Source organism: Alteromonas sp. (assembly GCF_984505615.1).
In genome coordinates, this window is sequence record NZ_CFHOXV010000011.1 from 1 (window position 1) to 57,671 (window position 57,671).

The 57,671-nt window shown below is 49.3% G+C and carries 47 protein-coding genes (1 of these 47 running past the window's edge); 26 read left to right on the forward strand and 21 right to left on the reverse strand.

The genetic code is table 11. The features are described from left to right. A partial coding sequence (locus AC4PME_RS08740) for a tryptophan 7-halogenase (RefSeq protein ID WP_491529565.1) occupies positions 1–466 on the forward strand: 466 nt, incomplete at its 5' end. Between the two features lie 301 nt (positions 467–767). Beyond that, complete coding sequence (locus tag AC4PME_RS08745; protein WP_491045942.1) at positions 768–1,763, forward strand: aldo/keto reductase; 996 nt, start codon at positions 768–770, stop codon at positions 1,761–1,763. 337 nt (positions 1,764–2,100) lie between these two features. Here the strand turns inward: AC4PME_RS08745 and AC4PME_RS08750 are convergent, their stop codons facing one another. Then, the gene (locus AC4PME_RS08750) at positions 2,101–2,925 is read right to left on the reverse strand and encodes an inositol monophosphatase family protein (RefSeq protein ID WP_491045941.1); all 825 of its coding nucleotides are present in this window, start codon (positions 2,923–2,925) and stop codon (positions 2,101–2,103) included. Between the two features lie 193 nt (positions 2,926–3,118). On the opposite strand from AC4PME_RS08750, the gene AC4PME_RS08755 reads away from it, so the two are divergent. Next, entirely contained in the window at positions 3,119–3,694 is a 576-nt protein-coding gene (locus AC4PME_RS08755; protein WP_491045940.1) for a DUF502 domain-containing protein, read from the forward strand. A gap of 52 nt (positions 3,695–3,746) precedes the next feature. Here AC4PME_RS08755 and AC4PME_RS08760 read toward each other — a convergent pair whose 3' ends face one another. The 4 genes from AC4PME_RS08760 to AC4PME_RS08775 all read right to left on the reverse strand — a co-directional run bounded on the left by AC4PME_RS08760 (position 3,747) and on the right by AC4PME_RS08775 (position 6,419). After that, the gene (locus AC4PME_RS08760) at positions 3,747–4,091 is read right to left on the reverse strand and encodes a Dabb family protein (protein WP_119500347.1); all 345 of its coding nucleotides are present in this window, start codon (positions 4,089–4,091) and stop codon (positions 3,747–3,749) included. A 29-nt stretch (positions 4,092–4,120) separates the two neighbouring features. Further along, positions 4,121–5,158 carry a sulfotransferase gene (locus AC4PME_RS08765; RefSeq protein ID WP_491045945.1) on the reverse strand — a complete coding sequence of 346 codons (1,038 nt, stop codon included), beginning with the start codon at positions 5,156–5,158 and terminating at the stop codon, positions 4,121–4,123. A 48-nt stretch (positions 5,159–5,206) separates the two neighbouring features. Beyond that, positions 5,207–6,076, reverse strand: coding sequence for a MipA/OmpV family protein (locus AC4PME_RS08770; protein WP_491045939.1), 870 nt, complete (start codon positions 6,074–6,076; stop codon positions 5,207–5,209). 106 nt (positions 6,077–6,182) lie between these two features. Further along, positions 6,183–6,419, reverse strand: a complete 237-nt coding sequence (locus AC4PME_RS08775) for a hypothetical protein (RefSeq protein WP_490710036.1) — start codon at positions 6,417–6,419, stop codon at positions 6,183–6,185. 234 nt (positions 6,420–6,653) lie between these two features. Between AC4PME_RS08775 and AC4PME_RS08780 the strand changes: the two genes are divergently transcribed. Together AC4PME_RS08780 and AC4PME_RS08785 are read left to right on the forward strand one after the other, a co-directional pair. Continuing rightward, complete coding sequence (locus AC4PME_RS08780) at positions 6,654–8,927, forward strand: TonB-dependent receptor (protein WP_491045938.1); 2,274 nt, start codon at positions 6,654–6,656, stop codon at positions 8,925–8,927. Positions 8,928–8,936: 9 nt separating this feature from the next. Next, complete coding sequence (locus AC4PME_RS08785) at positions 8,937–9,617, forward strand: Fe2+-dependent dioxygenase (protein ID WP_491045937.1); 681 nt, start codon at positions 8,937–8,939, stop codon at positions 9,615–9,617. Between the two features lie 2 nt (positions 9,618–9,619). Here the strand turns inward: AC4PME_RS08785 and AC4PME_RS08790 are convergent, their stop codons facing one another. Continuing rightward, positions 9,620–10,099: a (R)-mandelonitrile lyase gene (locus AC4PME_RS08790; protein ID WP_491045936.1), complete on the reverse strand. Its 480-nt coding sequence runs from the start codon at positions 10,097–10,099 to the stop codon at positions 9,620–9,622. 365 nt (positions 10,100–10,464) lie between these two features. Here AC4PME_RS08790 and AC4PME_RS08795 point away from each other — a divergent pair, with 365 nt between their 5' ends. Then, positions 10,465–10,923: a (2Fe-2S)-binding protein gene (locus AC4PME_RS08795; RefSeq protein ID WP_119500340.1), complete on the forward strand. Its 459-nt coding sequence runs from the start codon at positions 10,465–10,467 to the stop codon at positions 10,921–10,923. Then, positions 10,923–13,163 carry a xanthine dehydrogenase family protein molybdopterin-binding subunit gene (locus AC4PME_RS08800; protein WP_490710031.1) on the forward strand — a complete coding sequence of 747 codons (2,241 nt, stop codon included), beginning with the start codon at positions 10,923–10,925 and terminating at the stop codon, positions 13,161–13,163. Before AC4PME_RS08795 ends, AC4PME_RS08800 begins: the two co-directional genes overlap by 1 nt. A gap of 85 nt (positions 13,164–13,248) precedes the next feature. Here AC4PME_RS08800 and AC4PME_RS08805 read toward each other — a convergent pair whose 3' ends face one another. The 6 genes from AC4PME_RS08805 to AC4PME_RS08830 all read right to left on the reverse strand — a co-directional run bounded on the left by AC4PME_RS08805 (position 13,249) and on the right by AC4PME_RS08830 (position 19,367). Next, complete coding sequence (locus AC4PME_RS08805) at positions 13,249–14,736, reverse strand: catalase (RefSeq protein WP_119500338.1); 1,488 nt, start codon at positions 14,734–14,736, stop codon at positions 13,249–13,251. Between the two features lie 240 nt (positions 14,737–14,976). After that, positions 14,977–15,165, reverse strand: a complete 189-nt coding sequence (locus AC4PME_RS08810; RefSeq protein ID WP_150154239.1) for a hypothetical protein — start codon at positions 15,163–15,165, stop codon at positions 14,977–14,979. Between the two features lie 82 nt (positions 15,166–15,247). Beyond that, entirely contained in the window at positions 15,248–16,012 is a 765-nt protein-coding gene (locus tag AC4PME_RS08815; protein WP_119500337.1) for a hypothetical protein, read from the reverse strand. A 169-nt stretch (positions 16,013–16,181) separates the two neighbouring features. Continuing rightward, positions 16,182–18,107 (reverse strand): putative bifunctional diguanylate cyclase/phosphodiesterase, encoded by a 1,926-nt coding sequence (locus tag AC4PME_RS08820; protein ID WP_491045935.1) that lies wholly within the window; start codon positions 18,105–18,107, stop codon positions 16,182–16,184. A gap of 18 nt (positions 18,108–18,125) precedes the next feature. After that, positions 18,126–18,347: a YgaP family membrane protein gene (locus AC4PME_RS08825; protein ID WP_490710028.1), complete on the reverse strand. Its 222-nt coding sequence runs from the start codon at positions 18,345–18,347 to the stop codon at positions 18,126–18,128. A gap of 129 nt (positions 18,348–18,476) precedes the next feature. Further along, positions 18,477–19,367, reverse strand: coding sequence for a LysR family transcriptional regulator (locus tag AC4PME_RS08830; RefSeq protein WP_119500334.1), 891 nt, complete (start codon positions 19,365–19,367; stop codon positions 18,477–18,479). A 173-nt stretch (positions 19,368–19,540) separates the two neighbouring features. Here AC4PME_RS08830 and AC4PME_RS08835 point away from each other — a divergent pair, with 173 nt between their 5' ends. From AC4PME_RS08835 to AC4PME_RS08865, 7 genes are all read left to right on the forward strand, one after another. Then, on the forward strand, positions 19,541–20,542 hold the full coding sequence (locus AC4PME_RS08835) for an amidohydrolase family protein (protein WP_491045934.1): 1,002 nt from the start codon (positions 19,541–19,543) through the stop codon (positions 20,540–20,542). 176 nt (positions 20,543–20,718) lie between these two features. After that, on the forward strand, positions 20,719–21,924 hold the full coding sequence (locus AC4PME_RS08840; protein WP_303575084.1) for a CaiB/BaiF CoA transferase family protein: 1,206 nt from the start codon (positions 20,719–20,721) through the stop codon (positions 21,922–21,924). Further along, positions 21,921–23,207 (forward strand): serine hydrolase domain-containing protein, encoded by a 1,287-nt coding sequence (locus tag AC4PME_RS08845; RefSeq protein WP_491045933.1) that lies wholly within the window; start codon positions 21,921–21,923, stop codon positions 23,205–23,207. The genes AC4PME_RS08840 and AC4PME_RS08845 overlap by 4 nt, the downstream gene beginning before the upstream one ends. 6 nt (positions 23,208–23,213) lie before the next feature. Beyond that, the gene (locus AC4PME_RS08850) at positions 23,214–24,491 is read left to right on the forward strand and encodes a CitMHS family transporter (RefSeq protein ID WP_491045932.1); all 1,278 of its coding nucleotides are present in this window, start codon (positions 23,214–23,216) and stop codon (positions 24,489–24,491) included. 21 nt (positions 24,492–24,512) lie between these two features. Next, positions 24,513–25,421, forward strand: coding sequence for a hydroxymethylglutaryl-CoA lyase (locus AC4PME_RS08855; RefSeq protein WP_491045931.1), 909 nt, complete (start codon positions 24,513–24,515; stop codon positions 25,419–25,421). Further along, on the forward strand, positions 25,343–26,872 hold the full coding sequence (locus tag AC4PME_RS08860) for a tannase/feruloyl esterase family alpha/beta hydrolase (RefSeq protein ID WP_491045930.1): 1,530 nt from the start codon (positions 25,343–25,345) through the stop codon (positions 26,870–26,872). Before AC4PME_RS08855 ends, AC4PME_RS08860 begins: the two co-directional genes overlap by 79 nt. A gap of 240 nt (positions 26,873–27,112) precedes the next feature. Next, positions 27,113–29,884 carry a TonB-dependent receptor domain-containing protein gene (locus AC4PME_RS08865; RefSeq protein ID WP_491045929.1) on the forward strand — a complete coding sequence of 924 codons (2,772 nt, stop codon included), beginning with the start codon at positions 27,113–27,115 and terminating at the stop codon, positions 29,882–29,884. Between the two features lie 384 nt (positions 29,885–30,268). On the opposite strand, the gene AC4PME_RS08870 is transcribed toward AC4PME_RS08865, so the two are convergent. The 3 genes from AC4PME_RS08870 to AC4PME_RS08880 are packed head-to-tail and all read right to left on the reverse strand — an operon-like array spanning position 30,269 to position 34,201. Beyond that, complete coding sequence (locus AC4PME_RS08870; RefSeq protein WP_491045928.1) at positions 30,269–31,825, reverse strand: sugar porter family MFS transporter; 1,557 nt, start codon at positions 31,823–31,825, stop codon at positions 30,269–30,271. Further along, entirely contained in the window at positions 31,818–32,828 is a 1,011-nt protein-coding gene (locus AC4PME_RS08875; protein WP_491045927.1) for a LacI family DNA-binding transcriptional regulator, read from the reverse strand. The genes AC4PME_RS08870 and AC4PME_RS08875 overlap by 8 nt, the downstream gene beginning before the upstream one ends. Before the next feature lie 41 nt (positions 32,829–32,869). After that, complete coding sequence (locus AC4PME_RS08880; RefSeq protein WP_491045926.1) at positions 32,870–34,201, reverse strand: GH1 family beta-glucosidase; 1,332 nt, start codon at positions 34,199–34,201, stop codon at positions 32,870–32,872. Between the two features lie 150 nt (positions 34,202–34,351). Between AC4PME_RS08880 and AC4PME_RS08885 the strand changes: the two genes are divergently transcribed. Continuing rightward, positions 34,352–36,856, forward strand: coding sequence for a glycoside hydrolase family 3 protein (locus AC4PME_RS08885; RefSeq protein ID WP_491045925.1), 2,505 nt, complete (start codon positions 34,352–34,354; stop codon positions 36,854–36,856). Positions 36,857–36,942: 86 nt separating this feature from the next. On the opposite strand, the gene AC4PME_RS08890 is transcribed toward AC4PME_RS08885, so the two are convergent. After that, positions 36,943–38,358, reverse strand: a complete 1,416-nt coding sequence (locus tag AC4PME_RS08890; protein ID WP_491045924.1) for a sensor histidine kinase — start codon at positions 38,356–38,358, stop codon at positions 36,943–36,945. After that, positions 38,355–39,032 (reverse strand): response regulator transcription factor, encoded by a 678-nt coding sequence (locus tag AC4PME_RS08895; RefSeq protein WP_491045923.1) that lies wholly within the window; start codon positions 39,030–39,032, stop codon positions 38,355–38,357. Before AC4PME_RS08895 ends, AC4PME_RS08890 begins: the two co-directional genes overlap by 4 nt. A 194-nt stretch (positions 39,033–39,226) precedes the next feature. Here AC4PME_RS08895 and AC4PME_RS08900 point away from each other — a divergent pair, with 194 nt between their 5' ends. Then, positions 39,227–40,831 carry a phosphoethanolamine transferase gene (locus tag AC4PME_RS08900; protein WP_491045922.1) on the forward strand — a complete coding sequence of 535 codons (1,605 nt, stop codon included), beginning with the start codon at positions 39,227–39,229 and terminating at the stop codon, positions 40,829–40,831. Beyond that, positions 40,822–41,229, forward strand: a complete 408-nt coding sequence (locus AC4PME_RS08905; protein ID WP_119500318.1) for a diacylglycerol kinase — start codon at positions 40,822–40,824, stop codon at positions 41,227–41,229. Before AC4PME_RS08900 ends, AC4PME_RS08905 begins: the two co-directional genes overlap by 10 nt. Before the next feature lie 16 nt (positions 41,230–41,245). Here the strand turns inward: AC4PME_RS08905 and AC4PME_RS08910 are convergent, their stop codons facing one another. Continuing rightward, a complete protein-coding gene (locus AC4PME_RS08910; RefSeq protein ID WP_491045921.1) occupies positions 41,246–43,615 on the reverse strand; it encodes a fatty acid cis/trans isomerase in 2,370 nt (789 codons plus the stop codon). 186 nt (positions 43,616–43,801) lie between these two features. Here AC4PME_RS08910 and AC4PME_RS08915 point away from each other — a divergent pair, with 186 nt between their 5' ends. After that, complete coding sequence (locus tag AC4PME_RS08915) at positions 43,802–44,308, forward strand: M48 metallopeptidase family protein (protein ID WP_491045920.1); 507 nt, start codon at positions 43,802–43,804, stop codon at positions 44,306–44,308. Between the two features lie 75 nt (positions 44,309–44,383). Here AC4PME_RS08915 and AC4PME_RS08920 read toward each other — a convergent pair whose 3' ends face one another. Both AC4PME_RS08920 and AC4PME_RS08925 read right to left on the reverse strand, forming a co-directional pair. Continuing rightward, entirely contained in the window at positions 44,384–47,326 is a 2,943-nt protein-coding gene (locus AC4PME_RS08920; protein ID WP_491045919.1) for a TonB-dependent receptor, read from the reverse strand. Positions 47,327–47,389: 63 nt separating this feature from the next. Further along, the gene (locus AC4PME_RS08925; RefSeq protein WP_491045918.1) at positions 47,390–50,056 is read right to left on the reverse strand and encodes a family 16 glycosylhydrolase; all 2,667 of its coding nucleotides are present in this window, start codon (positions 50,054–50,056) and stop codon (positions 47,390–47,392) included. Positions 50,057–50,441: 385 nt separating this feature from the next. Between AC4PME_RS08925 and AC4PME_RS08930 the strand changes: the two genes are divergently transcribed. From AC4PME_RS08930 to AC4PME_RS08950, 5 genes are all read left to right on the forward strand, one after another. After that, complete coding sequence (locus AC4PME_RS08930; RefSeq protein ID WP_491045917.1) at positions 50,442–52,034, forward strand: ABC-F family ATPase; 1,593 nt, start codon at positions 50,442–50,444, stop codon at positions 52,032–52,034. Between the two features lie 101 nt (positions 52,035–52,135). After that, positions 52,136–52,993, forward strand: coding sequence for a patatin-like phospholipase family protein (locus AC4PME_RS08935; RefSeq protein ID WP_349584674.1), 858 nt, complete (start codon positions 52,136–52,138; stop codon positions 52,991–52,993). A 173-nt stretch (positions 52,994–53,166) separates the two neighbouring features. Continuing rightward, a complete protein-coding gene (zntR, locus tag AC4PME_RS08940) occupies positions 53,167–53,592 on the forward strand; it encodes a Zn(2+)-responsive transcriptional regulator (RefSeq protein ID WP_202980706.1) in 426 nt (141 codons plus the stop codon). Beyond that, the gene (locus AC4PME_RS08945) at positions 53,589–54,869 is read left to right on the forward strand and encodes an SO_0444 family Cu/Zn efflux transporter (protein ID WP_491045916.1); all 1,281 of its coding nucleotides are present in this window, start codon (positions 53,589–53,591) and stop codon (positions 54,867–54,869) included. The genes zntR and AC4PME_RS08945 overlap by 4 nt, the downstream gene beginning before the upstream one ends. 23 nt (positions 54,870–54,892) lie before the next feature. Further along, entirely contained in the window at positions 54,893–55,255 is a 363-nt protein-coding gene (locus AC4PME_RS08950; RefSeq protein WP_491045915.1) for a DUF3703 domain-containing protein, read from the forward strand. 130 nt (positions 55,256–55,385) lie between these two features. Here AC4PME_RS08950 and AC4PME_RS08955 read toward each other — a convergent pair whose 3' ends face one another. Continuing rightward, positions 55,386–55,757, reverse strand: coding sequence for a winged helix-turn-helix transcriptional regulator (locus AC4PME_RS08955; protein WP_491045914.1), 372 nt, complete (start codon positions 55,755–55,757; stop codon positions 55,386–55,388). Positions 55,758–55,904: 147 nt separating this feature from the next. Between AC4PME_RS08955 and AC4PME_RS08960 the strand changes: the two genes are divergently transcribed. The 3 genes from AC4PME_RS08960 to AC4PME_RS08970 form a co-directional block, all read left to right on the forward strand. Next, entirely contained in the window at positions 55,905–56,501 is a 597-nt protein-coding gene (locus AC4PME_RS08960; RefSeq protein WP_491045913.1) for an NAD(P)H-dependent oxidoreductase, read from the forward strand. Positions 56,502–56,544: 43 nt separating this feature from the next. Next, positions 56,545–56,919 (forward strand): cupin domain-containing protein, encoded by a 375-nt coding sequence (locus AC4PME_RS08965; RefSeq protein ID WP_491045912.1) that lies wholly within the window; start codon positions 56,545–56,547, stop codon positions 56,917–56,919. 87 nt (positions 56,920–57,006) lie between these two features. Then, positions 57,007–57,671: the 5' portion of a glutathione S-transferase family protein gene (locus AC4PME_RS08970; RefSeq protein ID WP_491045911.1), read on the forward strand. 55 nt of this gene lie beyond the right edge of the window; 665 of the gene's 720 nt are visible here — the first part of the coding sequence; its start codon is at positions 57,007–57,009; its stop codon lies beyond the right edge, outside the window.

Sequence of the window (57,671 nt, forward strand, 5' to 3'; positions counted from 1 at the left end):
GGAGTCCACGGGAATTTACCTGATCATGCGCGGCATTCTGAACCTGGCCAAACTGTTACCATCGAGCCCGCCGTGTCAGGCAACTATTCACGAATACAATCAGCTGATGCTGGCAGAGTACCAGCACATCCGCGACTTTATTGTGCTGCACTATTGCGTGTCCCGGCGCAACGACACCAGGTTCTGGCAAAGCTGGCAGCAGCGCGAAATACCAAATACCCTTGCACATAAACTCGCCCTTTATCGCACCCGCGGTGTGGTGTCACATGGGCAGTCTGACCTTTTTGCCGATCACAGCTGGCATGCCGTCGCCACCGGAATGGGTGTATTGCCTCGCGATGTCGACCCGATCGTGGCCACTACCGATGTTAAGGCGTTGCAAGACCTGCTGGCTCGCATAGATCACTCGCTTGCCCACTCAGTGGGGCAGCTTATGCCACACGGCGAATACCTTAAGGCGTGGTAAGCAAGAGGTTCAGACTTGAGAATACTTCGCGGATGCTCTGGCCAGCAAGGCGGCGACGAATAACCTGTCTGCGATGGCCGTAAAAGTTACTGCGAACTACCTTCAATGAAGGGTGTTACTGATTTTCCCAAAGAATAGAACTGTTTGTATAAGTAATTCGGGACAAAGCGAGCAATAATTGGGATAGAGAGATTCGGTAAATCCGCAGCAGTTAGCTTATTGTAAACCTAATTTAGTTTCACGCCAAAAAACGAAATGCTAAAAGTACAGGCGTTACTGGTAACTACGAACGGAGATAGTAATGGGTAATACATTGGTTACTACACGGCAATTAGGTCGTACTGGTATGGCCGTCAGCGAAGTAGGATTAGGCTGCTGGCAACTGGGAGGCGATTTTGGTCCTATATCAGCAGCCACTGCGGAAGCGGTCATTGAGCAAGCGGTAAAAGAGGGTATAAATTTTTTTGACACCGCAGACGTTTACGGTAACGGGATCAGTGAGCAGTACCTCGGTAAACTGGTAAATCAACTTATGCCGGAGGCTATCATTGCCACTAAATATGGGCGTGCTGACGGAACCTACCCGGATGGTTACAGCCTCACCGACTTACGCGACAGCATTCGTCGTGCGCAAGATCGTTTGCAGCGCGATAGCCTCGATCTGTTGCAGCTGCACTGCATACCAGAACAAGTGTTGGCCGACCAGCATATATTTGACTGGCTACGTGTAGTGCAGCAGGAAGGGCTTATCAAGGCCTTTGGCGCCAGTGTTGAGACCCACATAGAAGCAGAGATATGCCTTAAACACAATGACCTGCAGTCTCTGCAAATTATCTTTAACTTGTTGAGACAGCGCCCAATTGAAGCATTATTCAATAAAGCGCAGGCCCAACAGATTGGGATCATTGTACGATTGCCGTTGGCCAGTGGCATGCTAAGTGGAAAATTCAATAAGAACACAGCGTTTGCTGCGTCTGATCATCGCAACTTCAATAAAGACGGTGGAGCCTTCAGTGTAGGAGAAACATTCAGCGGCATCGCCTACGACAAAGGCCTCGAAATAGTAGATACACTGAAAAAATCAGTACCGGAAGGCATGACTATGGCGCAATTTGCAATGCGCTGGATACTGGATCATGAAGCGGTGACCACAATCATTCCCGGAGCAAGTTCTCCCTCACAGGTGGCGCAAAACGCCAGGGTCAGCCAACTGCCGGTCGTCAACCAGGAAATTCATGATACTCTGTTTGCTTACTACAAAAGTGAGATTGAAAAACACATCCGGTGCCCATTGTAATCTTTAAGATTAACTTAAAAATTAAATTTTTATCATATATTTGGGTGCGCCGGGACGGCGCGCCTTCGTTTTATCAAATCCTGCCTGACAGTTTCCATCTATATTTCGTTACTGGCAGTGATAATTAAATCAGAACAGTTTTTCGTTTTTTACTCTTCACAGAGATCTTGGATACGATTGTCTGTTTACATTGATATAGTTCATGATTTCGTTTTTACATTTTTTTACACCAGTGAAAATGCGAAAGCTATTAAAGATCTGCTAAACCAGCTCTAAAACTTTAATCATGGGCAGGTATAGTCCAGGTGGGACCACCATTATCTCAACCGGAAAATCATTAACCAACAAACAACCCGGCCACTTCCTGCCAGCGGGCTTCGCTTTCCGCCACCAGCAATTTGCCTGTGATTTGCGGTGTGTACTCGCTGCCGTCGATCATTCTCGCTACTGCCCCGGCTTCTTTGGTAATGAGTAATCCTGCGCCGTGATCCCACAAATTAAGCTTATTCTGGAATAACACGAAAGAGACTGCGCCGGTGTTGAGCAAACGATACTCTGCTGCCGCACAGCGGTAATCCATCACCCGCCCCATTTTCATTACGGCTTTTACTGCTTGTTCCCGCTCTTCCTCCTTTGTGACGCCAAAAGAGTAACATCCCATGGTATCTGTAAGTGGCAGTGTACCGTGACGATTAGCGGTTAACGGAACGTCTGAACCGTTTATGCGCTGGAAAGCCCCCTGCCCTTTGATAGCCCATAAATAGTCACCGGTCACAGGCTCAAAAATAATGGCAGCGGTCATTTCGCCATGACTGGCGATACCCAGCATCACCCCGAAGTTCACCGAACCGTTGGCGTAATGCCAGGTCCCGTCGATGGGGTCGAGCACAAAACTGAGAGGTGCATCACCGAACCGTTCTAATGCTGCCGGGTCCTCATACACACTTTCCTCACCAATCAGCAACGCGTCGGGGAACAGTTCACGGAGTCGCTGAAGAATAAACGTTTCAGTCGCCTTATCTGCTACGGTGACGAGATCGTGGTGGCTTAGCTTTTCTTCTATCTGCCCGTTTTGTAGTTGTCTGAAACGGGGCATGATTTCAGCGTCAGAGGCTTCTTTGCAAATACCGGCAAGCTGGTGTAACTGTTCTTTATCTATCATTTTGATCCCTGAGTGATATGACGAAGGTAGAATTGGGGTTAGTCCCGTATATGTTCATAATGCCACGGTGAGCAAAACGTGCCAGACATGAATCATCAAAGCGGACAACCGGGGCTGATTTCAACACCGGCAGCTCTGTTCTGAGTACCCATGCTGGTCTACACTACACCGCTAATTTTCCAAAAGGGTTACAATGCTGAATAAATTGATCTTATTACCGGTTAAAGGGCTGATCACCATACTGCCGTTTGCCATTACTATCTATTTTCTTGTCTGGCTGGTCAGTACCACGGAAGCATTGTTATCGCCTTTCCTTCCCGAAGATTACTACTTCCCGGGCCTGGGCGTCGTTACAGTCATTCTGGCCCTGACTGCCGTCGGCATTTTAATCAATGCCTATCTGTTTAACTGGGTTATTTTGTTAGGTGAACGCATTTTTGCCCGCGTTCCGGTAGTAAAAACCTTATTCGGTGCCGTGCAGGATGCAGTAGAACTGTTTGAAGTAAAGCCTGACGAAGACAGCAGAAAAGCGGTTTCTGTAGAAATGGAAGGTGGTATTAAGTTAATTGGCTTTATGACCAGCGATAAGGTGGCCAACAAGTTATTTCCTGATGAGGACAAAGTAGCCGTGTATTTACCCATGAGCTATCAGATTGGTGGATACACGCTGTACTTACCGAGGGAAAAAGTTACGCCACTGGATATTGATGTGGGAACTGCCATGCGCATAGCGGTAACCGGGGGTAATTCAATTGAAAAAGACAGTTAATCCGTCCTTTAGTTAACGGATTCAGGCCGCCATCCGGCGGCCTGAACAGAATTTACTTCGCGTAATCCACCACAAAGACGTCATCCAGAATGCCGAGTTCAGCGAGTAACTCACCGAACTTCTTGTGTTCCGGGTGAGGCAGATAATTATCCCGTGCCGCTTCATCAGTAAAGGTGAGCTGATAAATATGCGTAAAGCCTTTATTAAGCGCCTCAGGACTATTATTCACCCCGTGCTCAAATGATTCAATACCGGGGATTTTATGCTCTAGCTCAGCAAACGCGCGGGTGACTTTATCAATATCCGCAGCACTCGCATCGCCGGTATATTTGAATACAACGATATGTCTGACGGTTTGTGACTCCGTATCTGCGTTAGCGTTAAAGGTTGCGCACATAAATAAACACCATAGTAATATTCGTATTTTCATTTTGACTCAGCATACTCTCTGGTTGATTGTTCTGACGTGTTCTTTTCGCCTGCCAGACCGGTTAAACGCGGGGTCATAGCAAACCTTGCTGCAATATCTTCTATCGTCTGTAACTGTGCCTCACCAAGCTTACCGGCCCAGCCGGAAGTCACTTTACTGGTCTCCATTTTCTTTGTTGAATCAGGTACGTAAGCTGTTGAAGACGGCTTTTTAAAGTCCGGTACTATAATGTCATCACAATTCAGATATCCGGCAATCTTCTGGAATTCCAAATCAGGATTTCTGGCCAGCTCTTCAAACCGCACGTAGTGAAGAGAGTCACCGCCAAAGCTGTCTTCGATAAATTTTTCCGTAAGAAAATAATAGCCGGTAAGTCGCTCGAAATCTCCGGCTTTATCGATAGCACGGATGTCATCACTGAACCGGCTGAAGTAATCAGCCCTGCCATCGTTCACATTAAGCAAATGGTTGGTAAGAGAAAAGTTTTCAAACGCGCCTTCAGCCCAGTTTTTTCTTGCTTTAATGGAAGAGATTACGGCACGGGGATCACGATAAATATGGATGACCGGACACTGATAAGTATCTTTCAGATATTTCAGGCTTAATGCCCCTTTCACATACTTCACTACAACCCGGTTTTTAAAAGCCCTGCCCGGGTCGAGTAGTGCCTGATCACGCAACACAAACGGATTGGTCAGTACGCCTTTTTGCGCCTGATGCAAAAGCGCTTTCATAGCCGGAGACGGCGGATGTGCCGTCGTGGCATAAGGCATAAAGCCGTTAATGTAAGCATATCCCGGGTCAGGCAGTGCGATACCCTGCACAGCTTTCTGAATATATCCGCACCTGGCTTGCAAAGGTTCAAACACCCGTTTGGCACTCAAACCTTCCGCGACCAATTCCTGTAACCACGTAGTACCACTACGCCAGAAACCGTTAATGACAACAGTTTCAGCGGTATTCACCCGCAATGCGTTTACCCTGTCGGGCGCACTTAACACATAACGTTTAAGCGCTTTCACATTTTCTAACATCAATGGGTTGTCCTGCTTATTATTCTGAACAGGTTAATATGCGTAAACTCACCAGTTGGATCTCGTCTCGCTCTCCCATGCCCGCCAGACAAAACCAACACCTATACTGTAAGTCACATCTTTCTCATACAGCGGGCTGTCTTCATTGGCTGACCCCTGATTGAATTGCAAAGATGTGCCAAGAAACCCGCGAACTTTATTCATAACAGGAAAAGACAATCCCAGCGACACTTCTGATCCCAGATAACCACCTTGGGCATTAAATTGGCGGCGTGTCGATGTAACATACGCCTCATCTACCTGATAAAAGTAATCATGCAATTTTTCTGTCGCCCAGGTCATTCTGAATGCCAGACTCAGTCCGGTACTGTCGAAAAAAACGCCGCGCTGCTGATAGCGTAAAGTCGGCTCAAAAACATAACCTCTGGTATGCAAGTCACCAAGATCCGTTGAAAATACAGCCCTTGCCTGCACTCTGCCGGTGAGCCTGCCATTTCCACCACGTTGGAATGAAAAATCCCGTATTTTGTAAATAAGCTGCGGACCGGCCTCGAACATATAATCCAGCTCAGGCATACCTTCCCGCGCCGTATTGTCGTCGCTGTCGGCAGAGAACGCGCCGCTGAAACTCATGTCCAGTTCAAGTCTTTCATTTTCCAGAAATACAGCTCGTGCCCCGCCGTCACCGCCGATGCGAAAAATATCACCGCGATAGATAGCATACGGTGCAGCAAGTCCCACAAAATTTCGCTCTTTGGATGCGGGGTAATTCGGCACTTCTATCATGCCGCCGCCAATACCCACTTCCCACAATGGCTGCTTTTCATCAAGCGACTCAAAACCGGTCAGGTTGCGGTTAGGTGAGTCGCCTGCAGCGGCAGTTTCGTCGTCCGCAAGGGTGTAAAAGGCAGTCATCATGAGAAGCAGCACTGGCATTAAAAATGGTGATGAGCTCAATTCAAATCCCTTGTGTTGTCAGTGACATAATTGTGAGTATCGGAGCGGAAGCTGATACCGGCGTGAATCATCTGTTTACCATTTCGGATAGGCGGACAAACTCGTCATCCAGACTGTTTGACGGCATCGTTTCGCCGGCACGGGTGTACCAGTAGCGGGCATTGAATTTATCGCCCTCTACCCGGTGCAGATAGCCGTGAATTAAACATGACAATGCATCATTTTCATTTTCGACAATCGTATGTGCGCCGTCCCAGTTTCCCTGAGAGGCTTTGTCCAGCGCCTGCTGATGAAGGTTTGTCACTAATATTTTCCCCGTAAAGACAGTTTTTCATCACCTTGTAAAACACTATATCACAGCCTTTTTTATTCGCATCACATACCCGTTATGTATCGACAGGCAACAATCCTTACTGGAAGAAATATTAACTAATAATGAAAAATTATAAAGCCCATAACTTTACATGATAACTATTATCATTTACATTCCCACCCCGAACGCACATCTCAATAAACTAATATTATTCAAGGAACACCCATGGCATACGATAAGTTGGGCTCCGGCGCTTTATTAACCGCGTTGGCAATTTCAGTGTCTGCAGCACATGCAGAGGAAGTAAAAACAGAGAAAACCGCAGCAGAAAAAGAGCAACAAGCGGTCGAACTGATCAAGATCCATGGTGTCCGCAACTCGATTTACAATGTAAAACGCTCAGGTGACGCCCGCCGTCTGGCCGACCTGATAGACACCCCTGCCACCATCACGGTACTGACAAAAGACCAGATTGAAGAATCCGGCCGTTCAGATCTTAAAGAAGTCTTGTCAACTCAGGCTGGTGTTACTCTGGGTACCGGCGAGAACGGTAACGCTTTCGGCGACCGCTATATCATCCGCGGACATGAAGCCCGTTCTGACGTATTTGTTGACGGTTTACGCGACCCCGGTATGAATACCCGCGAAAGCTTCTCCGTCGAACAAATTGAAATTACCAAAGGACCCAGCTCAACGTTTGCCGGTCGCGGCTCATCAGGCGGTGCCATTAACAGCATTACCAAAAAAGCCTCTCTGGATTACGACTTCGGCCGTATGGATGTAGGTGCAGGCACTGACAACTATCTGCGCGGCACGGTGGACGTGAACACGCCGCTAACCGAAAACTTCGCTACCCGAGTGAATATCATGAAAGCCACGGAAGATGCGCCGAAACGTGACGGTGCTGAGCGTGAAAGACAAGGTGCGCTGATTTCAGGGCTGTACGATAACCTTACAGATCTCAAGGTATGGGCGGACTTCTATTATCTTAAAGCTGAAGATGTACCGGATCTGGGCTCCACTGCCGTAAACGATGTCATCATCGAAGATATTCCGGTATACGCGCAAAACGGTGACTTCCTTACCTCAGAAGCGACATCCGGTACCTTACGGGTTGAGTATGAACTGAATGATGACTGGAAAATTTACAGCATTACCCGCTACGGCAAAACGGATAACGGCTATCTTGCCACCAGCGCCGGCGGTACCACAGGTTACGCCACAGAAGAGGATGCCACAAACGGCACCAATGGTTACACAACTTTCACCTTCGGAACGCATTCCAACTGGCAGGATGTAGAGCATTTCGCAACGCAACTGAATCTGTTCGCCAATCTGGATACCGGCTCTGTAGAACACAAATTTTTGATCAGCGCCGAATATGCTGATTACTCCGTATTGAACGGCCGCTATGCGGATACTGGTTCAGCTGCCACAACAAACTGCTGGGCATCAGGCCGAGGCGGCGTGAGCGAAACCTTCTGCGGACTGGACGCCAGCGGCAATGCTGCTGCCGGTCTGAACAGTGTCATCGACCGTTCTGCCGCTTATGAAGGCGATTATACAGCGGATTACAATTATGAAGTATCGGCATTGTCATTAATGGATACCATGCAGGTAACCAGGGAACTGATGGTATTTGCCGGCATCCGTTTCGACTCTTACGATTACAGCAACGGCACGGTTGGCCGCAGTGGTGCAGCAGACTTTGCTTATTCTGATACGCTGGTTAACGGTCACTTCGGCCTGGTCTATGAGGCCATGGACGATGTGAATCTGTATGCTTCTTACGGCACGGCTTCGAACATCAACGGTGGTGAATCTGATGTTGGCGGGAACTGCGGATACGGTGGTGTGTGTACCGATTCAGACGGCAATGCCTCAGCCGATCCGGAAACCGTAGAAAACCTGGAAATCGGTACAAAAATGTCCCTGAACGACGAATCGCTGTTTGTTCAACTCGCCGCTTTCAAACTGACTAAAGACGATGTGATGGAAGGTGCCGGTCGTGGTTACGATGTCACAGGCTCACTGAACACCGGTAAACATGAAGTGACCGGGGTTGAAGTCGCGGTAAATGGTCAGGTAACAGAGGCCCTGAGCATTCAAATCAGTGGTGCCATTATGGATTCGGAAATCCTGGAGTCGGTCTCCAGTCCTGACAGCGTAGGCTTGCCACTGGCTCTGTTTGCGAATAAGAGTTTTTATGCGCAGGCCCGTTATCAGTTAACTGAAGATTTCGCTTTCGGTGGTGACTTCACTTATAAAGATAAGATGACAGGTGGTCAGCCTGACACAGGTTCTTCCGGCCCGGTCGTGCCGTCTTACAATCTGGTTAACCTGTTTGCTCTCTATAACTTTACTGACGACATTACTGTACGTCTGAACTTTGGTAACGTGTTTGATAAAGAGTATTATACCTCTACATACCGTGCACCGAAGTTTATGTACATCGGTGACCGTCAGTCACTGCGCGCCACATTAACCTACCAGTTTTAAGGAAATATCATGGTCCTGATTGAGCAATTGCTGTCAAAAGATGAAGTGCAGACTTTTCGTCAGCACCTCAGTCAGGTGCCGTGGCTCGATGGTAAAGGTACAGCGATGGGCATGTCTGCAGCAGTAAAAGACAATGCCCAGGCTGATCCGGAAAATGATACGGTACGGCAGTTAGCCAATCAGTTGCTGGCCAGATATGGCGAGCATCCGAAACTGGTGTCTGCCGTGTTACCTCAAAAAATTTTCCCCCCCTGCTTTAACCGCTACGGACAGGGAGAAACCTACGGTTTACATGTTGATGCCGCAGTAATGCGCATGCCCCGCTCGCCGGATGTAATGCGTTCAGATATGTCGATGACACTGTTTCTGTCAGAACCGGGCGAATATGAAGGCGGTGAACTGCTCATAAAAACAGAGTTTGGCGAACAAAAAGTAAAACCCCGTGCCGGTGATGCTGTCACCTATCCGTCCGGCAGCTTACATATGGTAACACCGGTCACTTCCGGTGTGAGACTGGCCGCTATCACCTGGATGCAAAGTCTGGTTCCGGACACCCCGATGCGGGAAATCCTCTTTGAACTGGATCAGAACATTCAACAACTCAGCGCGAACGACACCGTATCACGTGAGCAACTGGACAGCCTGCACCACGTTTATCACAACCTGATCCGCAAAAACGCCGTGTTCTGAATCTATCGGGAAACCGGTGTTTGCAGATACTCCTCATCACTGACCTTTTCCATCCACACCACATTTTTGCCATCACCGAATTGCTGAATAGCGATATGTGACATCATGGAATGCTCCGCAGCACCGTGCCAGTGTTTAACACCGGGCGGGGTCCACACCACATCGCCGGGCTTAATGGTTTGCTTTTCTTTACCCCACTCCTGAACGTATCCCGACCCTTCGGTAATAACGAGATGTTGTCCTTTGGGATGGGTGTGCCAGGCCGAGCGTGAACCTGGCGCAAAAGTGACACTGGCACCGGAAACACCGGCTTCTTTGTTACTGAAATACGGATTCACGATGCTGGTACCGGTGAAGAACTTGTCTGAGCCGGTGATTGCCTGCTGTTCACCGTTTTGCGTGACTTCAAGAGATTGCGCTGAAGACAATGAAGAAATAGCGAGTAAACAGACCACACTGAATGACGTTGCAAAAGTATGCATAACACTGAGTTCCTGATGTTGGAAAGGTTATTCAGATTACGCCAAACCACCGCCAAAGTTTTTTAAAAGCTGTGCATAGCACCTATGAATCTTTTTAATAAATAGATGGGTTACAGTTACCTGGAAAGGGCCGGAACTTCCCGGGATATACAATTAAAAAGCTCCCGGAGGATCAGGCAATACTTTCACAGGATCAGACTATCGCTTCTCAGCAAATTAGCGCTATCTTTTACAGTCAGGGATTTAAAGATTCATATTACGCATTAGCGCAATGCATTTGCTGCCACCACAAAGAATCGCTTTCCCCCTGCATACAAACATTTTGAAACCCGTAATCTGAACAGGCCAGCTTCAAGGGAAATATCATGATTAAGCTTACCGTAAACGGTCGTCCCGAAACCTTTGACGGAGACCAGCAAATGCCACTGTTGTGGTATTTACGAGATGAAATCGCGCTTACCGGCACAAAGTTCGGGTGCGGTATGGCCCAGTGCGGTGCATGTACCGTGCACGTAAATGGCAAGCCGGTCAGATCCTGCGTCACTCCAATGCTGGCTTTGGAAGGAGCCGCTGTCGCCACCATTGAAGCCGCTGAAACCGACAGGATCGGTGCAGTTGTTCAGGCTGCCTGGATAGAGGAGCAGGCGCCACAATGTGGTTATTGCCAGTCTGGTCAAATCATGTCTGCGGTCGCGTTACTGAAAGAGAAAGCTGCGCCAACGGATGATGATATTGATGCCGCCATGAGCGGAAACATTTGTCGTTGCGCAGCCTATCCACGGATCCGCAGCGCTATTCACCGTGCGGCAAGGGAGCTGAAATAATGATCATTAACCCTCAACATCAGCAACAAACTGAAGCAGCGCAACATGGTGCTGCCATTACCCGCAGGCAGTTTCTGGCCGGCATGGGCGCATTGACACTGGCGGTAAACTTTAAAGGCCAGATTGCGCTGGCAGCAGAAAACGCCGGGGCTGATGTATTTATGCCCAACGCGTTTATTCAAATCGATAAAAACGGCTTTGTTACGATTATTTCCAGCTATATAGAAATGGGCCAGGGTACCTTTACCGGTCTTGCTACACTGGCGGCTGAAGAATTACATATTACACCGGAGCAACTGCAGGTGACAGGCTCCCCTGCCGACTTAGAAAAATACGGCAATCCGGTGCTGGCGGCGGTAGGTTTTAATGTGCAGGGTACCGGCGGCAGTACAGCTATGGCCGGAGCATGGAATGTAATGCGAACCGCAGCAGCATCGGCACGCCATATGTTACTTCAGGCAGCAGCCCTGGAGTGGAAAGTCCCGTTTAAAGAACTGGTTGTGGAAGACGGTATCGTTATTCACAAAGCAACAAATAAGCGTGCCGGTTACGGTGCCTTTATCGATGCCGCTGCAGAGTTACCGGTGCCTGATGCGGGTACACTTACGTTTAAAAAGCCGGCTGAGTATCAGCGCATCGGAAAAGCGGAAGGCATGCGCCGTGTCGACGTGCCGGAAAAAGTAAACGGCAAGGCTGTTTATACTCAGGATATCAAACTACCGGATATGCTGGTGGCCGTCATTGCTCACCCGCCAAGAAAATTCGCAAAAGTAGCCAGCGTAGACAAAGCGCCGGCCCTGGCGGTGCCGGGTGTCGTTGCGGTACTGGACATTCCCGGCGACAACGTAATTCAGGGCGGTGTAGCTGTGCTTGCTAAAAATACCTGGATTGCGAAGAAAGGCCGTGATGCACTGAATATTCAATGGGACGGGAATACAGGTTCACACGCCGGTACCGCTGCCCTGTTTGAAGAATACAGACAGCTGGCCGCGACGCCCGGGCTTGAAGTGGCAAATACCGGCCCGCAATTAGCTGAAGTGCCTGAAGGCGGTCATGAAATCGATGCGGTGTTTGAATTGCCTTACCTGGCTCACGCAGCAATGGAGCCGATGAACGCATTGATTCACCTTCAGGAAGACAGCTGTCATATGTGGAATGGCGAACAATGGCATACCGCAGACCAGGCAGCCATCGCCAAAGAGACCGGTTTGCCGGTTGAAAAAGTGCAGATCACCCAGCTTTATGCAGGTGGCAGTTTCGGTCGCCGTGCCGGCCCAAGCTGCGACTTTGTGATAGAAGCAGCCCGTATTGCTAAAGTTGCCCGTGCGCAGGGGCTTCACGTGCCCATCAAAATGGTGTGGCTGCGGGAAGAAGACATGGGTGGCATGCAGTATCGCCCGATGACAGTACACAACAACAAAATCATGATTAACGCCGATGGCAGTGTGGCTTCCTGGCGCTGGCGTGTTGTAGGGCAAAGTTTCTTCCCCATGCCGGCCACGCAGGTTGACCATACGCTGATGGAAGGTGCTCACGGCCTGCCCTACGCCATTAATAACATGCTGGTAGAGCAGCACCTGGTTAAAGGTGATGTGCCTGTTTCGTGGTTGCGCTCTGTAGGCCATACGCACTCGGCCTTTGTCGGCGAAGTATTGATTGATGAAATTGCCGCTAAAACCGGACAGGACCCTTACCAGTTCAGACGTAAATTACTGGCTGATGCGCCTGAATTTTTAAACGTGCTGGATCTCGTTGCTGAAAAATCCGGCTGGAACACGCCACTTCCGCAGGGCAAAGAGGGCGAAAGGCGAGCCCGTGGTATCGCCATACGTCAGTCGTTTAACACCATTGTAGCTCAGGTAGCGGAAGTCACCGTGCGTGCAGACAACACCTACAAAGTAGACAAGGTATACTGCGCTGTAGACTGCGGCCAGGTAATTAACCCGGTCAATGTGGCGACACAGGTAGAGGGCGGGATCGGTTTTGCCATGTCATTCCTGAAACAGGAAATCACCCTGGAAGACGGTGTGGTAACACAGAGCAATTTCCACAATTATCCGGTTCTTCGCATCAATGAAGCACCGGCAGTGGAAGTGTTTACGGTTGACTCCGTGAAGCCGCCAACGGGGATCGGAGAGCCCGGCGTACCGCCTGCCGTTCCGGCTATCTTAAATGCCATCAGCAGCATAACCGGTAAAGTAGTTCGCAGGTTACCGCTGGGCGCTAAAGTGCTGGCTTAGTCGCCGGTTGCAAAAATAGCTTCACTGCAGAGATAAAAAAGGGCCGGTGACTTACCTCACCGGCCCTTCTTTTTATTACCGGCTTTTAGCCGGCAGTTAGTCTTACCATCACAGCTTCTTTTACTCTGCGGCCGTAGTCTTCATCGGCGGCATCGTATTGTGCAAACATGGCTTCCTGCACATCAGCAGTTGCCTGACTTAAACCATCTGCAATATTGCTTACCAGTTGCTGCTTTTGCGATTCGTTCATGATGCGGTACAGCTCACCGGCCTGAGAAAAGTTATCATCATCCTGCGTATCGTAAATGTCCAGCCATGCATCCTGCTCCAGCGGCATGGGTGGCTCTGCATATTGCACAGCTTCTGCCGGCTCACCGGCCATAGCGCGGTTATTCGGATAGAAGTTAGCACCACTGCTTGCCAGTGCAGGGTTAATACCGGCAAAAGCACCGTCACGCTGGTAGTTGTGCACCGGGCATTTTGGCGCATTCACAGGGATCTGATTCACATTCGCGCCCACGCGGTAACGGTGTGCATCCTGATAAGCCAGCAAGCGCGCCTGTAACATTCTGTCCGGCGATACACCAATCCCCGGTACTAAATTATTTGGTGCAAACGCCGCCTGCTCGGTTTCTGCAAAGTAGTTGTCAACATTACGGTTCAGCTCAAGCTGCCCGATTTCCTTTAACGGGAAGTCTTTGTGTGGCCATACTTTCGTTAAATCAAAAGGATTTATGTGGTAGCTGCGGGCTTCCTCTTCCGTCATGATCTGCACCTTCACGGTCCAGGATGGAAAGTCACCGTTATCAATGCTGGCAACCAGGTCCTGCTGTGCGCCGAAGGCCGGCATTTGTGCAGCTTCTTCAGTGGTCAGGGTTTTAATCCCCTGATTAGTTTTGAAGTGCCATTTCACCCAGTAACGCTCACCTTTACTGTTCCACAAACTCAAAGTATGGGAGCTGTATCCGTTCACATGACGGTATGATAACGGGATCCCGCGGTCAGACATCAAAATGGTGGACTGGTGCAACGATTGCGGGTTATTCGCCCAGAATTCGTAAACCGCCTGCGGATCAGGCAGATTCGTCCGCGGATTTTTCTTCTGGCTGTGGATGAAGTCGGGGAATTTAATCCCGTCCCGTAAGAAGAATACCGGCGTATTATTGCCCACCATATCCCAGTTTCCCTGCTCTGTGTAAAACTTCACAGCAAAGCCACGGGGATCACGGGCATAATCACTTGAATCCTGGCCGCCGCCTACTGTGGAAAAGCGCAGAAATACCGGTGTTTGCTGACCTTCCTGCTGCAGGAAATCAGCTATCGTATAATCCGACAGGCTGTTGGTCAGCGTGAAGGTGCCGTAAGCTGCACTGCCTCTGGCATGGACAACACGCTCGGGAATACGCTCGCGGTTAAAATGAGCCAGCTTCTCAAACAGGTAGTGATTGTCGAAAGTCACCGGACCGCGACGACCCGCAGTGCGGCTCTGATTATCATTCGCAACCGGCGCGCCGTTAGCCGAGGTTAACGTAACAGATTGAGGGTTCTTACCCGAAAATGGACACTGACTCATAATATTATCCTTCTGAACTGACACTATTGTGATGGACAGATTTTTATTTAAGTGCTCAGGTAGAGACTGTTTCTGTCCGTTAAGAAGATTATGGTCGATTACTATTTTTGAATAAAACGAAGTAAATTGATTGTTTAGATTGATTTTAAAGATTAGAAACCCGAAGTTTAATCGGGATCTAAAAAGCCAGCTATCCCCAAGGATAACTGGCCCGATAAAGATAACAGGTTAAGTAATCGCTCAAGGCTTTTCAGGGGCGTCCTGAAGCAATGTTTTAATTGACTCATTACCGGCGAGGTCTGCAAGATCTATCAGATAGCTTTTTTGCAACTCGTCCAGCGTTTGTCCTGCCAGCAGTTGCTTTACTCTGTCTTCTTCACCATTGGCTATCGCCGTTTTCAGTCCGGACATATTGGCTATGGGATTCACTATTGTTTCTCCTCAGCGGTGATTACAAACGTTCACAGAAAACAAAGCCCGCCGGAGGGCGGGCGCTTTACGTTTCATCAAATTAGCTTTTCATTTTCATCAGGCCTTCGGCCTCAACGGTGAAGGTATTGAAGAATTCTTCTTCCATCTCGCCAGTAACGCGGACCCGCTCGCCCTTAATCAAGGTGAGTTTGCCATCCTGATCCAACGGCATGTCATCAAGATCGTCCAGCTCTACAGTTAGCGTTGAGTCGCCTACTTTTAGCTGCAGTGCTTTTTTACCGATAGACTGAACTGTACCTACCAGCACCATTTCTTCGTCATCCACGTCCAGTGAGTTTGCCGCGCTCAGATACATATCTGCAGAGTGCTGGTCCACATCGTCAGCCAGAAAGGTCGTTTCCAGCTCGTCCACAAAGACACTTTGTGCCACGATTCGGGAGTCAGTAAATAAACCATCATCCAGCTGTGCGGTTACCATGACATCTTTCCCTTCAAGTTCTTCATAAGCCTGTGCATCCAGGTCAGTATTATGAAGCTCTACGAAAATGGTGCCGTCACCGTAATCCAGCGTGAAGAACTTTGAATCCACATCAGTGACTTCACCAGTGAGCGTTATCCAAGTGTCCGGCATATCAGCCAGACGCGTTGTGGTGTTGGAGTCCTGAGCCTGCATCACAGCTTTATTCATCCGGTCACGGGCGTTGGTCTGTTGCTGATTTTCCATTTTCACCGGCTGCATGGCACCGGTCTGTGTTTCAACCTGTTTGGCTGCAGCGGCACCGGCAACACTGGATAAAGTTGCAGTAACAAATACAGCAGCTAATGTTTTCTTCGTGTTCATCATAATGACCTCCTGAATTGATATGTCTTTTGAGAACAATGAATAGTCATTCGGAGTTAGCTGATGCAAAGCCAGTGCCGCCCATTCAAATCAATAACTTAGAATGAAAAAGAGGGAAGTTACGAGATTGCAGAGAAGAAATATCCTCCCGCAAGAGTGTAGAGATTACAGGTTAAACCAGAGAACCGCCTTTCAGGTACAGTGCGGTTATCGCATTGCTTTCTACAGGTTTGGAGAACAGGTAGCCCTGACCATAGTCACACCCCATTGCCAGCAGTTTTTCTGCCTGCGCTTTGTCTTCAATTCCCTCTGCAACCATTTTACAGCCAAAGGATTTTGATAAGGCGAGTGCTGTAGAAACAATTGCCAGATGTTTATCGTTCGTCAGCATGTCGCAAATAAACGCGCGGTCAATTTTAATAATATTCACATTGAGGTTGGCAATATAAGCCAGAGAGCTCATCCCTGTACCAAAGTCATCGATGGTCAGCGTGACGCCCAATACTTTTAGGGCATCCAGACGACTTTGAATACTTTCGATATTCATGCTGGTTTCGCTTTCTGTGAGCTCAATTTCCAGCAAACTGGCAGGCACTTCAAACTTTTCCAATGTGTCTGAAATGAAATCCACAAGCCCCGGGTCCAGCAGGTTATAGGGGGACAAATTCAATGCCAGCGGAAGTTCAATCTGCTGTGACCGCCAGGCGGCAAGTTGTTTGATACTTTGACAGATAATATAACGGCCAAACTCCTGTACCCGGCCGCTATGCTCAATCAAATCGATAAATGCTCCCGGCGGCAGTATCCCGTCAATGGGATGATGCCAGCGTGCCAGCGCCTCTACCCCGATAATATTTCCGTCTTTCAGCGAGACCTTTGGCTGATAGTAAAGCTTGATCTCTTCCCGCTCCAGCGCACCGGTCAGTTCAGCGCGTAATCTGAGCTGTTTTTTATAATCAACTGCATTGCTTTCGTCAAAGAGCATCCAGCCACAGCGCAGTTGCTTAGCTTTGTACATCGCTGTATCAGCGTTAATGATTAAGCTTTCACCGGAATCAGCGTGTGTAGGATAATGGGCTATTCCAATGCTGGCACCGGTATTAATCGCCAGATTATTAATCATCACCGGTGCATCGCATTGCTCCACCAGAGACTTTGCCAGCCCTTTAGCTTCATCAATATTAAGGCTGGGTGCCCAAATTATAAATTCGTCACCGCCGACCCTTACCAGTACCTGATTGCTGCTTAATGCACCATGCAATCTGAGGGCAATTTCAACAAGCAACTTGTCACCGGCAGCATGACCAAAAGAGTCATTTACCTCTTTAAATTTATCCAGATCGATGACGAATAAACAACCCTGCCCCGCGACAGGTTCATCCATACTGTCTGCAGAAGAGGAAGCGTTATCTATACAGGTTTCCAGTAAGTCATCCAGAAAACGGCGGTTTGGAAAGCCTGTCAGGCCATCATGGGTTGCAATTTTCGCCAGTGCATCATTCTTTTGTTGCACCCGTTTAGCAATAAAAGACGACAACGTCAGCGCGAGCCAGATGGCGATCCATAATACAATAACAGACACAATGGAGAGTCGCTTAGCCACCATGGCCATGGTGAGGTCCAGAGAAGTGGTAGTCTGAATGAGGTCGAGTTTATAACCGTTTCGTTCAGCATGGATGTACAGAAATTTTTCATCACCGAACTCCAGCATGCCTCTGGCGAGATCAGTGTGATCTGCAAGGTACTGACGAAAATCATCCGCCTGACTGGCTTTCAATCCACGAACATAAACCCAAATACCTTCGTCGCGGCTGACACGGGCAAAAATACCTGCTTCTTCCTCGTTTCCTCCGTAGATCATAGTCGCCACAGAGGCTGCACTGGCAGCGAGTCCGTCATTGTTGGAAACCAGTTCACTTAAAATGATGTTGGCTTCTTTTTCCATCGCCTGCAAACCGGTTTCCACGCCCAGTTCTGCGGTGAGCCGGTAAGACACTACGACGTATATGACAGATACAAACAGCGATACACCAAGACACGCCAGTATGAGCCTGGTTCTGAAGGATTTGTCTCTGGTTAACTCAGAGAGTTGTACCATCTATAACGCAACCGTCAGTTATTGATCGCCGTTACGGGTACTGATCCCCGCTACGTGATAGACAGGACACCATCCGGTGAACAGGGAAATAAGATTAAGAAAACCGAATATACCAATAAGGACTTCGATGACAGGTTCTTCGATGATGTTACCGTTGAACAGAGCGAAGGCGGTAAATAACACACCAATCACTCCCCGCAGACTTCTGTCCAGAGTATTCAGGTTTTGGGAAATATTCATGTCGTGATCTCATTGTTGTTATCGATGTCACTGTAATATAACTCTTTCAAAAATTCTTATCGGTATATAAAGCAGACGTTAAGTATCTTAATTCTGGTCACATTTATGAAATTTTGCCATGTCAGGTTACTATTCTGCCCCTTTAACCGCCTCCATCAGATACTGCTTTAAAATATTACCTGCTGGAGACAAGGCAACCCCCCTACGCCGGAGTAAAGAAATATTTCTTTCCACTACCGGATGGGTGAGTTCGATTGCCCGCAACCCCGGGGACATGCGTGCCGGGACTCCTGAACTGGGTAACACTGCCACGCCCAAACCGGCTTCTGCATAGGCAAAAGCAGATGTCATCTGCATGGGTTCAAGAATAATATCCAGCTTCATATCCTGAGCCAGTGCTGTGCTGTCGATGAGGGTCCGGATCGTCGTACCCTTGTTCATGGCAATGACCGGCTGATTTGCCAGTTGTGCCCATTTGACGGATTTCTCCTTTGCCAGAGTATGTGTATCAGAACACACCACTACCATGGCATCTTTGATGAGGGTCAATGCTTCCACTTCTTTGTCAGACTGGGCATAACAAATGCCGAAATCAATCCGCTTTTCATTCAGCGCATTGATGATTTCCTGTCCGGCGCAGTCCTGAATGTTTAACCGGATATCCGGATAATCGCTGTTAAACCGTTTCAGCACCCGTGGCAGCAAAGAGCTGCAAACTGACGGCAGCACCGCGATATCCAGCCTGCCCCGCTTTATGGACTTGTAAGTCTTGACGTCGTAAATGGCCTGCTCAAAGTCAGCCACCAGCTTCTCTGCCGTGTCACGAAATTCTTCTCCGGCGGGCGTCAGTTCGACCTGACGGGTATGTCTTCTTACAAGCTGGATCCCGAAATCCTGTTCTAACTGCTGGATCAGCGAACTTAATGCTGGCTGGGTGAGGCAAACCCGTTCTGCAGCCCGGGTAAAATGAAGTTCTGTGGCGAGAGCAATGAAGGCTTTGAGATGTTTGATGTTGACCACGTGAGCACGCCCAATTAATCAGAATAAACTATAGATTTATACAATTTATTTATTGGAGTTATAGATAATAGAAAATCATAGTATGAATAAAATGTAAACTTTTAATCTAAAAAAGGTTAATTTGATTTCTGAACTTCAGCTCCGGATCAAACAACATCAATAAGGATTATGCCATGCCGTTACCTCTTCCTTGCAAAGCACTGTGTTTAACAACGGGTCTGTGGATGGGCGGCGCGCTGACGCCCGCCACCGCAGCGGATAAGCCTTTGTCTGTTATCGACGTGCACGTGCATGCCATGCAGGTAAACGGCAAAGCCGGCCCCATGTGCCCCTGGTTCCTTACTGATATGCCGGGCGGCGATCCGCATCAGGCACCACCTTCATTTATGAATACAAACTGTGAGCAACCGCTTGAATCAGCCTCGTCGACAGAAGACTACATTGCAAAAGCCATCAGTGAAGCACAAAGACTGAACGTTACCATGGTCGCCAGTGGCGATGATGATGTATTACGGGCAATGCACAAGGCTGCACCGGACAGGGTTATTCCGTCACTGGGTATGGCATTAAGCCTTACTGATGATATGTCACCGGATGAATTCAGAACGGCCCTTGAAAGCGGATTTTACAAGGTTGTTGGTGAAGTAGCGCCCCAGTACCGCGGTATGTCGCCTTCTGATATGTCACTGGATCCATACTTTGCCATTGCTGAAGAGTTAAAGATCCCCGTAGCTATTCACATGGGCACCGGGGGCAATGGTATGGCAAATATTACCTCACCCGATTACCGCGCTTCACTGGGTAACCCCTTCGAACTGGAAGACATGCTTGCCCGTCACCCGAAATTGAAAATATGGGTGATGCACGCCGGCTATCCTATGGACGATGCCATGATTGCACTGATGGGCGCACACGCATACGTGTATGTGGATATTGCCGGTATGATCTGGAGTTACCCGCTGGCCGAAGTAAACCGCTACATCGAACGTCTGGTGACAGCAGGATTTGGCCGCCGTATTTTGTACGGAACCGACTTGTTGATCTGGCCGGGCCTGATGGAAACCTCTATCAATGTCATCAAGGATGCTGACTACCTCACTGAACAACAAAAGCGCGATATTCTGTTTAATAACGCAGTGCGCTTCTTCAATCTCGACGCTGAAGACTTTCAATAAATTCCGGCAACGGGGCTGACAAGGCCCCGACCCAATTAATAAATTTTCAATATTGAATTATAGAATTAATTGATTTGCCTGATAGATAACCATTCCGCATAGTATGAACAACTTGTAAAAATAAAGTAGCCGGTACGTTACCTTTTCCATCCTGCCGGCTTATCTGAGGAGGATCAATGTTTTCGTTGCTCAACGGAATCAAGGTACTTGATTTAACCACCATCGTTCTAGGGCCCTATGCAACGCAATTCCTTGGTGATTTTGGTGCAGACGTTATCAAGGTAGAGAACATCACCGGGGACTTATTCAGAACCGTCAGACCCGGCCGTTCAGCGGAAATGGGGGCGGGCTTCATTAACTGTAACCGCAATAAAAAAGCCATCGCTCTGGATTTAAAAAGTGAGGGCGGACAGGAAATACTTCAAAAGCTGATCGCAGAAGCCGATGTGGTTGTTCACAACATGCGTACGGCCACGGCAGAGCGTCTCGGTATTGACTATCCGGCAGTAAAAAAGATAAACGATAAAATTGTGTACTGCTTTGCGCCTGGCTACGGTCAAAGCGGCGCGTATGCCCACAAACCCGCTTACGATGACATTATTCAGGCGGAAAGCGGCATTGCCTATCTAAACCGCACATCTGACGGTCAGCCCCGTTTTATTCCCACGATTATTTGCGACAAAGTGGGCGGTATGCATCTGGCCATGTCGGTGCTGGCAGGCGTGGTTCACCGCCTGAAACATAACGAGGGCACCTGCATTGAAGCCCCCATGTTTGAAGGCATGGTGTCATTTCTGATGACAGAGCAACTGGCCGGCGAAACCTTTGTTCCGCCTCTGGGCGGCACCGGTTATGAACGGCTGAATTCGCCTTACCGTAAACCCTTTCCTACGGCAAACGGCTATATCAGTATTTTGCCCTACAGCACACGTCACTGGCAGCGCTTCTTCCGCCTGATTGGACGCGAAGATATGACAGAGCACGCCACGGTGACCGATCCGGTAAAGCGGAGCGAAAACGTGGGATCGCTGTATAAAATTGTCAGTGAAGCCACTCCTGCGCGGACCACGGAAGAATGGGTCACCGCACTGACCGAAATTGACGTTCCGTTTGCTCCGGTGAACAACATTGATGGCTTACTTCATGACCCGCATCTGTCATCCATCCGCTTTTTCAATGAATACGAGCACCCCTCTGAAGGCCGCTTACGGCAACCCGGCAAACCTTTCAATGTTGACGGGGAAGTCACAGACGATTTACCACCACCGCTACCCGGCCAGCATACGGTGAGCATTCTTGAAGCGTTAGGGTACAGCCACGACGCTATCGATGAGTTACAGAAAAAGAACATTATATTCAGCACTGAACGGAGTGAAAAATGAGTTTCAACATTCAGGCAAAATCATACATTCTCGGTGCGGCTGCGCTTTTTACTTTTGCTTCGCTAAGCGGATGTGCAACAACCGCTGCAGAGGATGAGCAAAGGTTTACGGCATTGTCCGCCAAATTAGATACACTGGTTGAAAACGGCACCATGCCGGGCTCAGTCACCACAATTATCGAGCAGGGCAAGCCGGTTTATCATTATGTGAACGGGTATCAGGATACTGGCAGCAAAACGGCGATGACGGATGATACTCTTTTTCGTCTTTATTCTATGTCCAAACCCATTACCAGTGTTGGCATTATGATGCTGCAGGAGCAAGGCAAATTGCAGGTGTCCGATCCTGTCAGCAAGTATTTGCCAGCCTTCAAAGACTCACAGGTTTATGTGTCCGGCGACCTTGAGAACATGGTCACAGAGCCGGTAAAGCGGCAAATGACCATTGATGACCTGCTGGCCCATAAATCCGGTATTACCTATCACTTTACCGGCGACACACCGGTTCACCAGTATTACCGGAAATATGGCGTGAAGCGTGATACCCCCGTTGGCACATTACCAACAGACGGTGCGCCGGCGCGTAATCTCACGGAACTGGCTGAACGCCTTGCCGCAGCCCCGCTGCTGAGCCAGCCGGGCGAAACGTTTGACTACAGCTATTCCACTACCCTGCTGGGTAAAATTATTGAAACCGTTACCGGCGAGCGGCTGGATAACTGGCTTGAGAACAACCTGTTTACGCCTCTTGGTATGAACAACACCGGCTTTTTTGTCACCGGTGACGATCTCAACCGGTTTATGACCAACTATCTGATGACTGAGAATGGTCTGAAGGTCATAGAAACGGCAGAAAATACCGATTACAAAGATGCAAACCGCTTACTCGATGGTGGCGGCGCACTGGCCGGCACCGCATCTGATTATGTGGCGTTTGCCACCATGCTGGCAAATAAAGGTACTTATAACGGTAAGCGGCTGTTAAGCGAAGCGTCTGTGGATGCCTTATTTGCGCCACGCATCACCATTGAAAAATTTGGTAACGACGCCCCGATGGCGTTCGGATACGGCTTTGCGATTGGATCACCGGACACTGAAGCTGAAAACTTTATGCCCGACGGGTCTTTCGGCTGGGCAGGTTCTGGCAATACCGTGTTCTGGGTCAACCCCGAAACCCAAAGCCTTGTGGTCTTTATGACGCAGGTTATCACGCCGCCACCCTTTGCTAAGAAGGTACCGTTTCGTCAGTACCTGATTGAAGCGACTGCCGCAGAAGCCCGTTAACAGCCTATGTTAGCACTCACCGGCTTTCTGACCATTGTGACCGTGTTGCTGGCTATCGTCAGCAAACGTCTCTCCCCGCTGGTTGCCCTTGTTGCTATTCCGGTTGCCGGCGCGCTGATTGCCGGTGAAGGCATGGCGGTGCCCGGCTACATGGTTCTGGGGATAACCGCTATTGCCCCGGTGGCGGTCATGTTCATGTTTGCCATATTGTTTTTCGGCATCATGAACGACAACCATGTATTTACGCCCTTTATCAACGGCGTGCTGAAAGTGTGTGGCAACGACCCCAGGAAACTGTTTACCGGTGTCGTGCTGATCACCGCGCTGGTGCATCTTGACGGCTCCGGCGCCAGTACCTTTTTAATCGTTATACCTGCGGTATTACCGGTTTTTGATGCACTGAATATAGACCGCAGAAAGCTGGCTGCATTAGTGGCAATGTCGGCAGGTGTCAACAATATGCTTCCCTGGGGTGGCCCTACCATCCGTGCAGCCGCCGCCCTCGACGTACCGGTTATGGAGCTGTACGCGCCCGTTCTGCCGGTCCATCTCAGTGGCTTCGCTTTTGTGCTCCTGATTGCTTACTGGATGGGCCATCAAGAACGGCTGAAACAAAATGCGATTTCAGGTACGTCCATCACTTCAGCACAGCAAACGCGCCGGGCAGACGTAAAATGGTTCATCAACATTGCGCTTATAGTTATTGTCATAAGCGCCATCGTCGCCAGTCTGCTCCCCCCTGTTGTGGCATTTACCGGCGGTGCGCTTGCCGCTTTGCTGATTAATGCTCCTTCTCAGGAAGCACAGAAAAAAACCATCGATAATCACGCTGCGCCGGTATTTATGATGGTCAGCATACTGTTTGCTGCCGGATGTTTTACCGGTGTACTGAAGCACTCAGGCATGCTGGATGCCATGGCATCAAGTGGCAGTACCTTGTTACCTGAGGCATTAACCGGAAACATGCCTCTTGTTGTCGCAGTGTTATCAATGCCCCTGAGCCTGTTGTTTGATCCGGACTCTTTTTACTTCGGCATTATGCCGGTACTGGCAGGCATTGCTGCTGAATCGGGCCTGCCTGCTGTCAGCGTGGCACACGGTGCACTGCTGGGGCAAATGACTACCGGATTTCCGGTCAGCCCGTTAACACCGGCAACGTTCCTGCTTATTGGTCTTACGCAAATCAGTCTGGCAGATCATCAGCGCTACGCCCTGCCCTTACTGGCCGGCGTGTCGTTATTCATGACGCTGGTAGCCGTGTTGCTTGGCGTAATCCCCTTATAAAAGTCGTTACAGGGTAAAAACATGACGAACACCGATATTAAGATAGTGGAAATGGGTGCCAGAGATGGCCTGCAAAGCGAACGGCTTCCGGTTTCCCTGAAAACGAAAATTACGCTCATCGACCAGCTTGCCGGATGCGGGTTAATACATATTGAGGCCGGCAGTTTTGTACGCCCGGACCGCGTTCCGCAAATGGCGGATACCCCTGCCGTATTTGAAGGTATAACACGGAAAGCCGGGGTGATTTACTCAGCCCTCACACCTAACCTGAAAGGCTTTGAGCAGGCAGTGAGTGCCGGTGCAGATGAAGTCGCTATATTCGCTTCAGCATCAGAAGGGTTTTCCCGTAAAAACCTGAATTGCGATATTGCCACCAGCCTGATCCGTTTTGCAGAAGTTACCCGTGCGGCGCAACAAGCAGGCATACCGGTGCGGGGATACGTATCCTGCATTGCGGGCTGCCCATATGACGGTGACGTTTCACACGCAAGTGTGATTGATGTCACAGAGAAGCTGTTTGATATGGGCTGTGTTGAAGTGTCATTAGGTGACACCATCGGCACCGGCACGCCCGGACGTATCAGGCACTTACTGAAAGCCCTGTTACAGAGCATACCGCCACACAAAATTGCCATGCACATGCACGACACTTACGGGCAGGCCATTGCCAACATTTATGTTTCACTGGAAGAAGGCATCCGTACCTTTGATGCCTCTGTGGGCGGCATTGGCGGTTGCCCTTACGCAAAAGGCGCTACAGGCAATGTAGCCACTGAGGATCTCGTTTATCTGCTTGACCGCGAAGGGTTTAACCACGGCATCGCTTTACTCAAACTCAGTGAAACCGGATTATGGATAAACAAGGCACTGCAACGACAAACTACGTCACGCGCCGGTCTGGCAATGCTGAACAGGCAGAATGCACAATGAGCCGGGTGTTCTTAATCCGGTTACTGCTGAGCCAACTTGCAGTTTCCACTTGCCTTCTGAGTTCTCACACATTAACAGCAAAAGATCTGACCGGCTTTTGCAACGCTATCAAACAAGCCGGGCCGGAAGACGGCGTTGTCAGCCACATTGAAACTAAAGCGCAACATTGCCGCGTGACCACACAGGTGCGACCTGCAACGCTCAGCCGGTCAGCCGGTTCATTTATTGAGGTATACACCTGGCTGCCCGCACCGGATAAATGGAATGGCCGGTTTATTGCCTTTGGAAACGGGGGTTACAGCGACAGTATTGCCCAAAGTGCCATGACGGCATTTCTGAATAAAGGGTTCGCTGTGGGGGCTACAAATACAGGCCATCGCGGAGACGACTTAAGTTTCGCCTCAGACGTACCTGAACGGATTGATTACTGGGGACGGTATGCGGTTCATGCATTAAGTGAAACAGGTAAAACCCTCATTGAACATGTCTATGGCGATGCACCGCAGTTCAGCTATTTTTCCGGATGTTCCACCGGTGGCCATCAGGCTCTCGCCAGTGTTCAGTATTTTCCGCAGGATTTTGATGGTGTGCTGGCAGGGGCTCCGGGCAACAACCGGATTGCCCTTAATGCCGCCTTTCTGTGGCTTTTTCAGCAATTTCATGACAAACAAACGGGAGAAGCGGTAATCACCAAACCGGATCTCGCTTTGCTGTCCCGAACCGTTGCCCGGCAGTGCGGCGAAGAATCTGGCCCGGCGAAGGGCGTGATCCTGCGAACAGAGTCGTGCAAGCCGGATCTCACCGTTTTGCAATGTCAAAATGACCGTGATACCCAATGCCTGAGCGCTGATAAACTATCCCGCCTGCAAAAGATTTATCAGGGGCCGGTCGATCCTGTCACCGGCGAGCAAATCTATCCCGGTTTTCCACCCGGCAGTGAATACACCGGAGGTGCAGGCTGGGCCGCTTATATGGCCGATCCGAAAAATCCTTTGCAACCTGCCAGAGCAGACTTCTGGCGTTTGTGGGCATTTGATCAGGCGGAATGGGATCCATGGACATTTGACTGGCACACAGATTATCAGCGGGCAAGCAACGCTCTCTCCCCGCGTATCGACGCCACAGAAACGGATTTGTCTGCCTTCATGCAACAAGGCGGAAAACTCATTATTTATCATGGCCTGGCAGACCCGGTTGTATCATCAGCCGATACGGCACGCTATTTCCGTGAAGCCGCGGCAGATACCGGAGCGTCTTTTAATGCCAGATATTACGAAGTGCCGGGCATGTCTCACTGTGCCGGCGGTCCGTTTATCAGCGAATTTGATGCTTTTCCTGCCCTGCAACAGTGGGTTGAGCACGGCACAGAGCCCGGCGTCATCCACGCACCGGTAAACGGTAAATCAAAAGAGACTTTTCAGTTAGCCCCCGCCAAAACCATACTTAAATAATGTCTATATGGGCTAACGAAAAAATTTAGCTAATCCCCTAGACACCAAATCATTATATTTCAAAAACTTAAAACCCATTCATATTAAAATTTTGTTAATTAATAGTATAAATCAATTTAACTTATTGATATCACCATGGTGTGATGAGAACTGATAAGGACTGCCAGCCGGGAGCTGGCAAACACATAAAACAGGACGGCATTAGTGGTTGCCGTCCGACCAGATTCAGGACTATACATCATGTTCAGCACATCAAAAAAGCATCCGCTCTTAAGAAGCAAGCTGCAACTCGCCGTTCTCGCCGCCCTGCTTAACCCGGCTACATCAACAACTGTTTTTGCTCAGGACAAAGAAGAAAAAGACGTTGAAGTCATCAGAGTGACCGGTAGTTATGTGACCCGCGATGCACAGGCTTCCATGTCATCACCCATCCAGATTGTCGGCAGTGAAGAAATCCTCAGATCCGGTTTTTCCGGTGTGGACGATATTATTGTAAACAATACAGCGAACACTGGCAGTGTGGGCGGCGTAAATAACCTCGCCGGCGGTGGCTCAGAATCCCGTCAGACCCGTTCTGCTAACTTGCGGGGTCTGGGCCCCTCTTCCACGCTCGTATTGCTTAACGGACACCGTGTTTCTTCACAGGAAATGGACGCTAAACGGAACAGTTACACCAACCTTGCGGCCTTAGTTCCCACTATCGCGGTGGGAAGAATTGAAACCGTACTGGACGGCGCATCTGCCATTTATGGTTCTGATGCCATAGCCGGCGCCATGAACATCATAACCGATGACCGCTACGAAGGTGTGACGGCCAGCTGGCAACATACAGCGATTGAAAACGCTCCGGCTAATTTGCTGCAATTTAAACTGGGCGGCGGAAACGACAAGTTTCACGGCATGATTGCCAGCAGCTACGAGTACAAATCAAATTTGCAGAATTCAGATCGCGCCGTCACAGCCACTAACAACACCTCAGGGACAGCGCAGCCGGGCAACTTCGTTCTTACAGAGCGCCCTGTCGGCGCTGACGGTTCAGATGTCATCATCGATAACGGCGTAAACGGGCCGGTAAACTATTCCGCCCTGTACGACCAGATTTCTGCAGATACAGACAGCAACAGAGTGACGCTGGCCGATCCACACTGTACCGCCGAAGGCACCGGCGGCATTTATGTTGGCAGCAATCCGTTTCCCTACGGCACTTGCCAGTTCAGCTACCAGCAAATGAACCCTATCATGCCAGAGTCTAAAACCTGGTTAACCTATGCATCAGCCAATTACCTGGTAAATGATGAGCATGAGATGTTCTTCGAAGGCCGCTTCTATAAGCAGGAAGGTAATCGCTATGGTGTCGCCAGTATGCCCATCTCACTGGGATCCCCTGTTGTCCCGGCAGAAAACCCATATAACCCTTTCGGCGTTGATGTCCAGTTCAATGGCCGTGTGCTGGGAATTAATGCGGATTACCGTCTCGCAGAATCTGACGTGGACGGTACCCATTTAGTATTAGGGGGGAAAGGTGAGCTGGGCTTCTCTGACTGGCAGTACGAAGTCAGCGGCGTGTGGAGTCAGGAGCGCGCACTGAATACAGAGCCGGACACTGATCTGCAAATGTTGCAAAATGCTTTAAATGGTTATGGTGGCGCTGATTGCCAGACAGATCCGTTTGGCAACCCAAGTAGTGCTGAAACCGCCGGTGAAGGAAACTGTGTCTGGTTCAGCCCTTTTGGTAAAGATCAGCTTAACCATGACGACCGCGTATTTTACAACCTGTTGCAACCCGGCCGTTCCTCAGATGAAGTGATTTATCAAATCATTGAATTTGTTGCCAACGGATCCTGGTTTGATTTACCCGGCGGAACGATTGGTGTGGCTATTGGCGGGCAAACCAGAAAGGAAACCCGTAAAGTTACTGTTGATGCGGCGACGCAGGCCGGACGTTGGGGCTTTACCGGCAAGCAGTCTCCGGGACAAGGCTCACGGACCATCGATGCTGTCTTTGCAGAGTTATTCCTGCCCTGGACACTGGATTTAGATATGCAACTGGCGTTGCGCTATGAAGACTACGGGCGCTTCACCACTACTGATCCGAAATTAGGTCTTAACTGGCGTGCGACCGACGACCTCACCTTCAGACTCTCTGCCAGTACCGCTTTCAGAGCACCGTCTCTGGCGCACTCAGTGGGGAATCAGTCATCTTCCGGCGTCAGCCAGACTATTGATCCGCTGGACCCGAATGACAACGGAACTTTCCGTGTAATCAATACAATTGCCAATCCCGACCTGGAGCCGGAAGAATCAACAAACGTCAATATCGGCATGACCTGGACAGTAACAGATGAATTAACCACATCGTTAGATTACTGGAGCTTTGAGTTCGAGAATCAGGTAACAGCAGAAACAGCAACACAGGTGATAGAGCGGGATCCAAACGGGCCTGATTTGATTCGGGATGCTGATGGCCGGTTACTGGCGGTAAACGTGGGATATTTCAATGCGGGTAAAACCGAAACAAACGGCATTGACTGGCGTCTGGATTACCGTACAGAAATCATTGATGGTCACACTCTCAGCATCAGTAACTCGCTGACCTGGATTAACGAGTACACCGTGCAGGTGGGCCCGGACCAACCCGTGTATGACGTAGTGGGACGCAGAAACGACAACAACCCCGGCTCTGTTGCACCGGAATATCGCGACACGATGCAGGTATCCTGGTTACACAACGCCCACTCCGCAAACGTCACCATGCGCTTTGTTGATGGTGTGGAAGATGACGTGTTCCTGCCGATGAATTACACCACACCATGGGGACAGATCAGTTCATCCACGGTGATTGATGCGCAGTATGCGTTCCGCTTTGGCGGCAACGAGCAGTATCAGATTGCTGTGGGTGCCGTGAACCTGTTCGACCGCGAACCGCCGGCAGCTTATTTCACCAAGTACCTGTCTACCGCCGCCGATCCGTTAGGCCGTCAGGCATATGTGAGACTGTCTTTTGAACTGTAAAAAGTGAATGGAGAAGCAGTGCGCCTGGCGCACTGCTTTTTAACCTGAGGTTGTCAACAACTTCCGGCAATACAACACCGGCAGGAAGCCGCCCCCAATCAGGATGGCTATCCTGAATGCCTCGTACTCTACAAACCAGAGAGGTTTGAAAAACGTGAGTACAATTATTACAGACGTCATGCCAGTGAATGCATAGTTCAGATACCGGTTTGCCAGATTCATAGAGTAATTTTCTTTTAGGGTGTGATGCAGAGATACAATCAAAATCAACCAGATAATGGCAACACAAGTTCTGCCATTTCACCGGGTTGTTGAGCAAACTTACCACCTCAGTTCGCTTTCGCAACTGTCCTTGATGCCAGCCTGCACACGCAAGAGGCTCCTCTACAATCCCTCAGAGATTTGCTCCAGCGAACGTCCTTTGGTTTCCGGAAACAGTTTAACCACCAGCACCAGACTGATGAGCGCGAATATGCCGTAGGAGGCAAAGGTGACGGCGGCACCGAGATTCATCAGCTCCCAGGGAAACAGAAACTGGACCAGGAAGCTGGAGAGGGAATTAACTACGCCCACCACCGAGATGGCGAGGGCCCTGCTCTGATTAGGAAATATTTCTGCCAGCATGGCCCACATGACAGGCCCTAAAGACATGGCATAGGATGCCACAAACGCCAGTAATCCAAAGAGAACCACTGGTGCATTCATATTGATGCCCTTACTTAACAGCACCCGCTGATGCTGACTGTATTGTTCCTGTCCCAGTGCATTTATTAAAGACTGCTTAAATGACACGTCTGATGAAAATGCCTTACCCGTGAGTGGCACAAGTTGTGTGGCCAGCGCTGGATCGCCAAGTGAAATTTCAGCCACTTCCACAGAATTCAGTTCATAAGTGGCTTGTTTAAAGCCCCAGCTACAGATTGCCATGCTCAGCATCACTCCGCAGAGTCCGGTTACGAGCAACGGTTTTCTGCCCCAACGGTCTATGGTCACCATAGCAATAATGGTGAAAACAATATTGATTAACCCTATCCAGATTGCCTGCATAAAAGCCGCATCCGTGCCGACTCCGCTATGCTCAAAAATGGTCGGGGCGTAGAAAAATATCACGTTAATACCGGTGATTTGTTGTGACACACCCAGTATTAATCCGACAATGAGAGGAAAGCGCATGCGGGGTGCAACCAGAAATCCAAGTCGTTGCCGCCATCGCCAGTGTTTTTGTTCTGATAACTGGCTCATAGCCGCCAGCTGTCTTTCAGCCTGCTCATGACTGAACAGTTTTCTGACCACCTGTCCGGCTTCTGCATGACGATTTTTAAGCATGAGCCAGCGCGGACTGCGGGGCACTTTAAACAACAGCACTAACCATATGGCCGCCGGTATTATTTCCAGTCCCAACATGTAACGCCAGCAGTTGTCACTGATCCCCAGATCACTTACCCATTGCGCATCACTGCCACTGAGCTGAAGGAAGGCGTAATTGCTGAAGTACGAAAGTGCCAGACCCGTGACAATATTGAGCTGGTTTACTGACACCATTTTGCCGCGATTTTCCGGAGCGCTGATTTCTGCGATATACACCGGCGCGATTAGCAGTGAACAAAATGCCATACCGCCAAGAAATCTGGCGCCTACCAGCATCCAGTAATTCACCGACAATGCTGAAGCCAGAGCGGAAACAAGATACAGCGCAGCAATGATGATAAGGGTTTTTCGCCTGCCAATAGCGTCACTGACCGCACCGGCACAACACATGGCGATTAATGCGCCCAGTGTGGGAGAGCTGACAACAAACCCCTGCTGCCAGTCTGACAACCCGAAAGCTAAATCAATAAAACCGACAGCACCGGAAATCACGCTGGCATCAAAGCCAAAAATGAACCCGCCGAGCGCTACAATGAGTGTGGAACGCAGCGAAGGAGAAAGCCTGTTAAGCATGGGGTGCCGGTCCCAGCGAATCCCGTAAGATTAGTTCAGGCTCAAAAATATGCGTGACAGGTTGAGGACATTTGATGTCGTAAACATGTTCCAGCACCCAGTGCGCTGCCATTTCGCCCATGGCACGTACCGGGTTACTTACCGTGGTCAGTTTGGGATACAGGTAGCGACAGAAAATGGCATTATCAAACCCCACTACCGACAACTGCCCGGGTAAATCAAAACCCGCTTCTCTGGCGGCAGTCATTGCCCCGGAGGCCATCTCATCGTTAGCGCACACCAGTGCAGTCATATCCGGGTGCTGAGCCAGCAGGCTGGTAAACCCTTCCTGACCTGACGACTCATGATAGTCTCCCTCAAACATCAGTGAAGGCTCAAAACTGATACCCGCTTCTGCTAATGCCTTTTTATGTCCGGTCAACCGGTCCGAGGCATCTGTTTTAAAAAGTGGTCCGCTGATGTAGCCGATATTCCGGTGACCTTTGTCCAGTACCGCTTTTGTCGCCAGATAACCACCATCCACGTTATCAGCAACAAAACACTTATCTTCCAGGCCGTTAACTTTACGGTTCACCACCGCCACCGGTACCGATGCGTTGCTTAAGGAAACCAGATAGTCATCAGTCACGGCTTCCGCATGGACAATAAGTGCGTCACAACGCCGGCTGGTCAGAAAATCGATGGCGTCTGTTTCACGGCTTTCATCGACGTGGCCCGCGGTAATAATAACGTGTTTGCCGTGTTTTTTAAGGATCAGCTCTATGGTGCTCATCAGATCACCAAAATAAGAGCCGTGCAGTTCAGACACCAGTAAACCCACACTGTTTGTGCGGTTTGAAGCTAAAGACTGGGCGATAGCATTAGGCTTGTAACCTAACGCCTCCATGGCATCCACGACTTTTTGTCGCGTCCGGTCACTGACTTTGGCATTGCCGTTCATCACCCGGGAAACTGTAGCCAGCGAAACACCTGCTGCTTTAGAAACTTCGTAAATGGTTGCCATAATAAAAATACTGCGCCTTCATCATGCCACCAATTTACCGGTTATTTGCGGGTTATCAACTCTTTATAAGCAAATCCGCTTTGCTTAATGATGCGTCGTCCGGATTCATAGTCGGTGTAGACCAGTCCGAATCGCTTACTGTAGCCAAATGCCCATTCAAAATTATCCATCAGTGACCAGGCAAAATAGCCGCGTATATCCACGCCCTGACGCATGGCTTCATCCACTGCATTTAAGTGAGTGTGAAAATAGGCGACGCGGTCGTCGTCGTACACCTGATCGTTGACCAGAATGTCATGCATCGCGGCTCCGTTTTCGGTGATATACACCGGCGGCAGTTGATAACGCTGATGCAGCGACACCAGCAATTCAGTGAACGCTTCCGGCCGGATTTCCCATCCCATATCCGTAACCGGTACATCACGGGGTGGCTGCGCAATAAAACTACCTTTGCCATTATCACGGTATACTGTCGGCGAATAATAATTAACACCCAGATAATCCAGCGGCTGGCGGATTAACGCCATGTCATCCGGCAGAATTTCCGGCCGCTCTTCCGGCGCCAGTGACAGCAGGATATCCGGGTATTCACCGGTTAACACCGGCTGCAAATACCACTGGTTGTGATAGGCATCAGCCTGAACGGCAGCTCTTATGTCATCAGCAGACGGTGACGCAGCAATACAGGTAGAAAAATTCAACACAATGCCATGAATGCCGTCGGGACAGCAGGCGCGCAAGGTTTTCATGCCAAGACCATGGGCCATTAATATATGGTGTGCTGCCTGTCTGCCATTTTTAACACCGGTAATTCCCGGCGCATGCACACCGGTTTCGTATCCCAGATAAGCTGAACAAAAAGGCTCGTTGATGGTAGCCCAGGCATGAACCTTATCGCCCAGAGCGCTGGCAACAACGTCAACATACCGCGCAAACGCCCGGACAGTATCGCGATTTAACCACCCGCCCTTGTCCTCAATGCATTGCGGAAGATCCCAGTGATAAAGGGTAATAAAGACTTTGATCCCTCTGCTGTGCAGCCAGGTTACCAATTCAATGTAAAAAGCCAGCCCCTCCTCATTCACTGTTCCCTCATCATTGATAACTCTGGGCCAGCACACAGACAACCGGTAGGCATCCACGCCAAGGGATACAATAAGCTCAGCATCTTCCCGCCACTTTTCGATATGCCTGCAGGCAATATCGCCGTCAGATCCATCGCTGATGGCACCGGGCTTTTTGCAAAAAAGATCCCATATGCAATCATCCCGCTGATGCCTGCCACCTTCAATTTGATAGCTGGACGTAGCAACGCCAAACAGGAAATCGCGATGCCACATCGGGCTGTCATCAGGTAACTCAATTTTTTTCATATCTGTTCCCGGCAGGCAAACCAGTTTTCGTTATTCAGGATTGAACTTGTTAACGCTTCGTGTAATTATCATGAAAAAATGTAAGCGCTTTCAAATAACATTATTACAAAATGTAAGCGCTTTCAAATCTAACTATGAAGGTTCTACATTATGCGAAAGACTTTGCTCTCGACGGTCGTTGCCTCCGTTTTTCTGACAGCCTGTGTTTCTTCCACAGATAACGCAGACAGTTCGTCAGTCTGGCCTCATCTGGATATAGCCGTTAAACCGGACCAGGCGACGGAAGACAGAGTGTCTGCTTTGTTAGCGTCAATGACTGTTGAGCAGAAAGTCGCACAGGTGATCCAGCCTGAAATCGGCAGTATTACCCCGGGAGATATGCGTCAATACGGCTTTGGCTCTTATCTTAACGGCGGAGGCTCATTTCCCGGCAGTAATAAACATGCAACGCCGCAGGAATGGATAGATTTGGCAGAAGCCATGTATCAGGCTTCTGTTGACGACAGTAAAGACGGCTCAACGATTCCAACCATGTGGGGAACAGATGCGGTACACGGTCATAATAATGTGATTGGTGCCACGCTGTTTCCCCAGAATATTGCTCTTGGCGCGGCCAACAATCCTGAGTTAATGGAACAGATAGCTAACATCACGGCGCAGGAAGTCATGGCCACCGGGATCGACTGGGTATTTGCACCAACAGTTGCCGTTGTGCGTGATGACCGCTGGGGCCGCACTTATGAAAGCTACTCGGAAGATCCTGAAATTGTAAAAGCCTATGCTGCTTCTGTGGTTAAAGGCCTGCAAGGCCATGCTGATGCCGGTGATTTCCTGGGTGACGAGCGGGTGATCAGCACCGTAAAACACTTCGTTGGTGATGGCGGCACAGTGAAAGGTGACGACCAGGGCGACAACATCGCTACAGAACAAGACCTGTTTGATATTCACGCTCAGGGCTATGTGGGCGGTCTTACTGCGGGCGCGCAATCGGTTATGGCGTCATTTAACAGCTGGCACGGCAAAAAACTACATGGTCATAAATACTTACTGACAGACGTGCTGAAAGACCGCATGGGGTTCGACGGCTTTGTGGTGGGCGACTGGAACGGACATGGTCAGATTAAAGGCTGCACTAACGACAATTGCGCTCAGGCGATTAACGCTGGCCTCGATATTTATATGGTACCTTCCGACTGGAAAGCGCTTTACCACAATACAGTGGCGCAGGTGAAAGACGGCACCATCAGCAGCGCCCGTTTAGACGATGCGGTAAGACGCATTCTGCGGGTAAAAATGCGGGCAGGACTTTTTGATAAAGCCAGCCCTGCCCAGCGCCCGCTTTCCGGTAAACAGTCTCTGATTGGCAGTGAAGAACACAGAAAAGTCGCCCGTCAGGCCGTTAAGGAATCTCTGGTTTTACTGAAAAACAAACAAAGCCTGTTACCGCTGTCTGCAAGCGCGAACATTCTGGTGGCCGGTGATGCGGCTGACAACATTGGCAAACAATCCGGCGGCTGGACAATTACCTGGCAGGGGACGAACAATACCAATGACGATTTCCCTGGTGGCACGTCGGTATTTGATGGTATTTCACAGTACGCAAAGCAAGCTGGCGGTAATGCCACTTTATCGGTTGATGGCAGCTATAGCAGCAAACCCGATGTGGCCATTGTCGTATTTGGTGAAGAGCCCTATGCAGAAGGTGTGGGCGACAGAGAAACACTCGCCTACCAGCCAGGTAATCAGAAAGATTTGGCCTTACTGAAGAAACTGAAAGAAGACGGGATCCCTGTGGTATCGGTGTTTATTTCTGGCAGGCCGATGTGGGTGAATGCTGAACTGAATGCCTCGGATGCGTTCGTTGCCGCCTGGCTTCCGGGATCCGAAGGTGCGGCTGTGGCAGAGGTATTATTCGGCGACACTGATTTTAAAGGTAAACTGCCCTTCTCATGGCCGGCATCACCCCTGCAGATAGCCAATGTGGGAGATGATGATTACGCCCCTCTCCTGCCCTATGGATTTGGTTTAACCTTCAGCGACAAGAATGTTCTGCCGGACAACCTGAACGAACAAGATGAAAGCCTTAAGCAACAATCTGCAGAGTCTGTTGCCATTTTACAGAGCGGCGTCCGCGCGCCATGGTCGTTACAGCTTACCTCAAACAATGAACACAAAACTGTTGCCGCCAGCGCTGAATCCTTCGGCAGCATTACTTACCGCACCAGCGACAAAGTGGTACAGGAAGATGCGATTACCGTCACCTTCGATGGAAAGACGCCGGCAGGTATTACTTTCACGCGCACGGGAAGCGGTGAACTGGTCGCACCGGATGAAATAGCTGAAACTGCTTCGCTGGTTTTCAGTGTCAATGTCTCGCAGCCTTTTTCAGATGATGTTTTCGTTACCTTGTGTTCTGAACAGCAAGACAGCGATAAAGCCTGTTCGTCCGGCGTCAACATCGCACCGGCGCTGTCGGGTTTCGAGGCTAACAGCTGGCAGTCAATGGCATTACCCCTTAAATGTTTCGCCTCCCCTGACGTAAACACACTGACAACTGCCTTCGCCCTGCGCACATCAGGTAGCGGTACGTTAAGCCTTGCCGATGTGTTTATTCAAAAAATGCCAGAGCACTCAACGGTGCTGGCATGTGAGTAATTTATCAACCCAAAACTGTCGTTTTGGACATGTAGCATTACTAGTTAAAAGCCCGTTATAACGAGTTGGTATAACGGGCTTTGACACTACACCGGCAAACTAACCCGGAAAGAGATATAGCCCTTATCAGCACTCACCTTTATTCCCGCATCCACAGCTTTCAGCAGTGTTTTGACGATAGCCAGTCCAAGGCCAAAGTTTTCTGTCGAAGTACGGGCGGGATCGTGTTGCCACAGAGGCTCAAACATCAATTGTAACTCTTCGTCGCTAACCGGTTTTTGCATGGTATTGCTTACCACGACATCCAGAGTATCACCGGTAAGCTTCTCGATATTGCAAATCACTTTCGAGTCAGTCGGGCTGTACTGCAATGCGTTGGCAATCAGGTTGGTAAATACGGACTCCAACGCAAATAAGTTACTTTTGACGGTGGCATCTGTACCTTCAGCGATGACCAGTTTTACCCTTCCACTTACTTCAGCATCAATCACTTTTGTAAGCAGATCGCAAACATCGATAATGTCTGCGCAAGCCAGTTTCTGATTAGAGTATTTGTGTAAAAGCATTAACCCTGAAATGATACTTTTCATCCTTAAACCAATCGTTAAGACATCAGGTTTAAAGTGAGCTTCTAACTCTTCATCATCGGGAAAGCGGGTCGCAATTTCAGCCATGGTGATAAGTTCAGTCACCGGGGTTTTCAGCTCATGGGCAATATCAGACGTAAGTCTTCTTTCCCGTTGATAATGGCGACTGTTTTCTGCAATAAAGTAATTAAGGCTCTCAACCACAGGGAGTAATTCTTCAACCGGCACTTTCATTTGCATCGGTTGAGGGTTATCGATTAAGCGCGTATTGCGGATTTGACCAATAAAGTCGTCCAATGGGGTTAATGCATATGCCACCGTGTTTTTCACGGTAAAGCGCACCGTTAATGGAACAATGATAAGTGCCAGAATGAAAGCGGCGTCGATGAGCCAAAGTGAATACTGTAATTGCTCAATCGAAACCGCGTAGGCCAGTGTCATCGGTTTACGCTCGCCTTTTTGTTTTGTGGCGAAATAGGCCTCTCTGTTTTCGGTATCGATTTGAGGAACAAAACGAATATAGGCAATACGCCCGTTCCTGCCATCTGGTAAAACAATATCTTCCAGTACTGTTTCGCCTTCCTTAACCACTTTAAATGGCAGGACATTCATACTGTGCATATGCAGAGTGGGTGACTTTTCGAACGTCTCCCCGTCGTACCATAATTGAAAATACTCAGGATCATTAGTGCCGGTAAATTCCGGATAGTACTCACCGGCGAACTCAAATTCGACGCCGGTCGTGTCTTCATCGACCAGCGTTTCTAACAGGCCAATTTTGTCATGTACCCCATGATTGAACTGGCGCTCAACCCAACCGTCCACGGCAATATCTGTAATTAACAAGGCGGCTACAATGAGCAATGAGATAGCAATAGATAAGCGCCGGGTGAGTGTTTTGCGAATAGAGATCATAGTTCCTCTGCGACCATATAGCCGAATCCCCGCTTATTTTTAACCGGTAATTCGCCGCCCAGTTTACGCACCTTTTTTCTTACCGCAGACAAATGGGCTTCAATGGCATTTTTAGACACCATGTCATAGCTCCCTGCTATGGACTCACTCAGGCGCTCTGATGTCACTATGCGATTTTTATTATGGAACAAACACTCCACAATCCGGTATTCATTTGGGGTCAGATCTACCGGCGTTTGATTCAGCAGTAAAAGCTTACTTTGCAGATCTAACGTAAAGTCTCCCACCACCACTTTGTCATCACTGTGAACGAGCTTTCCCCGTCGCATCAGGTTCACCATACGGGCACATAATTCATCGAAGGAAAACGGCTTTGCCAGATAATCATCGGCACCGGCAATGATGCCGTTAACCTTATCGTCAGGTTCAGAACGGGCCGATAAGATTATTATCCGGGTATCGATGTTTTTCTTCCTTAATACCGTCAGAATTTCCATTCCATCAAGGTGTGGCAACATGAGATCAAGGATCACGATGTCATATTCACCCAATAGCGCCATATTCAGCCCATCCGTACCGGTAGCAGCGTTGTCCACGGCATAGCCTAACTTTTTAAGCCCGATGGTGATATTACGTCTGAGCGCATCGGAATCTTCAATCAGCAATACTCTCATCGCCAACCTCTTTTAAAAACTAAATCGTCGAAGTTTATACCAGAAAACTTAAGATTAGCTGAAGATGTAACTCTTTGCTTTTTATGCACATATTTATTGGTATAACGCTCCCGGAACAATCAGTTTGCCTTAAGACATTCTTAAGGATCCAGTCCTAAGATGCAGCGAAATAAGATTAACCCGGTCCCGACAGGATGCGTATTTTCGCTTTACTAAAATTCAGGCTAACCCCGGCACAAACGCTTGTGTCTTCCTGCTTACTCATTACCCTGCTTTTTAACGTTCCCTTTTTAAGCACAGTATGGGCGGCTGTGTCGCCTGACAGCGTGAAAGATTATGCGTTTCTGGCCACGGTTCCTGTATTGCTGTTCAGCCTGCTCGTACTTTTTACCACTCTGAGCGGGGGATTAATTTTTCCGCGGATGATTTCCGCGTTACACATCATTATTGCGTCACTGATATTTTACGGCATGACAGCATACGGCCTGTTGTTCGATAAAAGCATGATTCAGAACCTGATAGAAACGAATTCAGGAGAAGCATTTTCTTATCTTAACGCGAGCTTTGTTTTGTTCTTCTGTGTACTGGGCATTTTGCCTGTATTCGCACTGTGCAATATGGAAATCAAAACGGCGTTCAGTAAAAGTATTAAACATATTCTGATGATTAATGGCATTGCCATTGTGGCAATTGCACTTATCGCAGCACTTTTTTACAAAGATTATGCGGCAGTTGGCAGAAACAACCGGAACATCATCAAACAGATTACGCCCCTCGCTTTCTACGATGCTGGCTATAAATATATTCGCGATAATTATTTATCTCCCCCTTTGCCATATCGTATTTTAGACAGCCACCCCACCCTCACTGAAAGCACCCGGGACTTACCGGACACCATTGTCATGGTGGTGGGCGAAACAGCCAGAGCCGATCGTTTTAGTTTGAATGGCTACAGCAAAAATACCAATCCCCTTTTATCCGGGGAGAAAGTAGTCAGTTTTACTCAGGTCACTTCCTGCGGCACTGCAACTGCCGTAAGCGTTCCCTGTATGTTTTCCCGTTTAAACCGCGACGACTATGACAGTCGCATTGCCCACAGCCAGGACAATGTATTGGATATTATTCATCGCGCGGGTTACTCCGTGACCTGGATTGACAATAACAGCACCTGCAAAGGGGTATGCAGCCGCATTGAAACAATCCCTTACGACCCGGCGCGGGATGAACGTTTCTGCGACGGCGATTATTGTCTGGATGCAATATTGCTTAACCAGCTGGAGGCAACGCTTAAACAAAACACACAGAAGAAGCGTTTGATAGTCTTGCATATGATCGGGTCCCACGGGCCAACTTACTATCGCCGGTATCCCGGGGACTTCAGCGGCTTCGCGCCTGACTGTGCGAGGAGCGATATTCAAAATTGCGACATGACGCAGTTATCGAATACCTACGACAACACCATTTTGTATACCGACTTTGTTTTAAGTCACATCATCGGGCAGCTTAAAGCCGTGGAAAACGCACAGTTGCTTTACCTGTCTGATCATGGTGAATCATTGGGAGAAAAAGGCTTATACCTTCACGGTTTTCCTTACAGTTTAGCGCCGGAAGAACAAACCCACGTCCCTATGCTTTACTGGCGAAACGGCGATGATATGACGGCTAAGTTAAGTTGCGCAAAATCACTGAAAGATCGCCCTTATTCTCAGGATAATTTATATGACACGCTTCTGGGCTTAACCGGCGTTGTCAGCACTACCTATCAATCTGAACAGGATATATTCGCCACATGCCAGTAAATAAATCTACCAGCAATGTTGTTTACTTCAATAACACGAAAAAGCCCGGCGGGATGCGACGCATCATACTTGCTGCCGGTCACTCCTGGCGAGCGCTCAAATGGCTAGCCACGAATGAAGCGGCATTCAGACAAGAGCTACTGCTTCTGGCCGGCGCGCTTATTGTATTGGTAGCATGGGATATTCCGATTCAGCAAAAAGGGTTATTACTGATTTCAGTCCTGTTCGTCATGTTTGCGGAGATTATTAATACCGCCATTGAGGTCACCATTGACCGTATCGGGCTGGAATTACACCCTATGTCCGGACTCGCCAAAGATCTCGCTTCAGCAGCCGTCATGGTTGCAATTGCGATGGCTGCTGTTGCATGGGGAGTAACGCTTATTGGCTGGATATAATATTCAGCCAATGCCCCTACCGGTCCTCTAACCGGTTGTAATCCAGCAGTCCGCCGTCAACGGGATAACGCGCTTCTGACCATCTGATAAGCTCATCACTGAATGACCAGAACTCAGGGTTGGTGCGGCGTACCCCCACCTTGTCTAACAAATGCTGATAGTCACTTTCGTCTTTCACTTCACCTAACTGCTTTACGACCTGTGGAATATCTGAGGCATTAACCTGCCAGAATACATCCGGGTAGCTGCCCAGAAAGCCCTGAACCAGGGTTAATGAATCGTTGGCGTGGTCACGGTTCTTATCTTCTTCAAACAAGCTGCTTACGTTAAAGTGTGCGCTATTTCTGAGTACAGTAAACACCTCGAAGTCTTCCGGTTTCTCGTCACTTCGCACCATAATCATGGTGATCTCCGGCATGATTGTGGCTTGCTGAGCAGGTAATTCGTCTATGGTAGTCAGCGCGGCAAGCTGCTCTTCGTTAAGTACATCACTGTGTAATCCGGTATTCTCCGGCTGAACGTGCTTGAGATAAGCATCCAGAAGGCGGTACAACTCCCCTTTTGGCTTACCGGTGTCGTATTCAATCCCGGTGTCCTGCTCAAAACTGTTGATATCGCCCTCAATGTAATCCGTCAGTTCCGGTCCGGCATGTTGATACCAGTCAGCTAACTGGATACGGCGGGTTTCTGGTGGCAGTAATGTCAGGAAATTCGATTCTCCTTCCATTCGCAGGAAATCCATATAGAGCCTTGTCATCAACTGATGACCATAATTGCCATACACATCAAATCCGGCCACCAGCAAATAATGGATGCGCTCAAGCAGGGCGTAATCAATCACCCATGCGGTTTTCGGGGGTTTACCCACCATACCTTTCACCACGGTGGCGTTGTCGAAATGACGAAATACGGTCAGACTGGCGTTAGTATTTTTGCCGTCGCCGGCCCAGACACTTTGTAAACTCAGGTGTTCACCCTGCTTAAACGCTTCATTAAGAAACGCCGTTCTGGCACGCATGTATTCGCCCTGGCGGCGGGCGTATTTCACCCAGCTTACCGCTAACGCAGTACTGTCTTTTTCTGCCGGCAGATGCAGATTTTCCCGTTGGGAGGCATAGAATTCATTAAGCTCTTCTGAAGCCGCCACTTCCGGATCGACAAAGAACACCCAGAAACGATCATTAATGACATTCAGTGCTACCTGACCACGGCAGACCGGCCCTTTGATATATCCCATGATGGTATTTTGTGCCCGCTCCAGCATGAAACGGTACCGGCTTTTCACCGGTAACAAAGTGAAAGACGTGAGAGGGTTTGCCGCCACATCCGGCTTATAAGAAGGTAATGCCGGCACATCAAATTCCGCATCCACGAACCAGGCCTGCCATTTAGCCCGTAAATCGTCATCAATCACATACGGCTGATGGGTTTTGCTGACAATGGTTGAGAACACAGGCTGGAGCCTGTACCACACCCGCTCAACACCGGGGTCGTCGAAGGGCCGGCGGGTTGCGATGACCGAAAGCGGTTTACCCGGCGGCGTGGCTGACCGCACAAGATTAAAAAACTGTGGTGTTTCGCCTTCGGGACTCAGGCCTTCAAAATACAAATGGGTGGTGAACAGATGCTCATAAATATACCGCGCAGACAATTTCGCTTTGTTGTTATCTGCATTCAGCCACGTTTCCAGCTCCGATACTTTAGCGACAGTCTTTTCGTCTAACGAAGGCGATTCAGGTAAAGGTGCATTGTGCTGCAACCATCTAAGCAGTGTCAGTTCTTCTTCAGCATTCAGGCCCGGTAACGCGTAAGGCATGCCCCCAAGAGGCTGGTCTGCAATATAACGCCCCATTTCATCAAGTGTCGGACATTGCTGCTCTCTGTTTAAGCTGATATCGAAACCGTCTCCCAGGTGGGTAGTATCAGGTTGCGGATTGGCCCGCTTTAATAACAGCATCTGCGCCAGCACAGAGGTTTGCGTTTCCTGCACAACGTCGCTGTCTTCATCAGGTAAAACAGAAAAGAAGCCACGCTTGCGCCAGGCGTCTTCAGAATGCGCATCGATAAATAACCGGTTCGGCTGTGCAGCAGTTAAGCGGGTACCTTCGTAGACCTTCTCTTTATTCGCTCCGCGGGCAATACCTTCCGGCGCTGTCATTTTCAGCTGGCAGGGAGCGTCATAACAAGCGTGACATACCACACAACGCTTCGTCAAAACCGGGCTGACGTCATGCTCAAAGAATTGTGCAGGTAAGGGTTCTGTCGCCACAACCGTATCAGGGTTATCAAATAGTGGCGCTTCTGCTGCAGACCATTGCCAGATTGCCACACCGGCGATTAAAACAGCCAGCACCAATGCCGCCTTCCCCTTACTAAACCAATTCATACTTCGCTTCCCGTAATGCCCGGCGCACAGTCTACCACCCATTTAGTCCTGCTCAATCTATCCATAGTGAAATCCTGTCAAAGGTTTAATATTCAGCCGCAGACCCGCAAACTCAAAGCCGGATGCATGGTGAGCGGTTAATCATGCTGTATACTGGCTGCAACACTATTATTTTATGCATTCATCATGTCCCGGCCACTGACCTATTTATCTCACTACCCTCAACATCTTCAGGATCAGATCCGCCACCTCATCGACAACAATCAGTTAGGCGACTGGCTCCGCTCCCGTTACCCGTCCGTGCACAACATCAACAATGATCGAGATTTACGTGAGTACGCTATGGACATAAAAAACCGGTACATGAAGAAAACCCAGCCTTTAAGTAAAGTCGTTTACGACGGTAAAATTCATATCGTGAATCACGCGCTTGGGTTGCACTCCTATGTAGCGAGAAATCAGGGCGGGAAGCTGAAAAGTAAGAACGAACTGCGGGTCAGCGATTTATTCAAAAATACGCCTGAGCCCTTTTTGAACATGATTGTGGTGCACGAACTGGCTCACCTTAAAGAAAAAGATCATAACAAGGCGTTCTATCAGCTTTGCCGGCATATGCAGCCGGACTACCACCAGTTAGAGTTTGATGTAAGGGTTTATCTCACCGAAATGGACACTAACGGAACAGTATTCTGATAAGGCTTTGCATATAAAAAAGGCCGCAAAGCAAAATGCAATGCGGCCTGAACTCATGTGGTCCTGTTATTTTTATCAGAACGTATACCGGGCACCGAGGGTATAACGCGGACCATATTGACGGGCGTAAAGGAATTGTTCCTCAAAGCGGCCGTAGCCACGTTCAGTCTCGTTATTTACATTCACGCCTTCAACAAACACGGTGAAATGTTCGTTGAAATCGTAGTTGATACTGAAGTCCCACTGACCGAAAGAGTCTGCCTGTGTTGGCGGTACATCAGATGAACCCTGTGCCTGCCCCATGCCCTGCAGATAGCCTGCACGCCATGCATAAGTCACTTTTACCGACAACGCTTCTTTTTCATAGAACATCTGGAAGTTAGCAGAATCACCGATACCCACCAGCGGGTTCTGACCGCTTTCGAGAATATAGGGGTCATACTTCACATCACCGTCGACCAGCGTACCGTTCACGCCCACACCGAAACCGGTGTCACCGAAAGTATGCTGAACGGCCAGTTCAATACCATCCACTGTGCGGGAATCCGGCAAATTTCGCGGCTTGGTCACACGCCACGTGATGAGTGGATCATCAGCGTTTGGCTCAACAACACCTTCTGCGTTAGCGTAGCCGTTATCCTGGAAATACTGGAAGATGGCACTGTCTGTGGCCTGCACACCATCAGCTTCAAGAGCCGCAACGGCTTCGTTCCAGCGCGGTCCCTGGTAAATATCACGCAGCCCTTCGAAGGTCTGATCGCCCCCGGTGGTCTCAATATACTCACTCACCTTCTTGCGAAACAGGCCGACGGAGGCATAGCTGTCTTCGCTGTAATACCATTCCACTGACAAATCGAGGTTTTGCGACTCGTAAGGTTTCAGGCTGGTGTTACCTTCAGACGCGGTGCGGGCACCAATTTTGGGGCTGCCGCTAAATGCACGGCCACCTTGCAGCAAGCCAATAGGCGCACGGGTTATCGATTTACCCCAGGAGAAACGGGCTACCACGTCTTCTGTCACGTCCACTTTAATGTCGAACATGGGCAGCAGAATGTCATATTCACCGGTGAAATCCTGCAGGATAAGTTCCGACTGATATTCAGTGATCCACTCAGAGGGTGCGACCCAGTTTACCTGAGTGGGCACACGCACCTGCGCGGAACTGGGCACTTCAGTTTCTTCATAGCGCACACCGGCATTTACCTGCACATAGAAATCACCAATATCAAAATCCCACTCAGTTTGTACGTAAACAGAATCGGTGATCTCTTCAACAAAATTCACCGTTGGCGCATTAAAGAAAGGATCGATGGAGTAAACGTTGCTGTCACCGGTCACGTCTGCTGTAAGATAAGCCAGCTGACGGGTGATCGCTTCGTCAAAGCTGTAGGTGTAAAAGTAATTCGGATTCAGCGCATCACCGCCGCCACTGAATGCATCCAGGAAATCACCGGTATCATGGCGGGTAAACATGCTGTCCGGGAAAATTTCGGTATAGGACGGGCTGAAGCCGGGTCCGCCACGCAAACCACCCCAGGCGTCCGTTGCACCCAACGACTGTTCGGTTCGGGCATAACCAAAGTCGACTTTCACCAGCGGAATACTGTCGAAAACCGAGTTGTACCAGGTACTGTCGATTTGTAGCTGTTCAATATCCGAACGGCCCTGATTGCGGGTAAACTGACTGAAGTTAGAATCAATTTCACCGGGCATCAGCTCGTTGGTGCCGTTATTCCAATTGATGTAATAACCCGGAATATCACCTTCCCGGTAATCATACACTTTGGAGATCAGCTGATCGGAGCCAAGAATGACCTGGCCACTGCCGCCTAACCCTTTGTCCTTGCCGTTATCAATCTGATTGTAGGAGTCGTGATAATCCACTGACACTTCCCAGTCACCGGTGATTTGCCACTCCAGATTTACGCCCAGTGACCGGGCGTTCACTTCGGTGGTGTTACGGCTGGCTGTAGCAGAACCGTCGTCACCGGCAATATCGGCATACAATGCAGTGCCATTTTCGTCCAGTTCATAAGCATTAATATTCGGCCCGAAGTTATTCCAGATCCCCCAGCCAAAACTGTTAGTGCCGGTGACGGCGTCTGATGCGGTGTAATCCACGGTTGCGGTGAAATTATCGGTAGGACGAAACTGGAACGTGACCTGTGCATTGGTACGTTCACGCTGAACATCGGCAAAGCCAAAGTTCAGATCCTTAGGAAAGAATGCCGCATCGGTAATGACGGAACGGTTATCCACCACCATGGACGGGTCCAGTTCGGGTAAATCCTCGTCAGGCACAAGAACCCAACCCTGGATGCTGGCAGATTGCTGGCGGAAATCCCGTTCCTGGTGCGAAACCGAAATGCCAATACCGAACATATCGTCAGCAAAGGTGTTTGTAAACACGCCGGCCACTTCCGGCGTAATGTCGCTGCCTTCCTCATTAGAGGTATCCATGATGCCTTTAGCCGACACAGAGAACTGCTGACCGGGATTATCCATTGGGCGCATAGTCAGAATATTTACCGTTGCGCCAAGACCACCACTGGGGTTTTCCGCCCGTGCAGTTTTCTGCAGTTCCAGGGTTTTTACCCCTTCCGAAGACAGGTTCTGCAAATCATAAGAACGGGTAAAACCGGTGCCCGGCATCTGACGGCCGTTCAGGGTGATAAGGTTAAATTCAGGGCCAAAACCACGCACAGTGATCTGACTACCTTCACCGTTTGCCCGGCTGATAGTTACGCCGGTGATACGCTGTAACGCTTCCGCCAGGTTAGTATCCGGGAATTTACCCAGTTCTTCAGCAGAAATGGCATCTACGACACCGCTTGAATTGCGCTTCAGGTCCTGAGAGCGCATCAGTGAGCCGCGGATCCCCTTAACCTGAATGACTTCCATGCTTTCGTCAGCAGCGGCTTCAGCTTCCTGTGCCTGCGCGCTGAACATGCTTGTTGTACCCAGTAACAAAGCCATTGATGTGGCGACCCGGGTCTTTTTAAATGTATTGTTTTTCATAGTTGACCTACTCATCATAATCAATTGTTCCGGCGAGCCGGTATGGCTTCGCCGGAGGCTTTGTTATTGCGTTGCAATTTCTGCGTTATCGATGCGGTAAACCGCGCCGTCACCCTGTCCCCATGCCGGGAACACCATCACCACGTTGATGTCTGAAACATCCAGACCAAGATCAGACAGCGTTTGCAGCGGGAAGGTATAGGTTTGCCATTCGCCGGCTACCGGATCGACGCCTTCAAGGCTTTCCGACAGCGGCAACTCAACGGCAGTAGCAGCACCGGTAGATTCAATCTTAAACAGCCAGGGCGCTGTGCTGTCAGCAGGCATAGAAGTCACTTTCATTTCAAAGCGGACCGCGCCTGTGGAAAGAAGCGCTGAGGCATCGAAAGACACTTCCTCGTCTGCCAGGAAGCCCATTACCGTTGGGGTACCGCCGATACGGAACTCGGCGACGTCACCGTGGGCATCGTCATCGGCTTCGATTGACGGGGTAGAGCCACCACAGCAATCCCACACGCTCCACATGTCCGCTGCAGTATCAGCGAACAGGGTTAAACCAGCAGCCGCACCGGCATCCGGGTGATAGAGTTTCATGTTGTCGATACGATATGCCGCACCTTCACCGGCACCCCAGGCCGGGAACACCATGATCACGTCAATGGCGCTGATATCCAGGCCACCGGCCTGCAGGTCAGCTATGGGGAAGGTATAGGTTTGCCACTCGCCTTCAACCGGCGCTTCCCCTTCCACACTTTCTGTGATGGGTAATTCAATGGCCGTAGAAGCACCGTTAGATTCCACCTTAAATAACCAGGCTGCAGAGGCATCGTTTGGCAAGCTCACAACACGCATATCGAACTGAAGCAGGCCGCCGTCAGCCAGTGCTGTGGCGTCGAAGGGGGTGTCACCGCCACCGTCAGCAGGGCGGGTGATGAAGCCCATCACAGTGGGTTCGGCACCGATGCGGAATTCAGCGGTGAGGCCGTGGGCATCGTCATCCATTTCTTCTGTAGGGGTTGAGCCACCGCAGCAGTCCCACATAGGCCAGTTAGGGTTTGTAGCATCTTCAAAAATCACCAGTTCCGGGTAGCTGGATTCTGCTGAGATTTCCACGTTGGTCAGGCGGTAAGTTGCTCCGTCACCCGCCCCCCAGGCAGGGAACACCATAATGACGTCAATGGCGCTCACATCCAGGCCGGCTTCATCGAGCATAGAAAGCGGAAATTCATAAGTTTCCCACACGCCCTCTTCCGGCGTATCGCCGGCAGATTCATTCGGGCCCGTGTAGCCGGTTGCCAGTGGAAACTCTACAGCGGTTGATCCTTCTGAGCTTTCAATTTTGAACAACCAGGCAGCACTGGCATCAGAAGGCAGCGACGTGACTTTCAAATCAAACTTTACACTGCCGGTTTCCACCATAGGCGCACCGTCAAAAGGGGTTGCCTGCCCGTCCGGATCGGTAATGAAAGTACTGCGGCTGACGAACCCCATCACAGTAGGCGTTGCGCCAATAGAGAATTCGTAGACGTCACCTTTTTCGGCGTCATCGACAATAGCCGGCGTTGAGCCACCACAGCAGTCCCAGGCTGGCCAGTTCGGATTATCAGAACCATCAAAGATGGTCAGGTTCTGCGCTACGCCACTGGAAGGGGGTGAAGGAATGGGCGCTTCACCTTCTACCAGTGCATCATCCGTGGAGTCGTAGCCGGGGCGCACGGTTTCACAGCCTTTGCCGGTATCCGGATTGGCTGAACATTGATAAACATGCACGTAATCGATTTCGTAAGTTTGTCCTTCCGCGAAGGCTTCCGGGTCGATACCCAGTTCATTCACGTTAGATGGCCAGTCGCCGCCCACAGCCAGGTTCAGGATCATAAAGAACTCCTGATCGAAAGGGGCATTGGTGTAATAATTCTGCAGCTCACCGGTGGTTTGATCGAAATATTCTGTGTACCAGCCGCGATGCGCCAGGCCTGTTGCTTCGCCTTTGCTGTTATAACGCACCGTTGATTTTCGCTGTGTAGCGTAAAGGTAATCATCCATGTACCAGCGAATTTCTCCTTCCTGCCATTCCACTGCATAAGTGTGGAAATCGTCAGCCGGGTTGGAACCATCCGGCAATTTATAAGCCTTGCCACTGTACTTATTGTTCGGCCACTCGCTGCCGTAATGCAGGGTACCGTGGATATTAGCTTCCGGGTTGCCATCTTCGTCCATGGCTTTCAGGTTCACTGCTTCCATGATGTCGATTTCACCACTTCGCGGCCAGCCACCATAAACAGAATCGGTAGGCATCATCCAGAATGCCGGCCAGCTTCCCTGACCAGAAGGCAGTTTCGCGCGCATTTCAAAACGACCGTATTTAAAATCTGCTTTGTACTGAGTCACCAGGCGCGCTGATGTGTAAGGCTTCTCCGCCCCTTCTCCGGCGGGTAATGCGACAATTTTTAGTGTGCCGTCAGAGACAAATGCATTTTCAGGACTGTCGGTGTAGCACTGGGATTCGTTGTTGCCACCACCGGCGCAATTGACTTCATGAGTCCAGTTATTTCCGTCAATAGAAGACCCGTCAAAATCATCACTCCATACCAACTCCCAGTCTGTTACCGGTACCGTCGGCTCAACAATATTCACGTCCGTATTTGTGGTGGCGCCACCGCCACATCCCACAAGGGTTGTGACCGATATCGCGGCCGCCAGCCGCGACAATTGTAAAAATGTTTTAGTCATTGTGTTCAGCCCTGTTTTCAACTTCCGGCAAGCAGGCGTTGCCGGAAATTTGTTTTTAGTTTTCGTCCCGTCTGTGTGGTCGAATTAATTTTGTAAGCGCTTACAAATTTTCTCAAAAAGAAAGCACTGTTCAGTTGAGCGCGACTGAATTCCATTCCCGCCGATTATGAAAGCGCTTTCATTACATTACGACACGGTCAAATAAAGGTCAATGCCATTCTCATTTTTTTAACATTTCAGTCACCTTCATGACAGATTGACCCACCGGTGCGCTATTGCGCGACTTTTAGCCAGTTTAACCTCGACACGGCCGGCAGGATTCTTTATATTGCGCGGCCTTGAATGCACTCACGTGTACCTCTTTTTTGTTTTCCGGGAATTTGTTGTGATCACCACCGCCAATATCACCATGCAGTTTGGCTCTGCGCCTTTGTTCGAAAATATCTCCGCTAAGTTCGGTAACGGCAATCGCTACGGCCTGATTGGCGCGAATGGCTGTGGTAAGTCAACCTTCATGAAAATTTTAAGCGGCAAGCTCACCCCTTCCGCCGGGAACGTATCACTCTCCCCGGGCACCAAGCTTGGGATCCTGAATCAGGATCAATTCGCCTTCGAAGAAATGTCGGTGGTTGATGCTGTGATCATGGGCGACAACGAACTGTGGGAAGTGAAGAAGGAACGTGACGAGATTTACAGCAAAGCAGACATGAGTGAAGAAGACGGTATGCGTGTTGCCGATCTGGAAACCCGTTTTGCCGAAATGGATGGTTATACCGCCGAAGCCCGTGCTGGAGATATCTTAATTGCTGCCGGCATTGAGGAAGACTATCACTTTGGTCTGATGAAGGAAGTCGCGCCGGGTAAAAAAGTTCGTGTGTTACTGGCACAGGCGTTATTTGCCGATCCGGATATTCTGCTGCTGGACGAACCGACTAACAACCTGGATATCTACACCATCAACTGGCTGGCTGAAGAGCTCAACAAGCGTAAGTCTACGATGATCATTATTTCTCACGATCGTCACTTCTTAAATTCCGTCTGTACTCACATGGCCGATATTGATTACGGTGAATTACGTATTTATCCCGGTAACTATGACGATTTCTCAGAAGCCGCTGCCGCTGCGCTGGAACAGCTCCATCATGAAAATGATAAGAAAAAGGCAGAGATTGAAGAGCTGCAAAGTTTCGTAGCCCGCTTCTCAGCCAACGCCTCAAAAGCCAAGCAGGCAACTTCACGGGCAAAGCGTCTTGAGAAAATTGAGCTGAACGAGATTAAAGCGTCCAGCCGCCGTAAGCCATACATCATTTTTAAACAGCACAAGAAGCTGCACCGTCTGGCGATTACTCTTGAAGATCTGGGGCACGGCTTCCCTGAATTGCCACTTTTCAGTAACGGTAACTTGCTTTTAGAAGCGGGAGCCCGCCTGGCCATTATCGGTGAAAACGGTGCCGGCAAAACCACCCTGCTGAAATGTCTGATCAACGAACTGGACGCTAATGAGGGCGTGGTAAAGTGGGCTGAAAACGCTGAAGTAGGTTACGTTCCTCAGGACAGCAACCGTGACTTTGCCAACGATCTGACTTTATTTGAATGGATGAGCCAGTGGCGCGGACCAAAGCATGATGATCTGCAGGTTAAAGCCATGCTGGGTCGTTTGCTGTTCACATCCGATGATTTCAATAAGAAAGTGAATGTCTGCTCCGGTGGTGAGAAAAACCGTCTGTTGTTTGGCAAGTTAATGCTGCAGGACATCAATGTTCTGGTGATGGACGAACCTACGAACCACCTTGATATGGAATCTATTGAGGCACTGAACAATGCTCTGGCAAACTACGACGGCACTGTAATTTTTGTCAGCCACGATCGTGAATTTGTCTCTTCACTGGCCACCCAGGTTATCGAAATTAAAGATCAGAAAATCAATCATTTCGAAGGTACCTACGAAGAGTTCCTCGCTCACAGCGCTGCTGTTTAGTATTAAATTTAATAACTAAAAAGCGCTTATCACACGGCGGAAACTGTCGCCTTTTTCAACCTTGAACTATGCTTTGTATAAGGTGAAAAAGGTGATGGTGTATGTCTGTATCCAGAATATTCCCCAAGCAAATTGTTCCCATTTTATCCGGCGGCGGCACACGGCTGCCTGCTCACATAGGTATATTACAGGCACTCGACGACCTTAACGTTAAACACAATACTATTGTGGGCGTATCCGGTGGCTCTATCATTGCAGCAATGTACGCACGGGGCTTCACGGTGACCGAAATGAAGCATCTGGCACTGAATACTGACTTTCGTCAGTTTGCTGATTTTTCTTTGTGGCGACTGTTACGTGAAGGCGGTCTGGCATCGGGAGATATTTTCGAACAATGGCTGGATGAGCAGCTCGACGGCGTTACCTTTTCAACCATCAACTATCCTTTACATATTCTGGCCACCGATGTGAACGGCGGCGGTCCGGCGCTGTTTAATGCAACAGAAACGCCGGATGTTAAAGTCTCCGCTGCAGTACGGGCTTCCATGTCGATACCCCTCATTTTTGCCTTCAAACAATTCGAAGATAAATTACTGGTGGACGGCGCAGTGCTGTCTGAGGACGCACTGTTCCGTGACTGGCAGCAGGACGGAACCCCTTCGGTCTGCTTCCGCCTGCAAAGCCGTCAGAAAAAAGAGAATCTGGGCAAGAAGAAAGCCCGTTTCGCCCTGCCCACTTATGTCATGCTGTTAATCCGTACTTTTATGTCGGCACTGGCAAGGGAATACGTACACGCTGAATTCTGGCAGCGCACCATTTTGATTGATACCGGAGAGGTCTCTGCCGTGGACTTTGATGCCAACGGCGCTGACAAAGAAGCGCTATTCGAAACCGGCTACAACACGACAATGGCCTACCTGCCGGAAAAATTAAAGAAGCAATATTCCAGAATTAGCTGAGTTCCGGCTTGTTCAAATAAATCTAAGTTCATTCAGGGCGTTAAGGTGCAATACCCAGGCGCCCTTTATATCATCGCTGATATCTATAAATCCCCGTCCACGCTGATCCGGCTTCTATATTTTTTTAAAAACATTTGACTCTGGAGTTAACTCCAGGGTTTATAGTGAGCACTATGAAAAAATCAGACTTGCTGAAAATAGGCGAACTGGCCCGCCTGACTGACTTGAGTAACGACACCATTCGCTTTTATGAGAGTAAGGGTTTGCTTACGCCTTCCGAACGCTCTGATGCAGGTTATCGCCTGTATTCTGCAGATGACGTGGAAAAGCTCTTATTCATTCAACGCACTAAAACGGTGGGTTTCACGCTGAATGAAATCAGCGAACTCATGGAGCTGAAACTGCATCCTGATACCCACACGTGCGGTGAAGTGAAGAAAGTCACCGAACAAAAGCTGCAGCAAGTGACAGCTAAAATAAATGAACTGGAGCGAATCCGTCAGTCGCTGCTTCAAATGAATAATTTGTGCGATGGCGGCCCTGAAAGTGCTCAGCATTGCACGATTCTACAACTACTGGACTCAGAAAAACCGCTATGAACGATATCACGCTATTACTCACCAATTTCTTTGGTCTGTTTATGGAATCAGCGCCGTGGTTACTCATGGGCTTACTGGTTGCCGGTATTATGCACGAGCTCGTCCCTGTGAGCTTGTTGCAGAAACATATGGGTAAGAACAGTGTGGGGGCGGTGATAAAATCCGCCTTCATCGGTGCACCATTACCACTGTGCTCATGCGGAGTCATTCCCGCCGCACTGGGATTAAGAAGAAGCGGAGCTTCGAAGCCGGCCACCGCATCCTTTCTCGTTTCCACACCGGAAACAGGAGTAGATTCAATATCGGTTTCCTACGCCCTGCTCGGCCCCGTATTCGCTGTGGTTCGCCCTGTTGCTGCCATCTTCAGCGCCATTTATACCGGTTTAATGGTGAAGTGGTTTGTGAAAGACGAACAGGACATTTCTTCTTCATCTGCTGCCCCGAAAAAGGTTAAGCAGGACAGTTGCTGCAGCAGTAAAGCACCGGTGCAGGAACCGGTATCGTCTTGCTGTGCTGCAAAAGCAGAAGTGGTTGCGCCAGTTAAATCCTGTTGCAGCAGTGAAAAGCCTGCTGCGCTAAATACCGGAAAGCCTGCAGCGCAAAGTAGTTGCTGCGACACGAAAGTCACTACACCGGCACCTGCAGAAACGTCTTCCTGTTGCAGTTCAACTCAGGCCGAATCAGAGAAAGAGAATAAAGTCTTTCAAATCTGGCAGTTCGCTACAGGTAAACTACTGGAAGATATAACCATGTGGTTACTCATTGGCCTTACGCTGGCTGCAGCCATTCAGACCTGGGTACCGGTATCTTTTCTGACCCAATGGGGCGATGGTTTTCTGGCTATGCTGGTCATGGCGCTGATTGGGATCCCTATGTATATCTGTGCAACGGCATCAACACCTCTTGCCGTTGGCTTCCTGTCTGCAGGCCTGTCACCCGGTGCAATCCTGGTGTTTCTGCTTGCAGGTCCGGCAACCAATATTTCTACCATGGGCATGATTGGCCGCGAACTCGGCCGCCGCTCTCTTATCATCTATTTGTTCTGCATTCTCACAGCCAGCATCGGTTTGGGTTACCTGCTGAATGCGGCGGTGGAGGCATTTAACTGGCAATCTTTTATCCCCACCGGTGAGGGAGCCCACCATCACGGCGAAACAGTAAATGCCTTTTACGCATTGTGTGCGGTAGTGCTCGGCTCACTGATGGTACGTAACAGCTGGCAGGCAGCGAAGGATAAGTGGTTTTCCGGCAATAATATGCAAAGCAGCTGTCATTAAGAAACTGAACAGGAAGCCATCACATGGGAAATTTTACAAAAAACATCGCCATGTCTGTTCGCCGCGAACTGGTCATGGCCCGGTCTTTACAAATTAACGGGCAGTGGCAAAGTGCATTTAAGCATCTGGAATATGCACATGTGCTGGGGCAGCTTTCAACGTACTGGCATACCCGTGTTCATATTCTGATGTTGCTGTGGGCCTGGCAGCGAACCGACATCCGCGAAGTGATTGCTCAGATCATTCGAATCACCGGCGCCGCCACCAAGACTTTTGCCGGTCTGGTCCCGACTGGAAACACCGGCGGTGGAAACGTTAGTGCGTTTAAACCTATGCCTGTTTCTGAGGCTCACAGACAGGCCATTATATCTGCCCGTTTAAAATAGAAGGTTGTGACAGTTCGAGTCCGCCCACTGGTACCATTTTCTCCCTTTACGGGAGAGGAAATAAACCGACGTTAAGTCGGTTTATTTGTGCCTTGATTTCAGGCTCTGCACCTAAAAAATAATACGAAAACTATTTAGTGTTTAACTGCACATCATGGGTCTCAGACCACACTCTGAGTTCATCCAGAATGTGCAAAGCTGTTCGCCCAAACCCGGTCAACTCATAAGTAACGGCAACAGGCCTGTCGCTTATCACCTTCCGTAACACCATGCCTTCGTCTTCGAGCTCTTTGAGGCGCTGATCAACCATCTTTTTACTTGCGCCACCGAGCATACGTGCAAGGTCGTTAAATCTGACAGGCTCATCTTTCAGGTGGTAAATAATCGACCCCTTCCATTTTCCGCCTATTAATCGCATTCCCTTTTCAATAGCACAGGGTTCCATACAAGCGTTATAAACTTTTTTTCGCCCTTTAATGTCTGTTTTTATTGAGCTTTCCACGATCTCCGCCCCCATTTAAACAAGGTTACTAAAAGTATACTAATTGATTACGGTTCAAAGGTTACTAAAATATACCACATGTCGTTAAGCGAGAAAACGCGCTTACTTTCTTTAACTTGTATATCAGCAATCTCAGGAGTTTTTACAATGAGCACCACAAGTTCAGGCAATGTTCTAATCATTAATGCACACCAGTATTACCCATTCTCAGAAGGAAAGCTGAATGCCACCTTTGTCGATAAAGCTATCTCCCTGCTTGAAGACAAGGGCTATCAAACACGCGTAGTGACGATGGCAGAAGAATACGATGTGGATGAGCAGCTAGCACATCATCAGTGGGCTGATTATATCATTCTTCAATCGCCTGTTAACTGGATGGGTGTGCCATGGTCATTTAAAAAATACATGGATGAAGTTTATACCGCAGGTATGGGCGGTGCTATGTGTGCAGGCGACGGACGAGTAGCAGAAGCACCTAAGAAAAACTACGGTACTGGCGGCACGCTTTCTGAAGTGAAGTACATGATGTCTTTGACCCTGAACGCACCAGAAGAGTCATTCAATGATAATGAAGAGTTTTTCGACGGCAAGTCTGTTGACGATTTAATGTTCCCGATGCATATGAACTTCAAGTTTTTTGGCATGACACCAATGGAAACCTTTGCCAGCTTCGACGTGATGAAAAACGCAGACGTCGAAAACGACTTTAAACGCTTCGAAGCCCACATCAATAAACACTTTTAACAGTTTTAAAACGGCGTCTTTGAAAAGCGCCTGAGGATTTTTTATGTCTTTTTTACGTCCCGTGTGGAAGACCGGACTTTGCTTATTATTGGCAGCGTCTGCCAACGCTTATGCTCACGAGCAGCATGAACCAGGGCATATTGCTTCACCGGAAATGTATGAAGTGTTGCTGGAAAACGACCGTGCTCTGGTTTTGAAAATGGTGTTAAAGCCTGGCGAGAGTGATGCGTTTCATCGTCACAACAACGAAACGGTTTATTTCGAACAAGGCAGTAAGCTAAAAATTGAAACGCCCGGCGGCGAGTCGGTTGTTGCTGACGTTCCCGATGGCCATGTTATGTGGCATGAGGCCTGGACCCACAGAGTGACAAACGTCGGTGAGCAGACGGCTATAGCGATTATCGTAGAAGAAAAATAAGAGAGGTTTGCAATGCTATTTACAGATCGTCCAGAAACTATGCTTTGGCACATGATTACTCACTGAGACGTGAAGGAGAATAAGACGATGAGTTCACAAAAAGAAATACACCTATACACAGCCTCTACCATGAATGGCTGGAAACCAGTTGTTTTTCTTGAAGAAGCGGGTGTTGAATACGATTTAACACATATCGATTTTTCAAAGAACGAGCAAAAAGCGCCGGACTACCTGAAGCTCAATCCAAATGGCCGCATCCCTACCATCGTAGATCGCTCCAACAACGACTTTGTTGTTTTCGAATCAGGGGCCATTCTCTGGTACCTGGCAGAAAAGTACGGGAAATTTCTTCCATCCGATCCGAATGAGAAATCAAGAACACTACAGTGGCTGATGTTCCAAATGGGTGGTGTTGGACCCATGATGGGCCAGGCTATGTATTTCCAACGTATTGCGGCTAAAAACGGCAATGAAGATCCATTCGCTATTAAACGTTACGTTGACGAAAGCCGCCGGCTGTTGGAGGTCTTAAATACACATCTGAAAGAGAAAGACTACCTCGTAAACAACGAGTACACCATCGCCGATATGGCTACCTACACGTGGGCACGTGCCTATTATTGGGCGAATGTCAGCGTTGACGGCCTGCCTCACTTACAAGCATGGTTCGATAGGATTGACGAAAGGCCCGCTACACAACGTGCGCTTGAAATTCCAAAACCATTTTGGGCTTTTTTTGGTAAAGGCGACGT

Bases quoted from the DNA above. Each gene is read 5' to 3' on its own strand.
- AC4PME_RS08745 (WP_491045942.1), top strand. From the start codon at position 768: ATGGGTAATACATTGGTTACTACACGGCAATTAGGTCGTACTGGTATG.
- AC4PME_RS08750 (WP_491045941.1), bottom strand. From the start codon at position 2,925: ATGATAGATAAAGAACAGTTACACCAGCTTGCCGGTATTTGCAAAGAA.
- AC4PME_RS08755 (WP_491045940.1), top strand. From the start codon at position 3,119: ATGCTGAATAAATTGATCTTATTACCGGTTAAAGGGCTGATCACCATA.
- AC4PME_RS08760 (WP_119500347.1), bottom strand. From the start codon at position 4,091: ATGTGCGCAACCTTTAACGCTAACGCAGATACGGAGTCACAAACCGTC.
- AC4PME_RS08765 (WP_491045945.1), bottom strand. From the start codon at position 5,158: ATGTTAGAAAATGTGAAAGCGCTTAAACGTTATGTGTTAAGTGCGCCC.
- AC4PME_RS08770 (WP_491045939.1), bottom strand. From the start codon at position 6,076: ATGATGACTGCCTTTTACACCCTTGCGGACGACGAAACTGCCGCTGCA.
- AC4PME_RS08780 (WP_491045938.1), top strand. From the start codon at position 6,654: ATGGCATACGATAAGTTGGGCTCCGGCGCTTTATTAACCGCGTTGGCA.
- AC4PME_RS08785 (WP_491045937.1), top strand. From the start codon at position 8,937: ATGGTCCTGATTGAGCAATTGCTGTCAAAAGATGAAGTGCAGACTTTT.
- AC4PME_RS08790 (WP_491045936.1), bottom strand. From the start codon at position 10,099: ATGCATACTTTTGCAACGTCATTCAGTGTGGTCTGTTTACTCGCTATT.
- AC4PME_RS08795 (WP_119500340.1), top strand. From the start codon at position 10,465: ATGATTAAGCTTACCGTAAACGGTCGTCCCGAAACCTTTGACGGAGAC.
- AC4PME_RS08800 (WP_490710031.1), top strand. From the start codon at position 10,923: ATGATCATTAACCCTCAACATCAGCAACAAACTGAAGCAGCGCAACAT.
- AC4PME_RS08805 (WP_119500338.1), bottom strand. From the start codon at position 14,736: ATGAGTCAGTGTCCATTTTCGGGTAAGAACCCTCAATCTGTTACGTTA.
- AC4PME_RS08815 (WP_119500337.1), bottom strand. From the start codon at position 16,012: ATGATGAACACGAAGAAAACATTAGCTGCTGTATTTGTTACTGCAACT.
- AC4PME_RS08820 (WP_491045935.1), bottom strand. From the start codon at position 18,107: ATGGTACAACTCTCTGAGTTAACCAGAGACAAATCCTTCAGAACCAGG.
- AC4PME_RS08825 (WP_490710028.1), bottom strand. From the start codon at position 18,347: ATGAATATTTCCCAAAACCTGAATACTCTGGACAGAAGTCTGCGGGGA.
- AC4PME_RS08835 (WP_491045934.1), top strand. From the start codon at position 19,541: ATGCCGTTACCTCTTCCTTGCAAAGCACTGTGTTTAACAACGGGTCTG.
- AC4PME_RS08840 (WP_303575084.1), top strand. From the start codon at position 20,719: ATGTTTTCGTTGCTCAACGGAATCAAGGTACTTGATTTAACCACCATC.
- AC4PME_RS08845 (WP_491045933.1), top strand. From the start codon at position 21,921: ATGAGTTTCAACATTCAGGCAAAATCATACATTCTCGGTGCGGCTGCG.
- AC4PME_RS08850 (WP_491045932.1), top strand. From the start codon at position 23,214: ATGTTAGCACTCACCGGCTTTCTGACCATTGTGACCGTGTTGCTGGCT.
- AC4PME_RS08855 (WP_491045931.1), top strand. From the start codon at position 24,513: ATGACGAACACCGATATTAAGATAGTGGAAATGGGTGCCAGAGATGGC.
- AC4PME_RS08860 (WP_491045930.1), top strand. From the start codon at position 25,343: ATGGATAAACAAGGCACTGCAACGACAAACTACGTCACGCGCCGGTCT.
- AC4PME_RS08865 (WP_491045929.1), top strand. From the start codon at position 27,113: ATGTTCAGCACATCAAAAAAGCATCCGCTCTTAAGAAGCAAGCTGCAA.
- AC4PME_RS08870 (WP_491045928.1), bottom strand. From the start codon at position 31,825: ATGCTTAACAGGCTTTCTCCTTCGCTGCGTTCCACACTCATTGTAGCG.
- AC4PME_RS08875 (WP_491045927.1), bottom strand. From the start codon at position 32,828: ATGGCAACCATTTACGAAGTTTCTAAAGCAGCAGGTGTTTCGCTGGCT.
- AC4PME_RS08880 (WP_491045926.1), bottom strand. From the start codon at position 34,201: ATGAAAAAAATTGAGTTACCTGATGACAGCCCGATGTGGCATCGCGAT.
- AC4PME_RS08885 (WP_491045925.1), top strand. From the start codon at position 34,352: ATGCGAAAGACTTTGCTCTCGACGGTCGTTGCCTCCGTTTTTCTGACA.
- AC4PME_RS08890 (WP_491045924.1), bottom strand. From the start codon at position 38,358: ATGATCTCTATTCGCAAAACACTCACCCGGCGCTTATCTATTGCTATC.
- AC4PME_RS08895 (WP_491045923.1), bottom strand. From the start codon at position 39,032: ATGAGAGTATTGCTGATTGAAGATTCCGATGCGCTCAGACGTAATATC.
- AC4PME_RS08900 (WP_491045922.1), top strand. From the start codon at position 39,227: ATGCGTATTTTCGCTTTACTAAAATTCAGGCTAACCCCGGCACAAACG.
- AC4PME_RS08905 (WP_119500318.1), top strand. From the start codon at position 40,822: ATGCCAGTAAATAAATCTACCAGCAATGTTGTTTACTTCAATAACACG.
- AC4PME_RS08910 (WP_491045921.1), bottom strand. From the start codon at position 43,615: ATGAATTGGTTTAGTAAGGGGAAGGCGGCATTGGTGCTGGCTGTTTTA.
- AC4PME_RS08915 (WP_491045920.1), top strand. From the start codon at position 43,802: ATGTCCCGGCCACTGACCTATTTATCTCACTACCCTCAACATCTTCAG.
- AC4PME_RS08920 (WP_491045919.1), bottom strand. From the start codon at position 47,326: ATGAAAAACAATACATTTAAAAAGACCCGGGTCGCCACATCAATGGCT.
- AC4PME_RS08925 (WP_491045918.1), bottom strand. From the start codon at position 50,056: ATGACTAAAACATTTTTACAATTGTCGCGGCTGGCGGCCGCGATATCG.
- AC4PME_RS08935 (WP_349584674.1), top strand. From the start codon at position 52,136: ATGTCTGTATCCAGAATATTCCCCAAGCAAATTGTTCCCATTTTATCC.
- zntR (WP_202980706.1), top strand. From the start codon at position 53,167: ATGAAAAAATCAGACTTGCTGAAAATAGGCGAACTGGCCCGCCTGACT.
- AC4PME_RS08945 (WP_491045916.1), top strand. From the start codon at position 53,589: ATGAACGATATCACGCTATTACTCACCAATTTCTTTGGTCTGTTTATG.
- AC4PME_RS08950 (WP_491045915.1), top strand. From the start codon at position 54,893: ATGGGAAATTTTACAAAAAACATCGCCATGTCTGTTCGCCGCGAACTG.
- AC4PME_RS08960 (WP_491045913.1), top strand. From the start codon at position 55,905: ATGAGCACCACAAGTTCAGGCAATGTTCTAATCATTAATGCACACCAG.
- AC4PME_RS08965 (WP_491045912.1), top strand. From the start codon at position 56,545: ATGTCTTTTTTACGTCCCGTGTGGAAGACCGGACTTTGCTTATTATTG.